Origin of the sequence: Streptomyces sp. NPDC056734, assembly GCF_042790455.1 — a bacterium.
GTDB lineage: Bacteria > Actinomycetota > Actinomycetes > Streptomycetales > Streptomycetaceae > Streptomyces.
On record NZ_JBHTZD010000018.1, the window covers coordinates 2233 to 58746 of the forward strand.

The 56514-nt window shown below is 71.4% G+C and carries 49 protein-coding genes, 1 pseudogene and 1 riboswitch; of the genes and pseudogenes, 31 read left to right on the plus strand and 19 right to left on the minus strand.

The window, feature by feature from the left end; all coding sequences use genetic code 11:
- Positions 1-294: pseudogene (locus tag ACFRFC_RS26245) on the minus strand (hypothetical protein); the annotation flags it as partial.
- Between the two features lie 191 nt (positions 295-485).
- The gene (locus tag ACFRFC_RS26250; protein ID WP_382692044.1) at positions 486-695 is read right to left on the minus strand and encodes a hypothetical protein; all 210 of its coding nucleotides are present in this window, start codon (positions 693-695) and stop codon (positions 486-488) included.
- Positions 696-826: 131 nt separating this feature from the next.
- Here ACFRFC_RS26250 and ACFRFC_RS26255 point away from each other — a divergent pair, with 131 nt between their 5' ends.
- Positions 827-1801, plus strand: coding sequence for a carbohydrate kinase family protein (locus ACFRFC_RS26255; protein WP_382692045.1), 975 nt, complete (start codon positions 827-829; stop codon positions 1799-1801).
- 32 nt (positions 1802-1833) lie between these two features.
- Here the strand turns inward: ACFRFC_RS26255 and ACFRFC_RS26260 are convergent, their stop codons facing one another.
- Positions 1834-3210, minus strand: a complete 1377-nt coding sequence (locus ACFRFC_RS26260; RefSeq protein ID WP_382692046.1) for a cysteine desulfurase/sulfurtransferase TusA family protein — start codon at positions 3208-3210, stop codon at positions 1834-1836.
- 260 nt (positions 3211-3470) lie between these two features.
- On the opposite strand from ACFRFC_RS26260, the gene coxB reads away from it, so the two are divergent.
- The 4 genes from coxB to ACFRFC_RS26280 all read left to right on the plus strand — a co-directional run bounded on the left by coxB (position 3471) and on the right by ACFRFC_RS26280 (position 8136).
- Complete coding sequence (gene coxB, locus ACFRFC_RS26265) at positions 3471-4463, plus strand: cytochrome c oxidase subunit II (RefSeq protein WP_382692047.1); 993 nt, start codon at positions 3471-3473, stop codon at positions 4461-4463.
- Positions 4460-6202, plus strand: a complete 1743-nt coding sequence (ctaD, locus tag ACFRFC_RS26270; RefSeq protein WP_382692048.1) for a cytochrome c oxidase subunit I — start codon at positions 4460-4462, stop codon at positions 6200-6202. The genes coxB and ctaD overlap by 4 nt, the downstream gene beginning before the upstream one ends.
- Positions 6199-6597, plus strand: coding sequence for a cytochrome c oxidase subunit 4 (locus ACFRFC_RS26275; protein ID WP_382692049.1), 399 nt, complete (start codon positions 6199-6201; stop codon positions 6595-6597). Before ctaD ends, ACFRFC_RS26275 begins: the two co-directional genes overlap by 4 nt.
- A 129-nt stretch (positions 6598-6726) precedes the next feature.
- Entirely contained in the window at positions 6727-8136 is a 1410-nt protein-coding gene (locus tag ACFRFC_RS26280) for an Ig-like domain-containing protein (protein WP_382692050.1), read from the plus strand.
- A gap of 115 nt (positions 8137-8251) precedes the next feature.
- Here ACFRFC_RS26280 and ACFRFC_RS26285 read toward each other — a convergent pair whose 3' ends face one another.
- Entirely contained in the window at positions 8252-8653 is a 402-nt protein-coding gene (locus ACFRFC_RS26285; RefSeq protein WP_382692051.1) for a hypothetical protein, read from the minus strand.
- Between the two features lie 208 nt (positions 8654-8861).
- Here ACFRFC_RS26285 and ACFRFC_RS26290 point away from each other — a divergent pair, with 208 nt between their 5' ends.
- From ACFRFC_RS26290 to ACFRFC_RS26315, 6 genes are all read left to right on the plus strand, one after another.
- Complete coding sequence (locus ACFRFC_RS26290) at positions 8862-9482, plus strand: heme-copper oxidase subunit III (protein ID WP_382692052.1); 621 nt, start codon at positions 8862-8864, stop codon at positions 9480-9482.
- A gap of 77 nt (positions 9483-9559) precedes the next feature.
- Entirely contained in the window at positions 9560-10372 is an 813-nt protein-coding gene (locus ACFRFC_RS26295; RefSeq protein WP_382692053.1) for a c-type cytochrome, read from the plus strand.
- A complete protein-coding gene (locus ACFRFC_RS26300; RefSeq protein ID WP_382692054.1) occupies positions 10369-11424 on the plus strand; it encodes a Rieske 2Fe-2S domain-containing protein in 1056 nt (351 codons plus the stop codon). The genes ACFRFC_RS26295 and ACFRFC_RS26300 overlap by 4 nt, the downstream gene beginning before the upstream one ends.
- Positions 11421-13055 carry a cytochrome bc complex cytochrome b subunit gene (locus tag ACFRFC_RS26305; protein WP_382692055.1) on the plus strand — a complete coding sequence of 545 codons (1635 nt, stop codon included), beginning with the start codon at positions 11421-11423 and terminating at the stop codon, positions 13053-13055. The genes ACFRFC_RS26300 and ACFRFC_RS26305 overlap by 4 nt, the downstream gene beginning before the upstream one ends.
- Positions 13056-13226: 171 nt before the next feature.
- Entirely contained in the window at positions 13227-14291 is a 1065-nt protein-coding gene (gene trpD, locus ACFRFC_RS26310) for an anthranilate phosphoribosyltransferase (RefSeq protein ID WP_382692056.1), read from the plus strand.
- A gap of 88 nt (positions 14292-14379) precedes the next feature.
- Positions 14380-14496: riboswitch (SAM riboswitch) on the plus strand.
- A 171-nt stretch (positions 14497-14667) separates the two neighbouring features.
- The gene (locus tag ACFRFC_RS26315) at positions 14668-16041 is read left to right on the plus strand and encodes an aminotransferase class V-fold PLP-dependent enzyme (protein WP_382692057.1); all 1374 of its coding nucleotides are present in this window, start codon (positions 14668-14670) and stop codon (positions 16039-16041) included.
- Positions 16042-16471: 430 nt separating this feature from the next.
- Here the strand turns inward: ACFRFC_RS26315 and ACFRFC_RS26320 are convergent, their stop codons facing one another.
- From ACFRFC_RS26320 to ACFRFC_RS26350, 7 genes are all read right to left on the minus strand, one after another.
- Positions 16472-17671 carry a glycerate kinase gene (locus tag ACFRFC_RS26320; RefSeq protein ID WP_382692058.1) on the minus strand — a complete coding sequence of 400 codons (1200 nt, stop codon included), beginning with the start codon at positions 17669-17671 and terminating at the stop codon, positions 16472-16474.
- A 67-nt stretch (positions 17672-17738) separates the two neighbouring features.
- Positions 17739-19151 (minus strand): SLC13 family permease, encoded by a 1413-nt coding sequence (locus ACFRFC_RS26325; protein ID WP_382692059.1) that lies wholly within the window; start codon positions 19149-19151, stop codon positions 17739-17741.
- A gap of 172 nt (positions 19152-19323) precedes the next feature.
- On the minus strand, positions 19324-19986 hold the full coding sequence (locus ACFRFC_RS26330) for a response regulator transcription factor (protein ID WP_382692060.1): 663 nt from the start codon (positions 19984-19986) through the stop codon (positions 19324-19326).
- Positions 19987-20002: 16 nt separating this feature from the next.
- Complete coding sequence (locus tag ACFRFC_RS26335) at positions 20003-21514, minus strand: ATP-binding protein (RefSeq protein WP_382692061.1); 1512 nt, start codon at positions 21512-21514, stop codon at positions 20003-20005.
- Complete coding sequence (locus ACFRFC_RS26340; RefSeq protein WP_382692062.1) at positions 21426-21821, minus strand: small secreted hydrophilic protein; 396 nt, start codon at positions 21819-21821, stop codon at positions 21426-21428. Before ACFRFC_RS26340 ends, ACFRFC_RS26335 begins: the two co-directional genes overlap by 89 nt.
- 474 nt (positions 21822-22295) lie before the next feature.
- On the minus strand, positions 22296-22577 hold the full coding sequence (locus tag ACFRFC_RS26345) for an Lrp/AsnC family transcriptional regulator (protein WP_382692063.1): 282 nt from the start codon (positions 22575-22577) through the stop codon (positions 22296-22298).
- Positions 22574-23317, minus strand: a complete 744-nt coding sequence (locus ACFRFC_RS26350; RefSeq protein ID WP_382692064.1) for a rhomboid family intramembrane serine protease — start codon at positions 23315-23317, stop codon at positions 22574-22576. Before ACFRFC_RS26350 ends, ACFRFC_RS26345 begins: the two co-directional genes overlap by 4 nt.
- A 313-nt stretch (positions 23318-23630) precedes the next feature.
- Between ACFRFC_RS26350 and ACFRFC_RS26355 the strand changes: the two genes are divergently transcribed.
- The 5 genes from ACFRFC_RS26355 (at position 23631) to ACFRFC_RS26375 (ending at position 29101) form a co-directional block, all read left to right on the plus strand.
- Positions 23631-23870: a hypothetical protein gene (locus ACFRFC_RS26355; RefSeq protein ID WP_382692065.1), complete on the plus strand. Its 240-nt coding sequence runs from the start codon at positions 23631-23633 to the stop codon at positions 23868-23870.
- 64 nt (positions 23871-23934) lie between these two features.
- On the plus strand, positions 23935-25284 hold the full coding sequence (locus tag ACFRFC_RS26360) for an NYN domain-containing protein (RefSeq protein ID WP_382692066.1): 1350 nt from the start codon (positions 23935-23937) through the stop codon (positions 25282-25284).
- A 306-nt stretch (positions 25285-25590) separates the two neighbouring features.
- Entirely contained in the window at positions 25591-26634 is a 1044-nt protein-coding gene (locus ACFRFC_RS26365) for an NlpC/P60 family protein (protein ID WP_382692067.1), read from the plus strand.
- 231 nt (positions 26635-26865) lie between these two features.
- Entirely contained in the window at positions 26866-27882 is a 1017-nt protein-coding gene (locus tag ACFRFC_RS26370) for an NlpC/P60 family protein (RefSeq protein WP_382692068.1), read from the plus strand.
- Between the two features lie 28 nt (positions 27883-27910).
- Complete coding sequence (locus ACFRFC_RS26375) at positions 27911-29101, plus strand: hypothetical protein (RefSeq protein WP_382692069.1); 1191 nt, start codon at positions 27911-27913, stop codon at positions 29099-29101.
- 221 nt (positions 29102-29322) lie between these two features.
- On the opposite strand, the gene ACFRFC_RS26380 is transcribed toward ACFRFC_RS26375, so the two are convergent.
- Positions 29323-30546 carry a glycosyltransferase 87 family protein gene (locus tag ACFRFC_RS26380; RefSeq protein WP_382692070.1) on the minus strand — a complete coding sequence of 408 codons (1224 nt, stop codon included), beginning with the start codon at positions 30544-30546 and terminating at the stop codon, positions 29323-29325.
- Positions 30547-30627: 81 nt separating this feature from the next.
- On the opposite strand from ACFRFC_RS26380, the gene ACFRFC_RS26385 reads away from it, so the two are divergent.
- On the plus strand, positions 30628-31770 hold the full coding sequence (locus tag ACFRFC_RS26385) for a glycosyltransferase family 4 protein (protein WP_382692071.1): 1143 nt from the start codon (positions 30628-30630) through the stop codon (positions 31768-31770).
- An 89-nt stretch (positions 31771-31859) separates the two neighbouring features.
- On the opposite strand, the gene ACFRFC_RS26390 is transcribed toward ACFRFC_RS26385, so the two are convergent.
- On the minus strand, positions 31860-33689 hold the full coding sequence (locus ACFRFC_RS26390) for an AMP-dependent synthetase/ligase (RefSeq protein ID WP_382692072.1): 1830 nt from the start codon (positions 33687-33689) through the stop codon (positions 31860-31862).
- Between the two features lie 508 nt (positions 33690-34197).
- On the opposite strand from ACFRFC_RS26390, the gene ACFRFC_RS26395 reads away from it, so the two are divergent.
- The 6 genes from ACFRFC_RS26395 (at position 34198) to ACFRFC_RS26420 (ending at position 40479) form a co-directional block, all read left to right on the plus strand.
- A complete protein-coding gene (locus tag ACFRFC_RS26395; protein ID WP_382692073.1) occupies positions 34198-35013 on the plus strand; it encodes a metallophosphoesterase in 816 nt (271 codons plus the stop codon).
- Between the two features lie 183 nt (positions 35014-35196).
- Positions 35197-35637 carry an SRPBCC family protein gene (locus ACFRFC_RS26400; protein WP_382692074.1) on the plus strand — a complete coding sequence of 147 codons (441 nt, stop codon included), beginning with the start codon at positions 35197-35199 and terminating at the stop codon, positions 35635-35637.
- Positions 35638-35747: 110 nt separating this feature from the next.
- Entirely contained in the window at positions 35748-36926 is a 1179-nt protein-coding gene (locus ACFRFC_RS26405; RefSeq protein ID WP_382692075.1) for an ArsA family ATPase, read from the plus strand.
- A 986-nt stretch (positions 36927-37912) separates the two neighbouring features.
- Entirely contained in the window at positions 37913-38413 is a 501-nt protein-coding gene (locus ACFRFC_RS26410; protein ID WP_382692076.1) for a DUF5304 domain-containing protein, read from the plus strand.
- A gap of 68 nt (positions 38414-38481) precedes the next feature.
- Complete coding sequence (locus tag ACFRFC_RS26415; protein ID WP_382692077.1) at positions 38482-39435, plus strand: ROK family glucokinase; 954 nt, start codon at positions 38482-38484, stop codon at positions 39433-39435.
- A gap of 306 nt (positions 39436-39741) precedes the next feature.
- Positions 39742-40479 carry an endonuclease/exonuclease/phosphatase family protein gene (locus tag ACFRFC_RS26420; protein ID WP_382692078.1) on the plus strand — a complete coding sequence of 246 codons (738 nt, stop codon included), beginning with the start codon at positions 39742-39744 and terminating at the stop codon, positions 40477-40479.
- An 8-nt stretch (positions 40480-40487) separates the two neighbouring features.
- Here ACFRFC_RS26420 and ACFRFC_RS26425 read toward each other — a convergent pair whose 3' ends face one another.
- Both ACFRFC_RS26425 and ACFRFC_RS26430 read right to left on the minus strand, forming a co-directional pair.
- Positions 40488-41132 (minus strand): hypothetical protein, encoded by a 645-nt coding sequence (locus tag ACFRFC_RS26425; protein WP_382692079.1) that lies wholly within the window; start codon positions 41130-41132, stop codon positions 40488-40490.
- Positions 41125-41952, minus strand: coding sequence for an alpha/beta hydrolase (locus ACFRFC_RS26430; RefSeq protein ID WP_382692080.1), 828 nt, complete (start codon positions 41950-41952; stop codon positions 41125-41127). Before ACFRFC_RS26430 ends, ACFRFC_RS26425 begins: the two co-directional genes overlap by 8 nt.
- A 201-nt stretch (positions 41953-42153) precedes the next feature.
- Between ACFRFC_RS26430 and ACFRFC_RS26435 the strand changes: the two genes are divergently transcribed.
- The 5 genes from ACFRFC_RS26435 to ACFRFC_RS26455 all read left to right on the plus strand — a co-directional run bounded on the left by ACFRFC_RS26435 (position 42154) and on the right by ACFRFC_RS26455 (position 47624).
- Complete coding sequence (locus tag ACFRFC_RS26435; protein ID WP_382692081.1) at positions 42154-43071, plus strand: lysophospholipid acyltransferase family protein; 918 nt, start codon at positions 42154-42156, stop codon at positions 43069-43071.
- A gap of 95 nt (positions 43072-43166) precedes the next feature.
- A complete protein-coding gene (gene macS / locus ACFRFC_RS26440) occupies positions 43167-44555 on the plus strand; it encodes a MacS family sensor histidine kinase (protein ID WP_382692082.1) in 1389 nt (462 codons plus the stop codon).
- Between the two features lie 78 nt (positions 44556-44633).
- On the plus strand, positions 44634-45326 hold the full coding sequence (locus tag ACFRFC_RS26445; RefSeq protein ID WP_382692083.1) for a response regulator: 693 nt from the start codon (positions 44634-44636) through the stop codon (positions 45324-45326).
- Positions 45327-45512: 186 nt separating this feature from the next.
- Entirely contained in the window at positions 45513-46541 is a 1029-nt protein-coding gene (locus ACFRFC_RS26450) for a 6-phosphofructokinase (protein ID WP_382692124.1), read from the plus strand.
- 87 nt (positions 46542-46628) lie between these two features.
- Complete coding sequence (locus tag ACFRFC_RS26455; RefSeq protein ID WP_382692084.1) at positions 46629-47624, plus strand: 2-hydroxyacid dehydrogenase; 996 nt, start codon at positions 46629-46631, stop codon at positions 47622-47624.
- On the opposite strand, the gene ACFRFC_RS26460 is transcribed toward ACFRFC_RS26455, so the two are convergent.
- Complete coding sequence (locus ACFRFC_RS26460) at positions 47576-49456, minus strand: anthranilate synthase family protein (RefSeq protein WP_382692085.1); 1881 nt, start codon at positions 49454-49456, stop codon at positions 47576-47578. The genes ACFRFC_RS26455 and ACFRFC_RS26460 overlap by 49 nt on opposite strands.
- 351 nt (positions 49457-49807) lie before the next feature.
- Here ACFRFC_RS26460 and ACFRFC_RS26465 point away from each other — a divergent pair, with 351 nt between their 5' ends.
- Both ACFRFC_RS26465 and ACFRFC_RS26470 read left to right on the plus strand, forming a co-directional pair.
- A complete protein-coding gene (locus tag ACFRFC_RS26465) occupies positions 49808-51163 on the plus strand; it encodes a class II 3-deoxy-7-phosphoheptulonate synthase (protein WP_382692086.1) in 1356 nt (451 codons plus the stop codon).
- 272 nt (positions 51164-51435) lie between these two features.
- The gene (locus ACFRFC_RS26470) at positions 51436-51684 is read left to right on the plus strand and encodes a bacterioferritin-associated ferredoxin (RefSeq protein WP_382692087.1); all 249 of its coding nucleotides are present in this window, start codon (positions 51436-51438) and stop codon (positions 51682-51684) included.
- 41 nt (positions 51685-51725) lie between these two features.
- Here the strand turns inward: ACFRFC_RS26470 and bfr are convergent, their stop codons facing one another.
- Positions 51726-52208 carry a bacterioferritin gene (gene bfr, locus ACFRFC_RS26475; protein ID WP_382692088.1) on the minus strand — a complete coding sequence of 161 codons (483 nt, stop codon included), beginning with the start codon at positions 52206-52208 and terminating at the stop codon, positions 51726-51728.
- Positions 52209-52384: 176 nt separating this feature from the next.
- On the opposite strand from bfr, the gene ACFRFC_RS26480 reads away from it, so the two are divergent.
- Positions 52385-53017, plus strand: coding sequence for a sulfite oxidase-like oxidoreductase (locus ACFRFC_RS26480; protein WP_382692089.1), 633 nt, complete (start codon positions 52385-52387; stop codon positions 53015-53017).
- A gap of 23 nt (positions 53018-53040) precedes the next feature.
- Here the strand turns inward: ACFRFC_RS26480 and ACFRFC_RS26485 are convergent, their stop codons facing one another.
- Entirely contained in the window at positions 53041-53985 is a 945-nt protein-coding gene (locus ACFRFC_RS26485) for a deoxyribonuclease IV (RefSeq protein ID WP_382692090.1), read from the minus strand.
- A 603-nt stretch (positions 53986-54588) separates the two neighbouring features.
- Positions 54589-56511: a Stk1 family PASTA domain-containing Ser/Thr kinase gene (gene pknB, locus ACFRFC_RS26490; protein ID WP_382692091.1), complete on the minus strand. Its 1923-nt coding sequence runs from the start codon at positions 56509-56511 to the stop codon at positions 54589-54591.
- Positions 56512-56514: the final 3 nt, after the last annotated feature.

Genomic DNA, 56514 nt, shown 5'->3' on the forward strand with positions numbered 1-56514 from the left:
CTGGACCGGCTCGCCCTGCCCGATCGGCTCGGCCGTACTGTCCCTCTCGGTCCGCTCGACCACCTCACCCTGCCCGACCGGCCCGCCCTCCCCGACCGGCTCGGCCGTTGCGCCCACCGTGCCTGCCCTGCCCGCCTCGCCCCTCTCCGTCCCCTCCTCTGCCGTGCCCGCCTCGCCCGCCACGGAGCCCCCGACTCCACCGGACACTCCGCCGGACTCCACCACACCCTCCACATCAGGCCCGGCCCCAGGCTCCCGCTCCGGCTCGGGTATGTCGGGTCGCTCGGTGTTCACCGCATCGCTCCTTCGGCCGCGCAGGCTGTCCCGGATGCCCCGGCCCTGCCGATCTAGGGCCACTGGGGTGGGCGTGTGCCCGATCCCCCGGACAGGGGACGCCGATGGGACGCGGCGGGGAAGCGCACGGTTCCCGGCGCGCGCGCCGGGGCCGCCGGAAGGTCCGGTTCCGCCAGGAGGTGCGGGGTGTCTCAGTCGCCGTAGTCCGACATGGCGTCCAGCAGCCGCGCCGACCCCGGCGGCACGGTCACGCCATGGATCAGCGCGGGCGGGACCGGGCTGGTGGCGCCGCGCCGCGGTACCGGGTAGTGCGGGGCCATCCGGGCGCAGTCCCCGCGCAGCGACGCGAGGTCGCCTTCGAGGTCGGCCGGAGCGGGGGAGTGGACCCTGAGGTTCGTCATAACGGCACCGTAGGCACGCCGGAGGGCGCGAAGAAAGATCTACTATCGGGTAGTTTTGGCTGCTTCAGCGGCGCCCGGCGGAACCGGTAGCGTTGACTGTCACTTGCCGTCCACCGAGGAGCGTCCTCGCCGTGCGCATCGCAGTCACCGGCTCCATCGCCAATGACCACCTCATGACCTTCCCCGGCCGCTTCGCCGACCAGTTCGTCGCGGACCAGTTGCACACGGTCTCGTTGTCCTTCCTCGTCGACAAGCTCGACGTCCGCCGTGGCGGGGTCGGCGCCAACATCGCCTTCGGCATGGGCCAGCTGGGCACCCGGCCGATCCTGGTCGGCGCGGTCGGCGCCGACTTCGACGAGTACCGCGCCTGGCTGGACCGGCACGGCGTCGACACCGACTCGGTCCGGATCTCCGAGACCCTGCACACCGCCCGCTTCGTCTGCACCACCGACGCCGACCACAACCAGATCGGCTCCTTCTACACGGGCGCGATGAGCGAGGCCCGGCTGATCGAGCTGAAGACCGTCGCCGACCGGGTGGGCGGCCTCGACCTGGCGCTGATCGGCGCCGACGACCCGGAGGCGATGCTCCGGCACACCGAGGAGTGCAAGACCCGCGGCATCCCGTTCGCCGCCGACTTCTCCCAGCAGATCGCCCGGATGAACGGGGAGGAGATCCGGATACTGCTGGACGGAGCCGCGTACCTCTTCTCCAACGAGTACGAGAAGGGACTCATCGAGTCCAAGACCGGCTGGAACGACGAGGAGATCCTCGGCAGGGTCGGCCACCGGGTCACCACGCTGGGCGCGCGCGGCGTGCGGATCGAGCGGAAGGGCGAGGACCCGATCGAGGTCGGCTGCGCGGAGGAGGAGCGCAAGGCCGACCCCACCGGCGTCGGCGACGCCTTCCGCGCCGGGTTCCTGTCCGGGCTGGCCTGGGGTGTCTCCCTGGAGCGGGCGGCCCAGGTCGGCTGCATGCTCGCCACGCTGGTGATCGAGACCGTGGGCACGCAGGAGTACCAGTTGCGCCGGGTGCACTTCATGGACCGCTTCACCAAGGCGTACGGACACGAGGCCGGGGACGAGGTCAGGGGGTACCTGGGCTGAGTCCCGAGGGCTTCCCTGAAGAAAAGGGGACGTCAGCTGGTCCGGCGGACCACATAGACCGTCCCCTTCTCCGCCGTCTCCTCCCCCACGTACTCCTGCCCCCGCATCTCGCACCACGCCGGAATGTCCAGGCGGGCCGCCTCGTCGTCCGCCAGCACCCGGACCGTGCCGCCGACCGGGACCCGCCCGATCACCTTGGCCAGTTCGATGACGGGGAGCGGGCACAGCTTGCCCAGGGCGTCCACCACCAGCGTGTCCTCGTGCACGGCGGTGGTGGGCGCCGCGGTGGCCAACTGTTCGCGGACACCCGCCACCGCCCCCGGCAGCACCTCCAGGAACCGCTCCACCTCCCCCTCCTGGGCCCCGAGCGGCAGCGACACCCGTACGTTCCCCTCGCTCAGCACCCCCATCGCCCGCAGCACATGGCTGGGCGTCAGGGTGCCGCTGGTGCAGGAGGAGCCGGAGGACACCGAGAAGCCCGCCCGGTCCAGCGCGTGCAGCAGGGCCTCGCCGTCGACATAGAGACAGGAGAAGGTGACGATCCCGGGCAGCCGCCGCCGCGGATCGCCGACCACCTCCACGTCCGGCACCAGCAGAGGCACCCGCGCCCGGATCCGTTCCGTCAGCTCCCGCAGCCGTACCGCCTCCCCGGCCGCCTCGGCCCGCACCGCCCGCAGCGAGGCCACCGCCGCGACGATCGCCGGGAGGTTCCCGAAACCGGGCGCCCGCCCCGACTCCCGTTCGTCCGCGGGCCCTTGGGGCGCGAACCGCACCCCCTTGCGCACCACCAGCAGCCCGACCCCGGCCGGACCGCCCCATTTGTGCGCACTGGCCGTCAGCAGCGACCAGTCCCCGTCCACCCGCCCCCACCCCAGCGACTGCGCCGCGTCCACCAGCAACGGCACCCCCGCCGCCCGGCACACCCCCGCCACCTCGGCCACCGGCTGCGCGGTCCCCACCTCGTGGTTGGCGGACTGGAGACAGGCCAGCGCGGTGTCCGGCCGCAGGGCGTCGGCGTACGACCGGACACCCACCGCGCCCGTCCGGTCCACGGCGACGGAGGTGACGGTCCCACCCCCGGCCTCATGCGCTTCGGCCGAATGGAGCACGGACGAATGCTCGACCGCTGACACGATCAGGTGACGGCCAATGCGCCTACGCCCGGCCAGCGCACCCGCGATCCCCGTATGCACCGCCCGCGTCCCGGACGAGGTGAACACCACCTCGTCCACCCGGCACCCCACCGCCTCCGCGGCGGCCTCCCGAGCCGCGTCGAGCAGCATCCGCGCCCGCCGCCCCTCCCGGTACAACCGCGAAGGATCGGCCCACCCGTCATCCACCGAGGCGAGCAACGCCTCCCGCGCAACAGAATGCAGCGGAACCCCAGAGGCAGCGTCGAAGTAACCCATACGGCAACGGTAGATCGCCGGGCGAAACCGACGCCGCAAAGGGGCGCGGGGAACTGCGCGACCAGCCCCCACACACCCGCACCGGCCAATCAAGCGAACCGCCGGAGGTACAGGGCACCCCTCCCCGCGAACCGTCGGAGACCGTCGGCTAGGGTTTGGTCCGCATAAACATCCAAACCCCTGCCCGACGCAGGGCGGCGACCGACCAGCGAGGCAGGCCGCAGCCAACCGCGCGGGCGAGACTCTCGGGAAGGCGCTACGTGAGTCCCAACGGCTCCGACCTCCCCCACAGCCTGAAGGGCGTGGGAGGTACCCCCAAGCCGCGGCGCCCGATGCGGCGGAAGCTGCTTCAGGCTCTGACCGCGGGCCTGGTCCTCGCGACCGCCACCGGTTGCACATGGGAGGACTTCCCCCGCCTGGGCATGCCCACCCCGGTCACAGAAGAGGCTCCGCGGATCCTCTCCCTGTGGCAGGGATCATGGGCTGCCGCGCTCGCCGTCGGCGTGCTGGTGTGGGGCCTCATCGTGTGGAGTGCGATTTTCCACCGGCGCAGCCGCACGAAGATCGAGGTCCCTCCGCAGACCCGGTACAACGTGCCGATCGAGGCCCTCTACACGGTCGTACCGATCATCATCGTGTCGGTCCTCTTCTACTTCACCGCCCGCGACGAGACCAAGTTGCTGAGCCTGAAGGACGAGCCCGACATCACGGTCAACGTGGTCGGCTTCCAGTGGAGCTGGTGCTTCAACTACATCGAGAACGTCGAGGGTTCCACCGGCGACGCCAAGACCGCCGAGGAACTCGACGCGATCCCGACGCGCTACAAGGAGGACTTCCCGGACAACGCCGGCGGCGTCTACTCCTGTGGCACGCCCGGTGAGACCAACCCGCAGACCGGCAACCCGGGCCCGACGCTGTGGCTCCCGGAGGGCAAGACGGTCCGCTTCGTGCTGACCTCCCGGGACGTCATCCACTCCTTCTGGGTGGTGCCCTTCCTGATGAAGCAGGACGTCATCCCGGGCCACACCAACGCCTTCGAGGTGACCCCCAACCAGGAGGGCACCTTCCTCGGCAAGTGCGCCGAGCTGTGCGGTGTCGACCACTCCCGGATGCTGTTCAACGTGAAGGTCGTCCCCGAGGCGCAGTACGAGCAGCACCTGAAGGAACTGGCCGAGCAGGGCCAGACCGGTTACGTGCCCGCCGGCATCGAGCAGACGCAGGCCGAGAAGGACCGGGAGTCGAACCAGCTGTGAGCATCATCAACGAACCCCAGGGCGGAGCGGCGCCGGCGCCGGTCTCGCACTACGCGGACGAGTTGCCGGTGAGGCGCAGGCAGCCCGGCAACGTGGTGGTGAAGTGGCTGACGACCACCGACCACAAGACGATCGGCACGCTGTACCTGGTCACGTCCTTCGCGTTCTTCTGCATCGGTGGCGTCATGGCGCTCCTCATGCGCGCCGAGCTGGCCCGTCCGGGCCTGCAGATCGTCTCGAACGAGCAGTTCAACCAGGCGTTCACGATGCACGGCACGATCATGCTGCTGATGTTCGCGACGCCGCTGTTCGCCGGATTCGCCAACTGGATCATGCCGCTCCAGATCGGCGCCCCCGACGTGGCGTTCCCGCGCCTGAACATGTTCGCCTACTGGCTCTACCTGTTCGGCTCGCTCATCGCGGTGGGCGGTTTCCTCACCCCGAACGGCGCGGCGAGCTTCGGCTGGTTCGCGTACTCGCCGCTGTCGGACGCGGTCCGCTCGCCGGGTCTCGGCTCCGACATGTGGATCATGGGTCTGGCCTTCTCCGGCTTCGGCACCATCCTCGGCTCGGTCAACTTCATCACCACGATCATCTGCATGCGCGCCCCCGGCATGACGATGTTCCGGATGCCGATCTTCACCTGGAACGTGCTGCTGACCGGTGTGCTGGTCCTGCTCGCCTTCCCGGTGCTGGCCGCCGCTCTGTTCGCCCTGGAGGCCGACCGGAAATTCGGTGCCCATATCTTCGACGCCGCCAATGGCGGGGCCTTGCTATGGCAACACCTCTTCTGGTTCTTCGGCCATCCAGAGGTCTATATCATCGCGCTGCCATTCTTCGGCATCATCAGTGAGGTCATCCCGGTCTTCGCCCGCAAGCCGATGTTCGGCTACCAGGGCCTGATCGCCGCGACCATCGCGATCGCCGGTCTGTCCGTGACGGTGTGGGCCCACCACATGTATGTCACCGGCGGTGTGCTGCTGCCGTTCTTCTCCTTCATGACGTTCCTCATCGCCGTCCCGACCGGTGTGAAGTTCTTCAACTGGATCGGCACGATGTGGAAGGGCTCACTGTCCTTCGAGACACCGATGCTCTGGGCCACCGGCTTCCTGATCACCTTCGCCTTCGGTGGTCTGACCGGTGTCATCCTGGCCTCGCCGCCGATGGACTTCCATGTCTCGGACTCGTACTTCGTGGTGGCCCACTTCCATTACGTCGTCTTCGGCACCGTCGTCTTCGCGATGTTCTCCGGCTTCCACTTCTGGTGGCCGAAGTGGACCGGCAAGATGCTGGACGAGCGGCTCGGCAAGATCACCTTCTGGACGCTGTTCGTCGGCTTCCACGGCACCTTCCTGGTCCAGCACTGGCTGGGCGCCGAGGGCATGCCCCGCCGGTACGCCGACTATCTGGCGGCCGACGGCTTCACCGCCCTGAACATGGTCTCCACGATCAGCTCCTTCGTCCTCGGCGCGTCGATACTGCCGTTCCTCTACAACGTCTGGAAGACCGCCAAGTACGGCAAGCCGGTCGAGGTGGACGACCCCTGGGGCTACGGCCGCTCCCTGGAGTGGGCGACCTCCTGCCCGCCGCCCCGGCACAACTTCCTCACCCTGCCGCGGATCCGCAGTGAATCCCCGGCGTTCGACCTGCACCACCCCGAGATCGCCGCGCTCGACCAGCTCGGCCACGGCGGTTCCGGGGCCAGCGCCATCGCGGGCGGCAAGGAGGCCGGGAAGTGAAGATTCAGGGCAAGATGTTCATGTGGCTGAGCGTCTTCGTCCTCGCCGTGGCGGTCGTCTATGGCGTGTGGTCGAAGGAGCCGGCCGGTACCACGGCCCTCTTCCTGGCCTTCGGCCTGTGCATCATGATCGGCTTCTACCTGGGCTTCACCGCCCGGCGGGTCGACGTGGGTGCCCAGGACAACGAGGAGGCCGATGTCGCGGACGAAGCCGGTGACGTGGGCTTCTTCAGCCCGCACAGCTGGCAGCCGCTCGCCCTCGGCGTCGGCGGCGCGACCGCGTTCCTCGGCATCGCGGTCGGCTGGTGGCTGGTGTACTTCGCCGCCCCGATCATCCTGATCGGGATCTGGGGCTGGGTCTTCGAGTACTACCGCGGCGAGAACCAGACGCAGTAGCGCTCACCGGACGGCCAGGAGCCCGGACCCTCCGTCAGGAGGGGCCGGGCTCCTGCATTTGCGCGGGGTCCGTCCCCCGCACGGCTCACTGAACGCGCCGGACTCGCCGGGGCTTCTTATTTTGAAGCCATGAGCACCTCCCCGCACACCCGTTCCGTCGTCAGCTGCGCGCTGCTGGTGATGGCCCTCGGCGTGACCGTCACCGCCTGCGGCAGCGACGGCAACCCGCTCGCGGCCACGCCGTACGACGCTGCGGATCAGATCTCCTTCAGGGGCGCCACGAGCGCCGGGGGCGCCAAGAGCGCCAAGGACAGCACGAGTGCCGACCCCAGCGAGGGCGCCGAGGCAAGCGCCGGCGCCAAGGCCGAGAAGGCCGGACAGAAGAAGCCGAACACACCGGAGAAGCCGACAAAGGGGAGCAAGAGCAAACCCCTGCCGGCCGACCCGTCCAAGCCGCTCGACATCACCGTCGACGGCGAGGGCAACCGCATCACCGACGTCACCGCCGTCGACGGCGCCGGTCGCTATCTCGCGGGCGAACTCTCCGCCGACGGGCGCCGCTGGCACAGCACCTCCCCGCTGGCCGCGGACGCCCGCTACACGGTCCGGGTGAGCACCGAGAACGCGGACGGCAAGCCCGGCCGCAAGACCCACACCTTCGACACCGGCCAGCCCCGCACCAAGACACGCATGGACGTCTGGTTCGGCCCGGACCCGGACCCGGACCCCTACGGCGTCGCCCAGCCGGTCATCGCCGAGCTGAGCGAGCCGGTCGCGGACAAGGCGCAGCGCGTCATCGTGGAACGCGGTCTGAAGGTGACCTCGAAGCCCGCGGTGGAGGGCGCCTGGCACTGGGTGAACGACCAGGAGCTGCACTACCGCCCCAAGGAGTTCTGGCCCACCAACGCCACCGTCAGGGCGAACAGCAACCTCAAGGGCATCAAGATCAGCGACCGGCTGTGGGGCGGCAAGGCCGAAACGCTGAAGTTCACCACCGGTGACAAGCTGATCGCCGTCGCCGACGCCGCCTCGCACTGGATGACGATCTACCGCAACGACGAGGAGATCAACTCCATCCCGATCACCACCGGCAAGCCGGGCTACGAGACCCGTAACGGCATCAAGGTGATCCTGGGCCAGGAGTACTTCGTCCGGATGCGCGGCTCCAGCGTCGGCATCTCGGCGAGTTCCTCGGAGGGATACAACCTGCCGGTCTACTGGGCCACCCGGGTCACCTGGAGCGGCGAGTACGTGCACGCCGCCCCCTGGTCCATCAGCGACCACGGCTACCGCAACGTCAGCCACGGCTGCGTCGGCATGAGCACCGGGAACGCCGCCTGGTTCTTCGAGACGTTCACCACGGGCGACGTCGTCGAGGTCATCAACTCCTACGGCGACTACATGGAGCCCTTCGGCAACGGCTACGGCGACTGGAACCTCGACTGGAAGGACTGGCGCTCCGGCAGCGCCCTCCTGGGCGGCACCCCAGAGGGCCCGAAGCCGGAGGACGCACTGCGACTCCGTCCAGAACAGGTCTGACCGAACGACCGTGGCTTGCAGACGCCGGGGACGGCAACGCCCGAAGGGGCGCGGGGAACTGCGCGAGCAACCCCCCACCACCCGCACCCGCGCACCGGGCGACGCACCCCGCTCCCTAGGCGCTCTGCAATTTACGGTTACGCAGCAGCGAGGCCAACGCCGAGGCAAACTCCACCGGATCCACCGGCAGGGTCACCGCGGCGTCGGCCCGCGACCAGGTCGCCAGCCACGCGTCCTGGGGCCGCCCCATCAGCAGCAGCACCGGCGGGCACTCGAAGACCTCGTCCTTCAGCTGCCGGCACAGCCCCATGCCGCCCATCGGCGTGGCCTCGCCGTCCAGCACGATCACATCGATCCCGCCCCTGTCCAGCTCCGTCACCACCGCCGCGGCCGTCGCGCACTCCAGGTACTCGACGGGCGGCACATCGGGCGCGGGCCGGCGCCCGGCGGCGAGCCGCACCTGCGCGCGGGTGGTGGAGTCGTCGCTGTAGACCAGCACCGTGGCGGTCGGCTGCATGCTTCCTCCGTGACATCGGCGACATCGGCGTCGTACGGCCGTAACGGGCGCTGCCCGATGCCGCGGATGCTACTCCCTCCCACCCGCCGTCAACACCTGTGGGAACCCGCCCGTGATCGTCATGCGATCGGCCATCCGGGCAGTACACACGCTGCGAACACTCCGAACGGCACCCCCGGGAGTGAGGGCGGGATAAGCGACCGACATAATGTCGGTCGTGGCGACAGCAACGACAGTAGAAACCGGGCACGCGCACCCGTCGGTCAATCGGCCGAACCTCACCAGCGTCGGAACGATCATCTGGCTGAGTTCCGAGCTGATGTTCTTCGCGGCCCTCTTCGCGATGTACTTCACCCTGCGATCGGTGACCGGTCCCGAATTCTGGAGCGAGCGGGCGGACGCCCTCAACTTCCCGTTCTCGGCGGCCAACACCACGATCCTGGTGCTCTCCTCCCTCACGTGCCAGCTCGGCGTGTTCGCCGCCGAGCGCGGCGATGTGAAGAAGCTCCGGATGTGGTTCATCGTCACCTTCATCATGGGTGCCGTCTTCATCGGCGGTCAGGTCACCGAGTACACCGAGCTGGTCAAGCACGAGGGCATCTCGCTCTCGTCCGACGCCTACGGCTCGGCGTTCTACCTGACCACCGGCTTCCACGGACTGCATGTGACGGGCGGACTCATCGCCTTCCTGCTGGTCCTCGGCCGCACCTACGCGGCCCGGAAGTTCACCCATGAGCAGGCGACCGCGGCCATCGTCGTGTCCTACTACTGGCACTTCGTCGATGTCGTCTGGATCGGCCTCTTCGCCACGATCTACATGATCAAGTAGCCGGACCCGTGCCCCGCGCACGCTCCCGCATTCCAGAAGCAGCATCGACGCAGAAGATCCTGACACCGGGGTAATCCGTGAAAAAGCTCTCCGTACGACGACGCCATCCGCTGGCGGCGGTCGTCGTTCTCCTCCTCGCGCTGGCGGCCACTGGGGGGCTGTACGCCACGTTCGCGCCCGCGGACACGGCGCAGGCCGATGAGACCGCCCAGTCCCTCGCCATCGAAGAGGGCAAGAAGCTCTACGCCGTCGGCTGCGCCAGCTGCCACGGCACCGGCGGTCAGGGCACCTCCGACGGTCCGAGCCTGGTCGGCGTGGGCGCGGCGGCCGTCGACTTCCAGGTCGCCACCGGCCGGATGCCGGCCGCGACGTCGCAGGGCGTCCAGGTGCCGGAGAAGAAGAACATCTACTCGCAGGCCGAGATCGACCAGCTCGCCGCGTACATCGCGTCCTTCGGCGCCGGTCCCACGGTCCCGACCGAGGAGCAGTACGGCCCCGAGGGCGCGGACATCGCCGCGGGCGGGGAGCTGTTCCGCAACAACTGCGCGCAGTGCCACAACTTCACCGGCAAGGGCGGCGCCCTGACCCAGGGCAAGTACGCGCCGTCGCTGGAGGGGGTCGACCCGAAGCACATCTACGAGGCCATGCAGACCGGCCCGCAGAACATGCCGTCGTTCCCCGACACCACGCTGACGGAGCAGAACAAGAAGGACATCATCGCCTACCTCGACGCGGTCAACAGCTCCGACACCGACAACCCGGGCGGCATGTCGCTGGGCGGGATCGGACCGGTCGCCGAGGGCCTCTTCGCGTGGATCTTCGGCCTCGGCGCGCTGATCGCGGTCGCCGTCTGGGTCGCCGCTCGGACCGCAAAGGCCAAGAAGTCATGAGTAGCCAAGACATTCCAGAAGAGAACCTGCCGGCTGAGCAGGTCGCGCACGGCGCGGTCTCCGTCGCGGACGAGAAGGACCCGTTCGCCGACCCCGGGCTGCCGCCCCACGAGCCCCGCATCCAGGACATCGACGAGCAGGCCGCCAAGCGGTCCGAGCGCGCGGTCGCCTTCATGTTCACGCTGTCGATGCTGGCCACCGCCGGTTTCATCGCGTCGTACGTGGCGATCCCGCACGACAAGTCGATCTTCGTCTTCCCGATCGGGCACATCAACGCGCTGAACTTCGCGCTGGGCCTGACCCTGGGCGCCGCCCTGTTCCTGATCGGCGCGGGCGCGGTCCACTGGGCCCGCACCCTGATGTCGGACCACGAGATCGCCGACGAGCGGCACCCCATCGCCGCCGCCCCGGAGGTCAAGGCGAAGGTCATGGAGGACTTCCGGCAGGGTGCCAAGGAGTCCGCGCTCGGCCGCCGCAAGCTGATCCGCAACACCATGTTCGGCGCGCTGGCCCTCTTCCCGCTCTCCGGTGTCATCCTGCTGCGTGACCTCGGTCCGCTGCCCGGGACCTCGCTGCGCCACACCCTGTGGAAGGCCGGCAAGCTCCTGGTCAACATGAACACGAACGAGCCGCTGCGCCCCTCGGACGTGGCCGTCGGCTCGCTCACCTTCGCCATGCCCGAGGGCCTGGACGAGCACGACCACGACTTCCAGACCCAGATCGCCAAGGCCGCCCTGATGATCGTCCGGCTCCAGCCGGAGGACATCAAGGACGCCCGCGAGCTGGAGTGGTCGCACGAAGGCATCGTGGCGTACTCCAAGATCTGCACCCATGTCGGCTGCCCGATCTCGCTGTACGAGCAGCAGACGCACCACGTGCTGTGCCCCTGCCACCAGTCCACCTTCGACCTCTCCGACGGCGCCCGGGTGATCTTCGGCCCCGCCGGTCACCCCTTGCCGCAGCTGCGGATCGGTGTGAACGACGAGGGCTATCTCGAAGCGCTCGGCGACTTCGAAGAGCCCGTCGGTCCTGCTTTCTGGGAGCGCGGATGAGCACTACGACCACCAACGAGACCAGGCGCGGGAAGGCGCCCGCTGGCGAGCGGGTCGCCGACTGGGCGGACGGCCGGCTGGGGATCTACTCCCTGGCCAAGGCCAACATGCGCAAGATCTTCCCGGACCACTGGTCCTTCATGCTGGGCGAGATCTGCCTCTACAGCTTCATCATCATCATCCTGACGGGTGTCTATCTCACGCTGTTCTTCCACCCGTCGATGACCGAGGTGGAGTACCACGGCTCCTATGTCCCGCTCCAGGGACAGCTGATGTCCGAGGCGTTCAACTCGACCATGCACATCTCCTTCGATGTGCGCGGTGGTCTGCTCATCCGGCAGATCCACCACTGGGCGGCGCTGATCTTCCTCGCCGGCATGTTCGTGCACATGATGCGCGTGTTCTTCACGGGCGCGTTCCGCAAGCCGCGTGAGATCAACTGGCTGTTCGGGTTCCTGCTGTTCGTGCTGGGCATGTTCACCGGTTTCACCGGCTACTCCCTCCCGGACGACCTGCTCTCCGGCACCGGTGTCCGCTTCACCCAGGGCGCGATCCTCGCGACGCCGATCGTCGGCACGTACATCTCGTTCTTCCTGTTCGGCGGGGAGTTCCCGGGCACCGACTTCGTGGCCCGCTTCTACTCGATCCACATCCTGCTGCTGCCGGGCATCATGCTCGGGCTGGTGGTCGCCCATCTGATCCTGGTCGTCTACCACAAGCACACGCAGTACGCGGGCCCCGGCAAGACCAACAAGAACGTCGTGGGCATGCCCCTGATGCCGGTCTACATGGCCAAGGCCGGCGGCTTCTTCTTCCTCGTCTTCGGTGTGATCGCGGTCGTCGCGGCGGTCGCGCAGATCAATCCGATCTGGGCGATCGGCCCCTACCGGACCGACATGGTCTCCACGGGCGCCCAACCGGACTGGTACATGGGCTTCGCCGAAGGTCTGATCCGGTTCTTCCCCGGCTGGGAAGTGAACTTCTGGGGCCACACCCTGGTCCTGGGCGTGTTCATCCCCCTGGTGCTGTTCGGCGCGGTCCTGATGGCCCTCGCGTTCTATCCGTTCATCGAGTCCTGGATCACCGGGGACAAGCGCGAGCACCACATCCTGGACCGGCCGCGCAACGCCCCGACGCGCACCGCGTTCGGCGTCGCCTGGATCACGATGTACATGATCACGCTGGTCGGTGGTGGTAACGACCTGTGGGCCACCCACTTCCAGCTGTCGATCAACGCGGTCACCTGGTTCGTCCGGATCGGCTTCTTCGCCGGACCGATCTTCGCGTTCATCATCACCAAGCGGATCTGCCTGGGCCTTCAGCGCCGGGACCGCGAGAAGGTGCTGCACGGGCGGGAGACCGGCACCATCAAGCGGCTGCCGCACGGTGAGTTCATCGAGGTCCACCAGCCGCTCAGCCAGGAGCAGCTGCACACCCTCACCGCGCACGACCAGTACGAGCCGGCCGAGGTCGGCCCGGCGACCGACGAGAACGGGGTCGCCCGCAAGGTGAAGGCGCCCGACAAGCTCCGCGCCAAGCTCAGCAAGGCGTACTACGGCGAGGGCTCCCAGATCCCGAAGCCGACCGTCGAGGAGTACAAGGAGATCACGAGCGGCCACGGCCACCACTGATCACCTGATATCACCGCGTTCGCCACGCACCGAGGCCCCGTTCCGCACGCCGGAGCGGGGCCTCGTCCGTTGCGTGGACGGGCGACCTCGCGAGAGCCTCGGCTGGATAGGGTGGACCCGCATCGACACGACCCGTCCCGACGCGTGCGGGACCTCACCCAGGAGCGGCTGATGAGCGCTGTGACCCCCGCTGGAGGCGACACCGCGGCGGGCCGTTCCTGGCCCGACGTACTGAATTCGCTGCTGTACGGCCGTGACCAGAGCGCCGAGGCCACCGCCTGGGCGATGGACCGGATCATGCGCGGCGAGGCCACCGACGCCCAGATCGCCGCCTTCGTGGTGGCACTGCGGGCCAAGGGCGAGACCGTCGAGGAGATCAACGGTCTGGTACGGACCATGTATGAGCACGCCAAGGTGATCGAGGTGCCCGGCCGCACGGTCGACATCGTCGGCACCGGCGGCGACGGCGCCAAGACGGTGAACATCTCCACCATGGCCTCAATCGTGGTGGCCGGCGCGGGCGCCACCGTCGTCAAGCACGGCAACCGGGCCGCGTCCTCCGCGTCCGGCGCCTCCGACGTGCTGGAGAAGCTCGGCGTCAATCTGGAGCTGACCCCGTCCCGGGTGGCCGAGGTGGCCCAGGAGGCCGGGATCACCTTCTGCTTCGCGGTCAGGTTCCACCCGGCGCTGCGGCACGCGGGCGCGGCCCGCGGCCAGCTCGGCATCCGTACGGTGTTCAACATCCTCGGTCCGCTGACCAACCCGGCCCGGGTGCGCGCCCAGGCCGTCGGGGTCGCCGACCCCCGGATGGCGCCGGTCGTCGCGGGCGTCTTCGCCGAGCGCGGCAACTCCTCGCTGGTCTTCCGGGGCGACGACGGCCTCGACGAGCTGACCGTCACCGCCACCTCCCGGGTCTGGGTGGTGCGCGACGGCAAGGTCACCGAGGAGACCTTCGACCCCCGGGACGTCGGCCTCGACCTGGTCCCGGTCGACGCCCTGCGCGGCGGCGACCCGTCCTTCAACGCGGAGGTCGCCCGCCGGCTGCTGGACGGCGAACGCGGTCCGGTCCGCGACGCCGTGGTGCTCAACGCCGCCGCCGCGCTGGCCGCCCTGGACCCCACCGGGGAGCCGCTCACCGAGCAACTGCGGGCCGGGATGGCGCGGGCCGAGCGGTCCATCGACTCGGGGGCGGCGAAGCGGACGCTGGAGCGGTGGGTGGCGGCGAGCAACGCCTGAGGGGCCGGCACGGTGTGACGCAGGGCGCAGTCCAGATGACGGACTGCGCCCTTGCGTGCACATGATCGTATGGCAGGATGTTGGACCAGGTCATGAGCGACAGCCATCAGGCCCCGGCCGGCTGTCCGGCAACCCTCCGTCCGTGGCGGGGTGCCCCGGGTGAAGACCAGGCCGTAGGCAGCGAGGTCTGCGGCAAGCGCGGACCCCTCGTGTCACCAGGGGTCCTGGTCGTCGAGGAGCCTTCCGTGAGCAAGCGAATGCGATAGGGCCGCAGAGCCCCGCCTCCGCGATCCCTTTCTGTCTTCATCGCCGCGCTTGAGCGTGTTCGTTGTTCGCTCGCGTGGGGAATTCCGCCTGCCTGTACGGGAGTTGACCCATGTCCGTCTCCACCGCCATCACCGCTGCCGCCCCCACCCTCGGTGAGCCGCTGCCCGTCCTCGGCCGGGACGTCACCGTGCCGCTCGTCACCGGCGGCGAGGTCGGTTACGCCGCGCTCGACTACGCCGCCAGCGCGCCCGCCCTCCAGCGGGTCTGGGACGACGTGGCCGCCTACGCGCCCTACTACGGCAGCGTGCACCGGGGCGCCGGATACCTCTCTCAGTTGTCCACCGACCTGTTCGAGAACGCCCGCAGGACGGTCGCCGAGTTCCTCGGCTGCCGCGAGGACGACCAGGTGGTGTTCACCCGGTCCACCACCGACTCCCTCAACCTGCTCGCCGCCGCGCTGCCCGCCGGCTGCCAGGTCTTCGTCTTCGAGACCGAGCACCACGCCTCGCTGCTGCCCTGGAAGGACGCGAAGGTCAGCTACCTCGACGCCCCGCGCACCCCGCGCCAGGCCGTCGAGACCCTGGAGCGCGCCCTCGCCGCCCGCGACCCGCACGGCCCCGCCCTGGTCTGTGTCACCGGCGCCTCCAACGTCACCGGCGAGCTGTGGCCGGTCGGGGAACTGGCCGCCGCCGCCCACGCGCACGGCGCCCGGATCGTCCTGGACGCCGCCCAGCTCGCCCCCCACCATCCCGTCTCCGTCACCGATCTCGACGTGGACTGGGTCGCCTTCTCCGGGCACAAGCTGTACGCCCCCTTCGGCTCCGGCGTGCTGGCCGGCCGCGCCGACTGGCTGCGGGCCGCCGAGCCCTACCTCGCGGGCGGCGGCGCCAGCCGCAAGGTCACCCGGCGTGAGGACGGCGGCGTGGACGTCGAGTGGCACGACAGCGCCGCCCGCCACGAGGCCGGCTCGCCCAACGTCATCGGCGCCTACTCCATCGCCTCCGCCTGCAAGGCCCTCACCGACGCCGGTTTCAACACCCTGGTGGCCCGCGAGCGGCAGCTGATCAGCGCCGTGCGGGCCGGGCTCGCCGACGTCCCCGAGGTGCGGATCCTGTCCCTCTTCGGCGACGACGCCCCCCGCGTCGGCGTGATCTCCTTCGTGGTCGACGGCTGGAACAGCTCCCACTTCGCCGCCGCGCTCTCCGCCGAGTACGGCATCGGCGTCCGCGACGGCCTGTTCTGCGCCCACCCGCTGGTCCGCACCCTGCTCGGCACCGACCCCGAGACCCAGGGCGAGTGCGGGGCCCCGGAGGCGGCACCGGGTGAGAAGTCCCTCAACGCCATCCGCGTCAGCTTCGGCGCGGGCACCCCCGACGAACACGTGGCCCGCTTCGTCCGGGCCGTACGCGAACTGGTGTCCGGCGGCGCCCGCTGGAGCTACCGCACGGTCGACGGCCGCTGCGTCCCCGACACGTCGGCGTGAGGGGGCGGGCGGCGCCGGGCATTACGGTCGATGGGCGGTGCACCCCGGACACCTCCGCCCGAGCAGCCACCCGGGCGCCCGCTACCCGCCGGCCGGAGCTACCCGTACGGTCGACGGCCGGTGCGCTCCCGGACGCCTCGGTCTGAGCGGGCGGTCGGGCGCCGGGTGCCGCCCGGTGGAGCCACCCGTAGGGTCGACGGCCGGTGTGCCCCCGGGCACCTCGGCGTGGGCAGGGAGTTGGGTACTCGGTATGGCTCGCTGGAGCTACTCGTACGGTGAATGGCCGGTGCGCCCCGGGCATCTCGGCGTGAGCGGGCGGTCGCGCGCCTGGCATCGCCCGCAGGAGCTACCCGTACGGCCGGAGGTCCCTGCGCCCCCGGGCACCCCGCCCGACCAGCCACCCGACCGCCCGCTACCCCCCCCGCCGGAGCTACCGCACCCTCGACGGCCGGTGTGCCCCCCGTAGCTCCCCCTGAGCCGGCAGGCGGGCGCCCAGGACGATCATGCGCAGGGCGCGTTCCGTGGCGTCGGTGAGGAGTTCCGCTGCTCGGAGCAGGGCCTCTGCCAGGGCCATCGGGGCGGGCAGGATGCCGTGGCAGGCGTCCACTCCGGGTACGTCGTGGGCGCCCTTGCCGAGGGTTCCGGCCAGGGCGAGTACGGGACGGTCGTAGAGCTTGGCGCGGCGGGCTACCTCGCCGGGTACCTTGCCGCGCTGGGTCTGTTCGTCGAGCGCGCCCTCGGCCGTCAGCACCAGATCGGCGCGGGCCAGCCGGGCGTCCAGGTCGAGATGGTCCAGGAGCACCTCGAAGCGCGGCCTCAGCCGGGCGCCCAGCGCCGCGAGCCCGGCACCGAGCCCGCCCGAGGCGCCGGTCCCGGACGCGGAGCGCAGATCGGTGCCCCGCACCCGCAGGTCCCGCGTCAGGACGTACGCCCACCGCTCCAGCCCCTCCGACAGCCGCTCCACCTGCGCCGGGGTGGCCCCCTTCTGCGGCCCGAACACCCGGGCCACGCCCCGCTCGCCGCAGAGGACGTTGTACGGGTTGCAGGCGACGAGGATCTCCGTCCCGGCGAGCCGGGGGTCGAGCCCGGCCGGGTCGATACGGTCGAGGCGTACCAACTCCCCGCCGCCGTGCGGGAGTTCGAAGCCGTCCGGGTCCAGCAGCCGTGCCCCCAGCGCCTGGAGCGCCCCCGCGCCCCCGTCGGACGTCCCGGAGTCCCCGCAGCCGACGACGATCCGCCGTACGCCCGTGTCGAGCGCGGCCCGGATCAGCTCACCCACGCCGTAGGTGGTGGTGGCCCCGGGATCGCGCAGGCTGGCCGGGACGAGGGACAGCCCGGCGACGGCCGCCATCTCCACCACGGCGGTGCGCCCGGAGTCCAGCAGCGCGAAGTGCGTGCCGATGACCTCGCCGAGCGGCCCGGTGGCCGACAGTGCCACCAGCCGCCCGCCCCCGGCGGTGGCGAGGGCACGGGCGGTGCCCTCGCCCCCGTCCACGAGCGGGATGAGATCGACCTCGGCGTCGGGCAGCACCCGCCGCACCCCGGCCGCGATGGCCTCGGCGGCGGCCTGGGCGGACAGTGACTCCTTGAACCCGCTGGGGGCGATGGCGATACGGGAGAGCGCGAGCATCGAACAGCTCCTTCGAAACGGTCGGAAGGGGAACGCCCGTCTTCCTTCAGGGGCGCGACGAACTGCGCTACCGCAGGGGCACCCCCATCACCGGCCACACCACCAGCGCGAACCCGAACACCAGCAGCGCCGTCAGGGGCGCCAGGAACGCCGAGAGCCGCAGGAGATCGCGGGGCGCGTAGGTCGCCACACCCGGCACGTCCGCGAACAGCGCGACCGGCTTCGCGGACGCCGGGAGCGTGTGGCAGAACCCCGCCGCCGCCGTGGACGCCAGCGCCGCCGCGACCGGATTGACCCCGGCCGCCAGGGCCGCCGCGACCACCAGCGGCACCAGCACGGAGGACCGCGCCGAGCGGGACTGCAACACCAGGTGCGCGGCCGTGCTGATGAGCACCACCACCGCCAGGAACACCTCCGGCCCCACCCCGCTGGGCAGCCCGGAGACCAGCCACTTCGCCGCCCCGGAGTCCGACAGCGCGACCCCCATCGCCATGGTCGCCGCCATGAACAGCAGCAAGGACCACGGCACGGTCTTCAGGGCGTCCTTCAGATGCACCGTGCCCAGCGCGGGCGAGGAGGCGACCACGGCCCCGATCAGCGCGACCAGCGCCGGCGGCACCTGGTGCAACGGCTCGCTGCACCACAGCATCACGACGGTCGCCAGCAGCAGCGCGCAGCGCGACTCGGCCGCCGACCAGGGCCCGGTGACGGGCTGATCGGTGTGTTCCTGGATGTCGTCGGCGCTGATCTCGACCGGCAGCTTGCGGTCCGCCCGGCGGGTGGTGGTGAGCAGGACGACCTCGGCGGCCAGATGCGAGGACGCGATGGCCAGCGGCAGCCCGATCAGCAGCCACTGGGTGAACCCGACCCGTTCCCCGGTCGACTCCCACAGCACCGAGACGGTGATCAGATGGGCGCCCGCGCCGATCAGCGTGGCCACCGCCGACAGCAGGATCACCGTCGGGAACAGCAGCGCCAGCATCACCACCAGCCGCCGGTGCCCGGACAGCACCTTGGCCAGCGCCAGGAACACCGGCAGGGCGAGCGCGGCCCGCCCCGAGGTGGCCGGGACGGCGAACGCGGTGACCACCAGCGCGGCGGTCGTCAGATGCGTCAGCTGCCGTACGGTACGGGCCCCGCCGACCAGGAACGCCGCCGCCCGTCCCGCGAGCCCCGTCCGGGAGACCGCCGCCGCCAGGACGAACGCGCAGATCAGCAGCCACACCGTGGAGTCGCCGAGAGTGCCGAAGAACGTGTCGCTGCTGATCACCCCGGTCACGGTCAGCGCGAGTCCGGCGCCGAGCGCGATGTAGGTGTCATCGATCGGGGTGGCGATCCACAGGCAGGTCGCCAGCGCGAAGACGGCGAGGGTCAGCCGGGCGGTACCGGACAGGCCGGGGAAGTTGCCGGGGACCGCCAGCGCGGCGCACAGCGAGAACGCCAGGCACAGGCCCACGGTCAGCCGGAGATTCAGTCTCACGCCATCGAGCGTTCACGCGGGCGGTGAGCCCATGATGAGCCGTCGATGAAAGGGACTTCATGCTGCCTGGTGAGAGGCTTTCATCGGGCGTTCGAGCGCCGGGAACACCCGCCCGGACGCGCCCCCTCAGCTCATCCCCATGCCCCCCGGCTCACCCGGACGCGCCCCTGCCTCACCCGGGCAGCCGGTACCCCATCCCCCGTACCGTCTCCACCCGTTCCGCCCCCAGCTTCTTGCGCAGGGCCCGGACGTAGACGTCCACGATGTTCGAGCCGGGGTCGAAGTCGTAGCCCCAGACATGGGACAGGATCTGCTCGCGGGACAGTACCTGTCCCGGGTGGCGCAGGAACAGCTCCAGCAGCACGAATTCACGGGCCGTCAGATCGACGGTCCGCTCGCCGGAGCGGGCCCGGCGGGTGCGCAGGTCCAGGGTGAGCGAGCCGGACTTCAGGACGGTGACCTCGGGCGCCCTGGCCGCCGTACGCAGCCGCAGCCGGACCCGGGCGAGGAGTTCCTCGAAGCGGAACGGCTTGGTCATCCAGTCGTCGGCGCCGCCCTCCAGGCCGGCCACCGTGTCGCGGACCGAGTCCCGCGCGGTCAGCACGATCACCGGGGTGCTCACCCGGGCCTCGCGCAGCTCGCGCAGGACGGTGAACCCGTCGCGGGCCGGCAGCCCGATGTCCAGCACGATCAGATCGAAGCCGCCGGTGAGCGCGTACTCGTAGCCCGCCTCGCCGTCGGCGACCACGGTGGTGGTGAAGCCGTTGGCGCGCAGGCCCTTCTCCACGAAGGAGGCGATGCGTTCCTCGTCCTCCACGATGAGGATGCGGTTCATGGGCGTGCCTCTCCCGTCATGGACGTGCTTCTTCCAGGGTGAGTACGAAGGTGGCGCCGCCCCCGTCGGTGTCGTGCAGGCTGGCCCGGCCGCCGTGTGCCTCCGCTATCGCGCGGACGATGGACAGTCCGAGTCCGGCGCCGGAACCGCGGGTGCCGCGCCGGGCGGTGCCGCGCCGGAAGCGTTCGAAGATCACATCGGCGTCCTGCGGCCGGACGCCCGAGCCGGAGTCGGCGACGTACAGCTCGATGTGCGGGCCCTCGGCGCGGGAGCCGATGCTGATGCGCTGGCCGGGGCCGGTGTGCTGGACGGCGTTCTGGGCGAGCTGGACCATGGCCTGGGTGATGCGCTGCGGGTCGAGCCGGACCTCGGCGTCGGCGACCTCGGCGAGATGCCATTCGCGTTCGCCCAGGGCGCGGGCCTTGACGTAGACGTCGGCGGTGAGTTCGGCGAGCTGGACCGGTTCGGGGGTGACGAAGTCGGGGCGTTCGGCCTTGGCGAGCAGCAGCAGATCCTCGACGATCCGGCTCATCCGGTCGAGTTCGTCGGTGACCAGCCGGACGGTCTCCTCCCGCTCGGCCGGATCGTCGCCCATCACCTCCAGGTGCCCGCGCACGATGGTGATGGGGGTGCGCAGTTCGTGCCCGGCGTCGTCGACGAACTCGCGCTGCGCGGCGAAGGCCCGCTCCAGCCGGTCCAGCATGGCGTTGAAGGTCTCCGCGAGGGCCGCTATGTCGTCGCGCCCGTGGACCGGTATGCGCCGCGTGAGGTCCTGCTCGGTGAGCTGGGCGGCGGCGGCCCGCACCAGCCGTACGGGTTGCAGTATCCGCCCGGCGACGACCCACCCTATGCCGGTGGTCATCAGCAGGGCGACGCCGGAGATGGCGAGCAGGATGCGGAACACCTCGTCGGCGCGGTCCTGCTCGCGCTGCGGGTGGAACGCGACGACGAACGCGGCCTGCGGATCACCGCCGTAGGGGGCGATGTCCACCTTGGCCCAGCGGATGTCGCCGACGGGGCGCTCGACGGTGCCGGTGGCCTCGGGGGAGCCGAAGATCTCCCGGCGGGCGACGGTGTCCTCGTGCAGGGGGAGCAGAGCCGGGATCTCCCGTTGCTGGATGATCTTCGCGGGGTCCGGGCCGGGGCCCGCCACCAGCCCGATCAGCTCCTCGTCGGCGTCGGCGTGCTGGCGCTCCAGGAAGACCCGCAGCAGCCGGGCCGGGTCGGTGAACGGCCGGCCGGTGGCGGGGTCTATGCCCCGCCCCTCGAACTGGGTGAACTCCACGGCCTCCTGGGCGAGCAGATCGGCGATCCGCTGATCGGTGTCGCGCAGCAGGATCGTCCGTACGGTCGTGGCGACGGAGCCGAAGGCCACGGTCATCACCAGCAGCAGCCACAGCAGGATGCGGACCCGGGCGGATATCCGCGCCCGGCCGTGCTCAGCCGTCGTCCCCGCCGGGCCCGTCGTCGTCCGCGCCGTCGTCGTCCCCGGCACCGGGGCCGGCTGGTTCGCTTCCGTCGTCGTCATTGCTTCCGCTGGTCTGGCCGGTGCCGCCGGGCGGCGCGGGGGGAGGGTCGGTCGGTGTGGAGGTGGGGTCGGCGGGGTCGATGGGCGCCCCGGGGGCGTCGGTCGCGGGCGGCGGGGAGACCACCTCGTCGCTGGGCGTGGGGCCGGGCCGGTCGGGGCTCGCGGTCGGGGAGCCGCTGTCCAGCTCCACCTTGGCCGGCACCTCCGGCGACTCCGGCCGGTCGGTGAGGACGAAGCTGGTCGCGGCGATCCCGAGCGGGATCACGACGACGGCGGCGAGGGCCGCCAGGCGGTGGGAGAAGACCATGGCATCGATGCTGCGGGGGCCGTCCGGTAATGAGGATGAAGTGAAGATGAGGAAGTCTTCATGGAGCCGGCACATGGGGCCGGTGGGGTCGCCCTCCGCCGGGTCGCTCCGCCGGGTCGCTCCGCGGGGTGCCTCGTGGGGTCGGTGGGGGGTTCGCCCGGTGGCGGGCGTCGCGCGGTCGGCGGGGTCGCGCGGGGTGGGGTGGTCCGTGGGGCCGGCGGGGTTGCGCGGGGTGGGGTGGTCCGTGGGGTCGAGGCGGTCTCGCCGTCGCGTGGGGTGGTCCCTGGGGTGTACGGCGTCCAGGGGCCGTCCGTCGTGGGTATCGCGTCCCCTTCGCGCGGCGGTCCGGTTCCGGTGTTCCCGGTGTTCCCGGCGTCTCCGGCGTCGCCCCGGGTCGTCGGGCCAGGGTCCGGGTCCGGGCCGTCGGGCCAGGGTCCGGGCCGGGCGGGGGTCGGGTCCGGCCCGGTCGCGGTGCTAGGAATCCAGGCCGATCGCGAAGGCCGCCTCCAGGTCGTGCTGGGAGTAGGTGCGGAAGGCGACATGCGTGTCCGTGCCCTCCACGCCGGGGATCTTGCTGATCCGGCCCGGGATCACCTCGGCCAGCTCCTCGTGCTCCTTGACCCGGACCATGGCGATCAGGTCATAGGTACCGGTGACGGAGAACACCTCGCTGACACTCTCCAGCGCGGCGATCCGCTCGGCGATCTCCGGAATCCGGTCCACGCTTGTCTTGATCAGGACGATCGCGGTGATCACGGCTGGTTCTCTCCCTCGGGGGCCGGAGCTGGGGCGGACCTCACTCTAGCCGTCCCCCCGAAACGGGCCCACGCGTAGCAGAAGCCCAGGCCGAAGCCGATCAGATGCGCGAGATAGGCCACCCCGGGCCCCTGTGCGGCCCGGCCCGCCGCCACCCATTGCAGGGCCACCCAGAACGGCAGGACGACCCAGGCCGGGAAACGCAGCGGCAGGAAGAACAGGAACGGCAGCAGACTGGTCACCCGCGCCCGCGGGAAGGCACACAGAAAGGCGCCGAGGACCGCGGAGATCGCCCCGGAGGCGCCGACCAGCGACTGATCGGAGTCCGCGTGGGCGGCGGCGTACCCCAGCAGGGCGAGATAGCCGCACCCCAGATAGAAGAGGGTGAACTCGACCCGGCCCATCCGGTCCTCCGTCATCACCCCGAAGACGTAGAGGAAGAGCATGTTGCCGAGCAGATGGACCCAGCTGCCGTGCACGAACAGCGCGGTCGCGGGGGTCAGCACCGCCCGGGGGTCGCCCTCGAACAATTGTGCGGGTACGACGCCCCAGTGCCGGAAATAGACCCGCTGGGCGGCCAGCAGCTCGTCTCCGGTGCCGTACGCCGGATTGAATCCGGACGCCGGGCCGATCAGGAAGACCAGACAGCACGCCGCGATCAGTGCGCACGTCACCGGACCCGCCGGCCTGCGCAGCAGGGCCGCCGTCCGGCCCGCTGTCCCGCTCCAGTTGCCGATCATGGCTACAGAGCATGACGTACCGGGACGCAACCGCCCAGACCGCCTCGCCGCCGCCGTGAGATGGGCGGCGCCCGGCCACCAGGCCGTAGGGTTACCACCCACACGTTCCGGGGAACCCGGCGCGTCGCGGACACTGGAAGGGGTTCCGGGGCCCTCGGGACCCCCCGGGACCTCCGGGAATTCCAGGGACCCACGGACTCGCGGGACCCGGGAAACGCACGGATCCATAGCACCCGGACCACGGCACCCGGACTTACAGCACCACCCGGACTCACAGCACCCGGACTTACAGAGAAGGAAGCGGACGGTCACGATGACGGTTCCCCTGCCCACCGCCACCACGCGGTGGCGCTGCGCCCTGTGCGGCAATCTCACCCGCTTCGATGTGACGCGCTCGTCGAAGGTGGTCGAGTACGTCCACCTCGATCTGGCCGGAGCGCCGAACGTCGAGGAGCGCGAGGTGCTCAGTGAGACCATCGAGACGGTGCGCTGCCGCTGGTGCAACGCGGTGGACCAGGTGGAGCTCGTGGACAGGCCGGGCACCGACTCCTGAGGGAGGACGGGGCCCCCGGACCGCCGATCCCGCGCCGGGATCGGCACAGGCATTGGGGTGACGGATGGTGGAGACCACAGGCGGGGGGCCGGACGACGGCGCCGCTGAGGTGCTCGACCGTCCACTGCCCGACGGGGTGCGCCGCCGGGTCGTGCAGATCGTCTCCGACGGCTTCGGCGGGCTGACCGTCGGCGAGCTGCCCGCGCAGCTGCGGCAGTACGCCCGCTTCACCGCGAACCGGCGGGCCAAGTTCGCCGGCAACGCGATGGCCGCCGCCCTGGAGACCGATGCGCTGTTCCGCCAGCGCATCGGCGAGAAGCTGCGCGAGGCCCAGCCGGAGATCGCCGGGGCGCTGGACTCCGGCGCCCCGCCCCCGGCCGCCGATCCGCTCGACGTGGCGGCGGCGGCGTACGTGCTGCGGCCCACCGGCTGGGTGAAGCTGGTCACCGCGGCCGGCGAGGAGGCCCAGCGCGCCGACGCCGAGCGCGCCGGCGAGGAGAACCGCGCCGAGCTGGAGCGGCTGCGCACCGCGCTGGCCGCCGCCCAGGAGCAGATCCGCGCCGACACCGAGCGGCTGCGCGCCGACCTGGACGGGGCCAGGAAGGAAGCGGAATCGCTGCACCGCAAGCTGCGTTCCGCGCTCAGCGATGTCCGGCGCGGCGAGGCCGCGCTGCGCAAGGTGCAGAGCGAGATGGAGGCCGTGCGCACCGAGGCCCAGACCCAGGTGTCCGCCGCCGAGAGCGAGTCCCGCCGGCTCAAGTCCCGGCTCGGCGAGGCCGAGGCCGCCCTGGAGGCCACCCGGCGTGCGGCGCGCGAGGGCCGCAGCGTCGAGGACATGCGGGTACGGCTGCTGCTGGACACCGTCCTGGAGGCCGCGCAGGGACTGCGCCGCGAACTCGCCCTGCCGCCGGTGTCGGTGCGGCCCGCGGAGACCGTGGACGCCGTCGAGCCGGGCCGGATGACCCCGAAGGACATCGCCGCGCGTGCCCTGTCCGAGCACGACCCGGCCATTCTCGACCAGTTGCTCGCCCTGCCCCAGGCGCATCTCGTGGTCGACGGCTACAACGTCACCAAGACCGGCTATCCGCAGATGCCGCTGGAGAAACAGCGGCTGCGGCTGCTCGGCCAGCTCGCGCAGCTCGCCGCGCAGTCCGGCGCCGAGGTCACCTGTGTGTTCGACGGGGCGGAGCTGGCGGCGCCGGTGCTGCTGGCGCCCCCGCGCGGTGTGCGGGTGATGTTCTCCAAGCCGGGGGTCACCGCCGACGAGCTGATCCGCCAGCTGGTGCGCGCCGAGCCGCCGGGCCGGCCCGTCATCGTCGTCTCCACCGACCGTGAGGTGGCCGACGGGGTGGCGCGCGCCGGCGCCCGGCCGGTCGCCTCGGTGGTCCTTCTGAAACGGTTCGCCCGAGGCTGACCGCTTGCCGCCTGTGCGCCCCATGGTGACGGGGGCGTCCCAACCGCAACCTTCCGGCCGATTGCCCGAATTGATGTGATCTTTGGGCGACGTACGGTCAATCAAAGATCACTGCTTGTGAGTTGTGTGTAAATAATGACCGGTGGGGTGAGATTTTTCAGCTGAGGATTTGAACTGATCACAACCAGGTCACTAGGGTCGGGCCTCGAACCTCCGCTCGGGTGATCACTCATTGGGAGTGACGGCGGAGGGGCACCGCCCGCCGGCGTGTCGGTAGGCGGCTGGAGGAAGAAGGAGCTCGCCCCCGTGGCGTCCCACCGTCGACCCAAGCAGCCGAGCCGTGCGCGTGTGACCGTGCTGACCACCGCCGCAGCGGCCGCTGTCGCCATCACTTCACAGCCGGCGCAGGCCGCCCCGAGCGAGAGCCCGACCGCCGACGACGTGAAGGCGCAGGTCGACAAGCTCTACGAGGAAGCGGAGCAGGCCACCGAGAAGTACAACGGGGCCAAGGAGAAGCAGGAGGAGCTCCAGAAGGAGATCTCCACCATCCAGGACAACGTCGCCAAGGGCCAGGAAGAGGTCAACGAGCTGCGTGAGGACCTCGGTTCGCTGGCCAGCGCCCAGTACCGGTCCGGCGGTCTCGACCCCGCCGTCCAGCTCTTCCTCTCCGCCGACCCGGACGACTACCTCGAACAGGCCGCCACGCTCGACAAGCTGAGCACCCAGCAGGTCGACGCCCTGGAGGAGATCCAGGACAAGCAGCGGGTCCTGGCTCAGGACCGGGCCGAGGCCACCGAGAAGCTCGACGACCTCGAGGCCACCCGCACCGAGCTGGAGAAGAAGAAGGACGAGGTCCAGACCAAGCTCGCCGAGGCCCAGAAGCTCCTCAACACCCTCACCGCCGAGGAGAAGGCCGCCCTGGCGGCCGAGGAGGAGCTGGCCAGCGCCGACTCCGCCGAGCAGGTCGAAGCCGCCGCGACCACCGCCACCGCCAGCGGCTCCAGCTTCACCATGTCCGCCTACGAGGCCGCCCAGAGCGTGATCGGCAGCCCGTACGTGTACGGCGCCTCCGGCCCGTCCTCCTTCGACTGCTCGGGCCTGACCTCCTGGGCCTACGCCCAGGCCGGCATGCAGATCCCGCGCACCTCCCAGGAACAGGCCAACGCCGGTACGCGCATCTACAGCCAGTCCGACCTCCAGGTCGGCGACCTGGTCATCTTCTACGACGACCTGCACCACGTCGGTTTCTACGCGGGCAACGGCCAGGTGCTGCACTCCCCGCGCACCGGCACCGTCGTGCGCTACGAGTCGATCGACAACATGCCCTTCCAGTTCGGCGTCCGGATCTGACCGCACCGCCGCACGACACGGAGTATCGCCCGAACGGGCGAATCCCCGTGCCCCGAAGTGACCCCACGCCCCGCCGGTGACCTGCGTCAGCGGCGGGGCGTCACTGTGTGTGCCCACGGAGGTCTTTGGCCGACGGCCCGTCACGGGGCTACTGTTCGCGGCGCTCGAGTCGTCCAGCACGTCTCGGGTACGTCGTCCAGTGTGCGTCCAGTGGAAGGAGCGCGGCTTCCTGTGGGGTCCCATCGCCGTAAGGCACCGTCCGGGTTCGACCGGGGGGCCGGTGCCGTCGCCGTCTCCCTGCTCTCCGCCGCCGCTGCCGTCCTCGGCGCCGTACCGGCCTCGGCCGCTCCCGCCGATGACACCCGGGCGGAGGTCGACCGCCTCCACACCGAGGCGGAGCAGGCCACCGAGGCGTACAACAAGGCCGATGAGCGCACCGGCGCACTGCGTGGCCAGGTCCGCCGCACGCAGGACCGGATCGCCCGGCAGCAGGAGCGGGTCAACGAACTGCGCGAGGCGCTGGGCTCCCTGGCCGGCGCCCAGTACCGCTCCGGTGGCATCGACCCTTCCGTTGCTCTGCTGTTCTCCGACGACCCCGAGGACTACCTCGACAAGGCGGCCGTCCTGGACCGGATCAGCGAGCAGCAGGCCGGGCAGCTCGACGAACTTCAGGACGCCCTGCGGGAACTGGGCCAGGAACGCTCCGAGGGTGCCGGGAAGCTGGTCGAGCTGGAGAAGAGCCGCAAGGCCGTCGCCGCCCACAAGAAGACCGTCGAGACGAAGCTCGCCGAGGCCCGCCGCCTCCTGAACTCCCTCACCGAGGCCGACCGCGCCGCCTACGACCGCGCCTCCCGCGCGGGCCGCACCGACCTGCCCGACCTCTCCGGCGCCGTTCCCGCCTCCGGCCGCGCGGGCGCCGCGGTGGCCGCCGCGCAGTCCGCGGTCGGCAAGCCCTATGTGTGGGGCGCCAACGGTCCCAGCGGCTTCGACTGCTCCGGCCTGACCCAGTGGTCGTACGCGCAGGCCGGTGTCGCCATCCCGCGCACCTCCCAGGGCCAGCGGTACGCGGGCCGCCAGGTGCCGCTCTCCCAGGCCCAGCCCGGCGATCTCGTCACCTACCGCTCCGACGCCAGCCATGTCGGCATGTACGCGGGCAACGGGCAGGTCATCCACGCCCCCTACCCCGGTGCCCCGGTGCGCTACGACCCGGTCGGCATGATGCCGATCGCCTCGGTCACCCGCGTCTGACCTCCCCGCGCGCCTTACGATCGTGCGGATGGCTGGTCGAAGGCGGACACGGATATCCCCGGTCACCGGGGTCCTCGCGCTGTGCGCGCTGCTGATCTCCCTGGTGTCCTGCGGCGGGCCGCCCGCCCCGGACACCGGCCGCGCGGACGTCCAGCTGCTCCTGGACCGCCGCGCGCAGGCGTTGCTGGCCGGGGACACCGCGGGCGGCTACGAGAACGTCCGCGCGGTGCCGCTGGCGGCCTGGTCCTACCGGGTGACCGAGGTCGGCGCCCCGAGTGCCTCCGGGGACACCCTCACCGCGGACGCCGAGCTGAGCTACCAGATCGAGGGCTACGACGCGGCCCCCGTCACCACCGCACGCACCCTCACCCTCACCCGCGCCGCCGAGGGCGCCTGGCAGGTCGCGTCCGACCGGCCCGCCTCCGGGTCCGGACAGCAGCTGTGGGACCAGGGCGCGGTCTCGGTGGTCCGCGGCGCGCACAGCCTGGTGATGGGCGTCGGCAGCTCCGAGCAGTCCCTGCGGGACTTCGCCGACCTCGCCGACCGCGCGGTCCCGGCCGTCTCCGACGCCTGGGGCACCGAGTGGGGGCAGCACGTCCTGGTCCTCGTACCGGAGTCGCTGGAGGGCATGGCCGGGCTGCTGGGCTCGTCCGCCTCCTCCTACCAGGGGATCGCCGCGGTCACCACCGGTGAGGTCGGCGGCGGCTCCGCTCCCGCCGACCGGATCATCGTCAACCCCGAGGCGTACGCCGTGCTCGGCACGTCCGGCAAGCAGATCGTGCTCACCCACGAGACCACCCATGTGGCCACCCGCGCCCACACCGACGCCGCCACCCCGCTGTGGCTCTCCGAGGGCTACGCCGACTGGGCCAGCTACCGGGACACCGGCCGCGCCCCCACCGAGGTCGCCCCCGAACTGACCCGCGCGGTCGCCTCCGGCGACCTACCGCAGAGCCTCCCCGCCGACGACGACTTCGGCTTCACCGACGACGCCACCACCCTGGCCCGCGCCTACGAGTCCGGCTGGCTGGCCTGCCGCATGATCGCCGACCACTGGGGCGAACCCCTCCTGAACGCCTTCTACCAAGAGGTCGCCACCCACGACACCCGCGAGGGCGCGGTGTCCGCGGCCCTGATCAAGATCCTGGACATGACGGAGGAAGAGTTCACGCGAGAGTGGCGGGACTATGCGGTGGGGGTGCTGGCCGCTGGTGAGTGAGGCGGGGGTGGCTGGGGGCTGAGGGCGGGGGTGGCCGGTCGGTGGAGGGTGAGGGCTGACGGCCGGTGGGGTGACCGGGTACCGGCCGTGCTCCGCCTGCGGCGTGCCGTGCGGTGCCCTGCCGGGGGCTTGACGCTCCCGTCGCGTTGGCGGGGCGCCGGGTGGCTGGGCCTCGGCGGGGAGGTCATCCGGCCGTCGGGATTCGTGGGCCGGGGCGGGGCTCAGGGGGAGACCCGGGTGTTCTCCGGGCGGGCCCAGCGGGGCTGCGAGGGGGTGCCGGGGGGCCTTGTCGTCACCGTCGCTCGCCACAGGGTTCGGGATGCCAGGACCGTCGCCGCTACCAGGAGGCCGTTGCGCAGGATCAGCAGGGTGATGCCCAGGGTGTCGCTGGCGACCACGTGGGAGAACCACAGGGGGAACTCCAGGACGGTGAAGAAGCAGGCCGCGAGGATCAGCAGGACCGGCAGGCGCATGCGGCTCGCCCGGTGGCCCAGGCACACCGCCGCTATGCCGACCAGCCACACCATGTACTGCGGACTGATCACCCGGCTGGTGGTGGTGAACATCAGGACGCCGACGAACGCCGCGTCGGCCAGGGTCTGCGCCTCGAACCGCACCGCCAGCAGCCGCCACAGCAGCAGCCAGCCGAAGGCCACCGCGCTGAGCACCAGCGCGCCGACGCTGACCCACTCGACGTACGGGCCGATGAACTCCACCGAGCCGTAGTTCAGCAGCACCTGCCCCTCCCAGCCGTGGTGCCGGGCGATGTGGAACACCAGCGAGCCGAGGGACTCCACCTCGGTGCCCCGGTCCCGCTGGAAGGTCAGGAAGGCGAACGCCCCCGGCATCGCCAGCCAGAACACCGCCGCCAGAGCACCCGCCGTCACCAGGGCCGCCCCCCACGCACTGCGCTTCACCGCACCCAGCAGCACCAGCGCCGGCCACACCTTCAGCAGCGCCCCGAACCCCGCCAGCGCCCCCATCACCCGGGGATACCGGGCCCCGGCGAGCAGCGCGCCCACGGCGACGCCGGTCACCATCACGTCGTAGCGGGCGTACACCGTGGGACCCAGCAGCGGGACGCCCACCACCCACACCCACGCCCCGCGCGGACTGCGGCCGGGGCGGGCGCCCGCGTACAGCAGGAGCAGCAGCACCACCAGGTCGGCCGCGAAGGCCAGCACGAAGAACGCCTGCGCGTAGTCCAGGAACGGCAGCAGGGCGGGGGAGAGGATCGGCAGCGCGGCGGCGGGCGGGTACTGCCAGGTGACATCGTCCAGCGGGAACGTTCCGGTGCGCAGCACCTCGTACCAGCCCTGGTAGATCACCGAGACATCGCTGGTGACGTCGGGGCCGGGGAAGACCCACACCTTCAGGACGAGCAGCAGCAGGATCAGGCGGGTCAGCGCCCACAGGGTGAGCAGCCAGGGCAAAGTGCGCCGCATCTCCGACTTTTTCACTGAAACCCCTGTTCCCGCGCCCGGCCGTGCCGAGCGGTGAGTCTACGTTGGGTAGGCTCGGCGGCGATGCGCAAGACCCTTGTCGTCACCAACGACTTCCCGCCCCGCCCCGGCGGGATCCAGGCCTTCCTGCACAACATGGCCCTGCGGCTCGACCCCGAGCGGCTGGTCGTCTACGCCTCCACCTGGAAACGGGGCCACGAGGGCGCCGAGGCCACCGCCGCCTTCGACGCCGAACAGCCCTTCACCGTCGTACGGGACCCCACGACGATGCTGCTGCCCACTCCGGGCGCCACCCGGCGGGCCGTGGGGCTGCTGCGTGAACACGGGTGTACGGCGGTGTGGTTCGGGGCGGCGGCCCCGCTCGGCCTGATGGCACCCGCGCTGCGCCGGGCCGGGGCCGAGCGGCTGGTCGCCACCACGCACGGCCACGAGGCGGGCTGGGCCCAACTGCCCGCCGCCCGGCGACTGCTGCGCCGGATCGGCGAGGAGACCGACACCCTCACCTATCTCGGCGAGTACACCCGCTCCCGGATCGCCGCCGCGCTCACCCCCGAGGCGGCCTCCCGCATGGTTCAGCTGCCGCCGGGTGTCGATGAGAAGACCTTCCACCCGGGCTCCGGCGGCGCCGAGATCCGCGCCCGCCTCGGCCTCACCGACCGGCCCGTCGTGGTCTGCGTCTCCCGGCTGGTCCCGCGCAAGGGCCAGGACACCCTGATCCTCGCCCTGCCCCGGATCCTCGCCCACCAGCCCGACACGGCCCTGCTGATCGTCGGCGGCGGCCCCTACGCCAAGGACCTGCGCCGGCTCGCCCATGAGACCCGGGTCACCGACTCCGTGTTCTTCACGGGCCCCGTCCCCTGGTCCGCCCTGCCCGCGCACTACGGCGCCGGTGATGTCTTCGCCATGCCCTGCCGCACCCGCCGCGGCGGCCTCGACGTGGAGGGCCTGGGCATCGTCTATCTGGAAGCCTCCGCGACCGGACTCCCGGTCGTGGCCGGCGACTCCGGCGGCGCCCCCGACGCCGTCCTCGACGGCGAGACCGGCTGGGTCGTCCGCGGCGACTCCCCCGAGGACACCGCCGACCACATCCTCCCCCTCCTCGCCGACCCGGAGCTACGCAGAAGAATGGGCGAGCGGGGCAGACAGTGGGTGGAGGAGCGGTGGCGCTGGGACCTGCTGGCACACCATTTGAGAGACCTGCTGTAGAAGGCTTTCAGGGGCGCGGGGAACTGCGCGAGCAACCATGAACTACCGGTACTCGCCGACGAACCCCAGGTGGCACGTCAATAGGCGCCCTATTTGGCATAGATCGCTTCGATCTCGTCGGCGAAATCCTTGGCCACAACATTCCGCTTCAGCTTCAGCGACGGAGTCAAATGCCCCGACTCCTCACTGAACTGAGACGCCAGCACCCGAAACTTCCGCACCGACTCCGCCTTGGACACCGCCGCGTTCCCGTCATCCACCGCACTCTGGATCGCCGCGAGCAGATCCGCGTCCCCGGCCAGGGACACCGCGGAGGAGCCGGCCGGCTTCCCGTGGTCGGCCGCCCAGCGGCCCAGGAACTCCTCGTCGAGGGTGATCAGCGCGCCCACGAAGGGCCGCCCGTCGCCGACCACCATGCACTCGGCGATCAGCGCGTGCGCCCGGATGCGGTCCTCGATCACGGCCGGGGCGACATTCTTGCCGCCCGCGGTGACGATGATCTCCTTCTTGCGGCCGGTGATCCGGAGGTACCCGTCCTCGTCCAGGGTCCCGACGTCACCGCTGTGGAACCAGCCGTCGGCCAGCGCCTCGGCGGTCGCGGCCGGGTTGTTCCAGTACTCCGTGAACAGATGCTCGCCGTGCAGCAGCACCTCGCCGTCGTCCGCGATCCGCACCACCGAGCCCGGCAGCGGCTGCCCGACCGTGCCGATCTTCTGCCGGTCCCACGGGTTGAACGTCGTCGCCGCACAGGTCTCGGTCAGGCCGTAGCCCTCCAGGACCGTGAAGCCGATGCCGCGGAAGAAGTGCCCGAGCCGCTCGCCCAGCGGGGCGCCGCCCGAGATGGCGTACTCGCCCCGGCCGCCGAGCACCGCGCGCAGCTTGCCGTAGACCAGCTTGTCGAACACCTTGTGCTTGATCCGCAGGCCGAACCTCGGGCCCGACGGGGTGTCCAGCGCCTTGCTGTACGCGATGGCGGTGTCCGCCGCCTTGTCGAAGATCTTGCCCTTGCCGTCCGCCTGCGCCTTGGCGCGCGCCGAGTTGTACACCTTCTCGAAAACGCGCGGGACGCCCAGGATCAGGGTCGGCCGGAAGCTCGCCAGCTCGTCGGTGAGGTGCTTGATGTCCGGGACCAGGCCCAGCTTGATCGGCGCCATCATCGGCGCGACCTGCACCAGCCGCCCGAAGACATGGGCCAGCGGCAGGAAGAGCAGCACACTGCACTCGCCGGTGCGGAACAGCGGGCGCAGCCGCTCCACGGCGTTGCCGCACTCCGCGAAGAAGGCACGGTGGGTGAGGACACAGCCCTTGGGGCGGCCGGTGGTCCCGGAGGTGTAGACGATGGTCGCCGGGTCGTCCGCCTTGGCGAGCGAGCCGCGCTCCTCCACCGTCTCGTCGGAGACGTCCCGCCCGAGCCGCCCCAGCTCCTCGACGGCACCGGCTCCGGTCCCGTCACCGGTCCCGGCGGCGGGGCCCTCGATCTGCCAGACGTGCTTCAGCTCCGGCAGCCGGTCACGGATCGACTCCAGGTCGGCGCTGTGGGCCGCGGTCTCCACGATGCACGCGGTGACGCCCGAGTCCCCGAGGATCCACTGCACCTGCTCCGGCGAACTGGTCTCGTACACCGGTACGGTGACCCCGCCCGCGCTCCAGATCGCGAAGTCCAGCAGGGTCCACTCGTAGCGGGTGCGGGACATCAGGCCGACCCGGTCGCCCGGCTGCACCCCGGCCGCGATCAGGCCCTTCGCCGCCGCGCTGACCTCGGCGAGGAAGGCGGTGGCGGTCACGTCCTGCCAGACGCCGCCGGCCTTGCGGGCGATCACGGCGACGTCGGGATGCTGCGCGGCGTTTCTGCGGACGATGTCGGTCAGATTGCCGTCCGCGGGGACCTCGTACAAGGCCGGAAGACTGAACTCGCGCAAGACTGCTGCTCCTCATAGGGCGCCGGCGCCACGACGTTGTCGGCTGCGACGGTGCGGTCCAAGGTCCGGGCAGGTGCTCAGGGCGTTCACCGCCGAAGACCTGGGTACGACTGGACGGCCCGGACGTTACCCGCCGGTATGACGTCTTCGACAGGGGGTCCCGGCGAGATGTTCGCTGCGTCACACGGATTGGTGTTCCTGGGCGCACAGTAGTCCACCCCTTTCGGGACCGGCCAGTAACCGGCGTCCGGCCGGGGCGTGACCGGGGCGTGATCGCGGCCTGGCCGGGGTGGGACCGGGGCGTGACCGGGGCCTGGCTGGGGACTGGCTGCGGCCTGATCGAGGTCCAGCCGGGGTCCAGCCGAGGTCCGGCCGAGGTCCGGCCGAGGTCCGGCCGAGGTCCGGCCGGGGGTCCGGCCGGGGGTCCGGCTCGGGTCCAGTCAGGGTCTCACCAGGGGGCTGTCCGGCACTGTTCACTTCCGCCGCCGCCCGCCTACCCTTGATCACCATGGCACCCGCATCCGCACCCTCCTCCGCACTCGCCGCCGGCCGCCGCCATCGTGTGCACGTGGTCAGCGATGTGCACGGAAACGCCCGGGACCTGGCCGCCGCCGGGGCGGGTGCGGACGCCCTGATCTGCCTCGGTGACCTGGTCCTCTTCCTCGACTACGCCGACCACTCGCGCGGTATCTTCCCCGACCTGTTCGGCGCCGGGAACGCCCGCCGGCTCGTCGAGCTGCGCACCGCCCGCCGTTTCGAGGAGGCACGGGAACTCGGCGCCCGGCTGTGGTCGGGGATCGCCGAGGACCGGGCGACGGTCATCGAGACGGCGGTGCGCCGGCAGTACGCCGAGCTGTTCGCGGCGTTCCCGAGCCCGACGTACGCCACCTACGGCAATGTCGACATCCCGCATCTGTGGAAGGAGTACGCCGGGCCCGGCACCACCGTGCTCGACGGGGAGCGCGCCGAGATCGGCGGCTGGACCTTCGGCTTCGTCGGCGGCGGTCTGCGCACACCCATGCGCACCCCGTACGAGGTCGGCGACGAGGAGTACGCGGCGAAGATCGAGGCGGTCGGTGAGGTCGACGTGCTGTGCACCCACATCCCGCCCGAGGTGCCTGAACTGGTGTACGACACGGTCGCGCGGCGCTTCGAGCGGGGGAGCCGGGCGCTGCTCGACGCCATCCGGCGGACCCGGCCGCGCTACGCGCTGTTCGGGCATGTCCATCAGCCGCTGGTACGGCGGATGCGGATCGGGGCGACCGAGTGCGTGAACGTGGGGCACTTCGCGGGGGCGGGGCGGCCGTGGGCGCTGGAGTGGTGAGGCGGGCGGGGCGGTGCGGTGCGGGGCAGGGCGGTGCGCGTACCGCTGACGCGTGCGGGTGGAACGCCGTGGTGGGGGTTGACCGGCGGCCGTTGACCGCGCGGTAGCCTTCACGCTGCATCCGCACGCGCTCGTCCGCGTGCTGACCACCTGCTTACCGGCCGCATCGAAGGAGCCACGGCGATGGCGGAACACACCAGTTCGAGCATCACGATCGAGGCGGGAGCGGCCGAGGTCATGAAGGTGATCGCGGACTTCGCCCGCTACCCGGACTGGACCGGCGAGGTGAAGCAGGCCGAGGTGCTGGCGACCGACGCGCAGGGGCGGGCCGAGCAGGTCCGGCTGGTCATGGACGCCGGGGCGATCAAGGACGACCAGACGCTGGCGTACACCTGGACCGGCGTCCACGAGGTCTCCTGGACGCTGGTGAAGTCCCAGATGCTGCGCTCCCTGGACGGCTCGTACCTGCTGAGGCCCTCCGGGACGGCGACGGAGGTCACCTACCGGCTGACCGTGGACGTCAAGATCCCGATGCTCGGCATGATCAAGCGCAAGGCCGAGAAGGTCATCATCGACCGCGCCCTGGCGGGCCTGAAGAAGCGGGTGGAGTCGGGCACGGCGTAGCGAGAAGGGCTACGCGGGTCGACCGCAACGCCCGCAAGGGGCGCGGGGACCGCGCGACCAGCCACCCCCCACCCACCCTCACCCTCTGTCCCCCCAACCGAGTGGAACGCATGCGCACGATCCTGTTCACCGGCCCCGGCGGCAGCGGACGCACCACTGTGGCCGCCGCCACCGCACTCGCCGCCGCCCGTGGCGGAGCCCGCACGCTGCTCCTCGGCACCGACCGCTCGGACACCCTCGGCGCGGTTCTCGGCACCCCCACCGGGCCCGAACCGGTCCGGCTCGCACCCGGACTCACCGCCTGGCGGCCCGACGCCACGGCCCGCTTCCGGGACGATCTCGCCGCCTTCCAGGAACGTGCCACCACCGTCCTCGACCTGCTGGGCGCGGGCCGCCTGGACCCCGAGGAACTGACCCCGCTGCCCGGCGCCGAGGAACTCGCCGTGCTGCGCGCCCTGCGCGACGCGGCGCTCGCCGAGGACGCGCATGACCTGGTCGTCGTCGATCTGCCGCCCACCGAATCCGCCCTCGCCCTGCTCGCCCTCCCCGCGGAGCTGCGCCGCTATCTGCGCCGGCTGCTGCCGCCCGAACGGCAGGCGGCACGCGCCCTGCGCCCCGTCCTGGGCCGGCTGGCCGGCGTCCCGCTGCCCGCCGAGTGGCTCTATGACACCGCCGCCCGCTGGGACCGGGAGCTGGCCGCCGCCGAAGCCGTCGTCACCGACCCCGGCACCACCGTACGGATCGTCGCCGAACCCTCCCCGGCCGGCGCCGACGCCGTCCGCACCGCCGCCCTCGGCCTCGCCCTGCGCGCCCTCGCTCCCGAGGCCCTGATCGCCAACCGGATCCTGCCGCAGGACAGCGAGGATCCCTGGCTCGCGGGCCCGGTCGCCCAGCAGCGCAAGATCCTGGAGGAGTGGCGGGAGACGTACGGGAGCGTCCTGCACGCCGTGCCGCACCTCGGCGGCGATCCGCGCGGCGCCGACGATCTCGCCGCCCTTCCGGTGCCCGGCCGCACCCCCCGCCCCGCCCCCGTCGAGTGGCCCGTGACCGATCACCTCGCCGACGACGGGGTGCTCGTCTGGCACATTCCGCTGCCCGGCACCACCCGCCACGACCTCGACCTGATACGGCGCGGCGACGAACTCGTCCTCGGCGCCGGACGGTTCCGGCGGATCGTTTCCCTACCTTCCGCGCTACGCCGCTGCACGGTCGCCGGCGCGAGCCTGCGCGAGGGCGAGCTGCGTATCCGGTTCGCCCCGGACCCGGGTCTGTGGCCGGGGGCGGGGTAAGGATTGCGGGCTGCCGGCTCGGCGAGGAGTGTGGGCCGGGGGGAGTCTTCGGCCCGGCTGCCCGGCTGCCCGGCTGCCTGGTTTGCCCGGTGGGTCTCGGGCTTGCGGTGTGGCTCTGCCGGAGATGGTGGGCGTGGGGACGCCGTAGGGGTGTCTGTTCGTCGCCGGGTGCGGGTGGGTGGGGGCTGGTCGCGCAGTTCCCCGCGCCCCTTTACCGGCACGGCAGCCACTCCGCGTCATCAGCCACCGCCACCGCGACCCCCGGCTCGGCGAGGTCTTCGACCTGCGGCCTGGTGAGGTGTCCGGTCTGGGGCTTGGCGATGGTTCGGCCTGTGGCCTGGTGGAGTCGTCGGCCCTGAGCCCGGTAAGGGTTCGGGCCTGTGGCCTGGTGGAGTCCTCGGCCCTGAGCCTGGTCAGGGTTCCGGCCCGTGGCCTGGTGATGTCCCCGGTCGGCGGCCTGGTGGTGTTTTCGGCCCACACGCTGGTGAGGATTCCGGTCCACGGCCGGGTGAGGTGCCTGGCCCGGTGTCTGGTGAGGGTTCGGACCTTCGGCCCGGTGGAGTCTTCGGCCCGCAGCCCGGTGAGGGTTCCGGTCCATGGCCGGGTGAGGTGCCCGGCCCGGTGTCTGGTGAGGGTTCGGACCTTCGGCCCGGTGGTGTCTTCGGCCCGCAGCCCGGTGAGGGTTCCGGCCACGGCCGGGCGGAGTTTCCGGCCCCAGCCCGGCGGAGCCTCCGGCCCCAGCCCGGCGGAGTCTCCGGCCCCAGCCCGGCGGAGTCTCCGGCCCCAGCCCGGCGGAGTCTCCGGCCCCAGCCCGGTGGGTGCCCCGGCCCCAGCCCGGTGTGCGCCCCGGCTCCAGCCCGGTGGGGGCCCGGCCCGCAGCCCGGCGAAGTCTCTCCGGTCCGCCGGAGACTCCGGCCCGCGGCCCCGTGAAGCACTCACGCCCGTTCGGGTAACGTCGTAAGGACGAAACGTAGTCAGGAGTCGCCATGAGCGAAGAGCGCCCACCGTCCGACGCCGCCTTCGAGCCGGCCGACGACAAGGTCGCGCCGGTCTCCGACGCCGACGCCTGGGCGACCGCGTGCGCCGAGGACCTCGCGGCGGAGAAGGCCCGCCGCCGCGCCCAGCACGGCAGCCCTCCCGGTTCGGCCGCCGAGGAGCTGCTCCGGCTCGTCGACACGGTCGCCGACAAGCTGTCCGGACTCGGGTCCCCGCTGCTCGGCCCGGTCGCCGGGACCGCCGCCCAGCAGGTGGTGCGCCAGGTCGTCCAGCAGGCCAAGTCCGTCGTGGAACCCGTCATCGAGCGCAACCCGGACGTATTCGACCATCTCGCCGGTGCCGGGCAGGAACTGCTGGCCGCCTACCGCTCCGCGGTCCAGGCGCAGGAACAGCGCTGGACCGCCCGCGCCGCCGATCTCGACGTACCGCGCGATCCGCGTGACGACGACGACCCGCCGAGCGGTCCCAACGAGCGCATCGACCTGGACTGAGGCCCGTTGGGGCCCAGCCGCCTCGGGTACGGTTGGCCGTAGCGGGGCTCGACCGAACTGAGGGATTCATGGGACTCACCATCGGCGTCGACATCGGCGGCACCAAGATCGCGGCCGGAGTGGTGGACGAGGAAGGCAACATCCTCTCGACCCACAAGGTGCCGACTCCGGGCACGCCCGACGGCATCGTGGACGCCATCGCCGCCGCCGTGGACGGCGCACGCGCGGGACATGACATCGTCGGCGTGGGCATCGGTGCCGCCGGCTATGTCAACCGCGAGCGCTCGACGGTGTACTTCGCCCCGAACATCGACTGGCGTGAGGAACCGCTGAAGCAGAAGGTCGAGACCCGCGTCGGCCTCCCGGTCGTGGTGGAGAACGACGCCAACGCCGCCGCCTGGGGCGAGTACCGGTTCGGCGCGGGCAAGGGCCACCGCAACGTCATCTGCATCACCCTGGGCACCGGCCTCGGCGGCGGCATCATCATCGGCAACAAGCTGCGCCGGGGGCACTTCGGCGTGGCCGCCGAGTTCGGCCACATCCGGATGGTCCCGGACGGCCTGCTGTGCGGCTGCGGCTCGCAGGGCTGCTGGGAGCAGTACGCCTCCGGCCGCGCCCTCGTGCGGTACGCGAAGCAGCGCGCGGGCGCCACCCCCGAGAGCGCCGAGCTCCTGCTCGGCCTCGGTGACGGCACCCCGGAGGGCATCGAGGGCAAGCACATCTCCATGGCCGCCCGCCAGGGCGACCCGGTGGCCGTCGACTCCTACCGTGAACTGGCCCGCTGGGCCGGCGCCGGCCTCGCCGACCTCGCCTCTCTCTTCGACCCGTCCGCCTTCATCGTCGGCGGCGGCCTCTCGGACGAGGGCGAACTGGTCCTCGACCCCATCCGTAAGTCGTACAAGCGCTGGCTGGTAGGCGCCCACTGGCGCCCCATGGCCGAGGTCATCGCCGCCCAACTGGGCAACGACGCGGGCCTGGTGGGCGCAGCGGACCTGGCAAGAGAGCCCGACCCGACGATGTAACGCCGCCGGGAAGAAGCGCCCCTCCCGGACGGCCAGAGACATCGCAGGCTGCCTGCAACGCCCTGAAGGGGCGCGGGGAACTGCGCGACCAGCCACGAACAAGGCCCGGTCGCCCACGAACCTCGCGCCCCACCCCCTCAAGGCGCCCAAGCAGAACCTGAGGTCGTGAACGCAGGTCACCCGCATCGCCCCAGGGGCGCGGGGAACTGCGCGCCCAGCCACCCACCACAGCAAGCCGCCCACGAACCCCGCCCCCCACCCCCTGCCGCGCCCCCACCGGCACCGTCCCCGCGTAGATTGACCCGCATGCCCACCCCCCTCCCCCCCACCACGACGGAGTCGATCCGCGTCCTGAGCTACAACATCCGCTCACTCCGCGACGACCGGACCGCCCTCGCCCGCGTCATCACCGCCTGCGCCCCCGACCTGGTCCTCATCCAGGAAGCCCCCCGCTTCTTCCGCTGGCACAAGAAACTGTCCCGCCTGGCCGACGCCACCGGCCTGGTCATCCTCTCCGGCGGCGCCCCCGCCGCGGGCCCGGCACTGCTGTGCTCCCTGCGCGCCACCGTCGACCGCACCGAGGACGTCCTCCTCCCCCTCACCCCCGGCCTGCACCGCCGCGGCCTCTCGACGGCAGTCGTCCGGTTCGGGACCTCCGCCCCCCTCGGCGTCCTGAGCTGTCACCTCAGCCTGGACAAGGAGGAGCGCTACGCGCAGAGCGGCATGGTCCTCGACCGCCTCGCCGCCCTGGGCGTGGAACACGCCATCGCGGGCGGCGACCTCAACGACCGCCCCACCGGCCCCGCCTTCCGCCGCCTCGCCGAAACCCTCCAGGACTGCCGGACGGTCGCCCCCTGGGGCGGCGAGAACACCTGGGTCCGCACGGAACCGCACAGCCGTATCGACGCGATCTTCGCCACCCAGGGCATCGAGGTGCTCGCCTGCGGCGTCCCGCTCGGACTCCCCGGGGTCATGGACACAGACCTGAGGGCGGCCACGGACCACCTTCCGGTCCTGGCCGCCCTCAAAATCCCGCAGACGTAGGGCCCGGGTCAGACCACCGCACCCCGCCCCGGATCGTCCCCGTCCTCGTCGTCCGTCCGCATCCGCGCCACCAGCGTCGCGAAGCCGCCGAGGAAGCCGCCGATACCCAGCGTCCCCAGCCACCACGTCATGTCCCAGCTCAGCAGCACCGCCAGCAGAAGCAGCAGCGGCCCGCCCACCACCGCGAGCCAGGCGAACTTCGCGGTGACATCGGCGGTGGGCAGCGGCGGCGGCTCCGGCGGTACGAAGTGCCCCTCCCCGTCATCGGAGTCATCGTCGTCGCCGTCGTCGAAGCCGTCCTCGGACGGCTCGGCCACGCTGTAGTCGCGCGGCCCGCCGCCGACGCCCGGCGCGAAGGACACGGAGCTGCCCAGCGGCCGGGGGCCCTCCTCACGGGGCTCCGCGTCGCTCCGCGCGGCCTTGTCACCGCCGTCGCCGTTCTTCTCGCTCTCCAGGAGCGCCAGATCCTCCACCGACTTGAAGGGCTTGGCGCCCGGCGGGTCCGGCGGCTCGCTCCCGTACCCGGCGACGATCGCCGCCCACGCGGCCTCCTCGTCGAAGGGCACATTCTGCTCATCCGGCTCGGGCCGCTCCCGGTCGCCCCGCTCGTCGCGGTCCTCACGGTCCTCGCGGTCGGAGTCGTGCTCAGCCACCTGCGCCCGTCCCTTCCTTCCCGAGGCCCTTCGCGGAGCCGCGCCCGGCGCCCCCGCCCAGTGCCTCACCGACACTCGGCGCGTACCGGCCGACAAAGGCGAGGCTCTCCTCGAAGATCCGGTCCGCGTCATGGTCCAACGTCGCGACGTGGTAGCTCTGTTCCAGCAGCACCTCGCGCACCTCCGTCGAGGAGACCCGGCCCAGGATGCGGGCCGAGTCCTGCGGCGGCACCACATGGTCGCGCGGGCTGTGCAGCAGCAGCAACGGCTGGGTGACCTGCGGCAGCTCACCGTCGACCAGCTGGAAGAACCGGCGCAGCGAGTGCGCCGCGTGCAGCGGCACCCGCGCGTACCCGATCTCCACGGTGTCCGGCCTGGCGATGTCGCTGGCGATCCCCTTCGTCGTCCGCACCAGATGCCGGGCCACGGGAAGGGCGTACGCGCTCAGCCCGTGCACCTTGTTCGCCGGGTTGACCACGACCACGCCGGTCACCGCGTCGCCGTGCTTGGCGGCCAGCCGCAGGGCGAGGGCGCCGCCCATGGACAGACCGAACACGAACACCTGCGCGCACCGATCGGTCAGGACCCGCAGCGCGCGGTCCACCTCCGCGTACCAGTCCTGCCAGGCGGTGAGCTGGAGGTCCTCCCAGCGGGTGCCGTGGCCGGGGAGCAGGGGCAGTGAGACCGTCAGGTCACGGGCGGCCAGATACTCCGCCCAGGGGCGCAGTGACTGGGGGGAACCGGTGAATCCGTGGCAGAGCAGGACGCCGACCTCACCGCCGTCATGGCGGTACGGCTCGGCTCCGGGGAGGACCGGCACCTCGGTCTCCTGTTCGTCAGAAGGGGGGCGTCTCGAAGCGGTAAGCGGCGAGAAGCGGCGAGAAGCAGCGGGAACGACTCGGGTGTGATTCACCGTACGCGACCGCACTGACACCGACCAGGGTCGTCGGGCCCTTTGGCGGGCCTCCGGGTTAAGGTCTGACTGACATACACAGGAGGCACTCGGTTGTTGTACGGCGCGATGAAGGTTTCCGTCGGGGGTCCGCTGAAGCTCGTCTTCCGGCCCTGGGTGGAGGGCCTGGAGAACGTCCCCGCCGAGGGCCCCGCGATCCTCGCGAGCAATCACCTGTCCTTCTCCGACTCGTTCTTCCTGCCCGCGGTGCTGGACCGCAAGGTCACCTTCATCGCGAAGGCCGAGTACTTCACCACCCCGGGCGTCAAGGGCCGGCTGACCGCCGCGTTCTTCAAGGGCGTGGGCCAGCTCCCCGTCGACCGCTCCGGGGCGCGCGGCGCGGGCGAGGCCGCGATCAAGAGCGGCATAGAGGTGCTGGAGCGCGGTGAGCTGTTCGGCATCTACCCGGAGGGCACCCGCTCGCCCGACGGCCGCCTCTACCGCGGCAAGCCCGGCGGCCTCGCGCGCGTGGCGCTCGCCACCGGCGCCCCCGTGCTCCCGGTCGCGATGATCGACACGGAGAAGATCCAGCCGCCCGGCAAGGTCGTCCCGAAGCTGATGCGGCCCGGCATCCGCATCGGCAAGCCGCTGGACTTCAGCCGCTACCAAGGCATGGAGCACGACCGCTTCGTACTCCGCGCGGTGACCGACGAGGTCATGTACGAGATCATGAAACTCTCCGGCCAGGAGTACGTCGACATCTACGCGACCGCCGCCAAACGGCAGATCGCGGACGCCGCCAAGGCCGAGAAGGAAGCGGCGAAGGAAGCCGCCAGGGAGGCGGCCAAGGCCGAGAAGGCCGAGAAGGCCGAGAAGGCCGAGAAAGCGGAGAAGGCCGAGCAAGCCGACAGCGCCGGGAAGAAACCCGAGCCGCCCGAGAAGTCCGAGTCGGCCGAGAAGCCCGAGCCGCCCGAGCAGGCCCCGCCGATACAGCCGCAGGCAGCCAAGGACGCGGCACCCGAGCCCGGCGGCGAACCCGCCCCCTAGGCACACCACCGGTCCCGCACACGGCGCTTGGGGACCGGACACGGACCGGACACGACACACAGCGCCCGTACGGAACACGGCCCGGGGTGGGGGAGATGGCCAAGCGCGAGCGAGTCATGCGGATGTCGGTCGAACAGCCGCTGTGGCGTGCCCTGGCGGCCTACCGCGTGCTCACCCTGTTCTACGCCATCGGCCTGTTCGCCAGCTCCTACGGCGAGTTCGCCCGCCCCTGGGTCGCCGTCGGCTACTTCGCGGTGCTCGCCGTGTGGACCTTCGCCACCCTGCCCCGGGTCGCGGGCGCGGCCAGCTGCACCAAACGTTTCCTCGCCGCCGATCTGACGGTCGCGATCACCGGCATCCTGCTCACCCGGGTCGCGGACTCCGCGGCGCGGGTCGACAGCGGCGGGCCCACCCTGCCCTCGATATGGACCGCCGGGGTCGCGCTGGCCTTCGCCATCAAGGGCGGCTGGCGCTGGGCCGCCGCCGCCTCCACGCCCATCGCCGTCGCCAACCTGATCCACCGAGGCGCCCCCGCCCGCGACACCGTCCACAACGTGATGCTGGTCTGGGTCGCCTCCATCGCCATCGGGTACGTCGTCGAGGTCGCCCGCGCCTCCGAGCGCACCCTCGCCCGCGCCCTGGAGATCGAGGCCGCCACCCGGGAGCGGGAGCGGCTCGCCCGGGACATCCACGACGGCGTGCTCCAGGTGCTGGCCATGGTGCAGCGGCGCGGCACGGTCCTGGGCGGCGAGGCGGCCGAGCTGGGCCGGCTCGCGGGCGAGCAGGAGGTGGCGCTGCGCACCCTGGTCTCCGGCGGCCTGGTGCCCGTCTCCCGGGTCTCCGAGGACACCGCCGAGGGCGCGCTCGTACGGGCCGTGGAGGAGCCGGACGACGACGGCGGCCCCGTTGATCTGCGGGCGCTGCTCGCCCCGTACGTGAGCGCCCGGGTGAGTCTGGCGGAGCCAGGCGCCCCGGTGCCGCTGGTGCCCGCCGCCGCGCGGGAGCTGGCGGCGGCCGTCGGGGCGGCCCTGGACAATGTGCGCAGGCACGCCGGGTCCGGGGCCCGCGCCTGGATCCTGGTCGAGGACGAACCCGACGCGGTCATCGTGACCGTACGGGACGACGGGCCCGGCATTCCCGAGGGACGGCTCGCGCAGGCCGAGGGCGAGGGGCGGCTCGGGGTGGCCCAGTCGATCCGCGGCCGGCTGCGCGACCTGGGCGGCTCGGCGGAGCTGATCTCCACGCCGGGACAGGGCACGGAGGTCGAGCTGAAGGTACCCAAGGACCCCAAGGACCCCACGGACCCCAAGGCCCCGAAGGACACCAAGGACCCGAAGGCCGCGAAGGACACCAAAGCAGCGAAGGACCCGAAGGCCGCGAAGGACACCAAAGCAGCGAAGGACCCGAAGGCCGCGAAGGACACCAAAGCAGCGAAGGCCGCGAAGGCCGCGAAGGACACGCAGCGGGCACGGGGAACGCGATGACGGCACAGGAGACGCGATGACGGCACGGGGGGAAACCATGACGGCACGGGGGCAGCGATGACGGCACGGGGGGCAGCGATGAGCGGCGACGGCGAGCGGCCGGGGCCGATCCGGGTGATGGTGGTCGACGATCACCCCATGTGGCGCGACGCCGTCGCGCGCGACCTCACCGAGGCCGGGTTCGAGGTGGTCGCCACCGCGGGCGACGGCGAGCAGGCCGTGCGCCGCGCCAGGGCCGCCGCCCCGGACGTCCTGGTCCTGGACCTCAATCTGCCGGCCAAGCCGGGTGTCCAAGTGTGCAAAGAACTGGTCGGACACCAGCCCGCCCTGCGGGTGCTGGTGCTCTCCGCGAGCGGTGAGCACGCCGATGTCCTGGAGGCCGTGAAGTCCGGCGCCACCGGCTATCTGCTGAAGTCGGCGTCCACCGAGGAACTGCTGGACGCGGTGCGCCGTACGGCTGTCGGCGACCCGGTGTTCACCCCCGGCCTCGCCGGACTGGTGCTCGGCGAGTACCGCCGCCTCGCCTCCGAACCGGCCCCCGGTCCCGGCACCGGCCCCGGTGAGCCGGGCGCCCCCCGGCTCACCGACCGCGAGACCGAGGTACTGCGGCTGGTAGCCAAGGGCCTGAGCTACAAGCAGATCGCCGAACGCCTGGTCATCTCCCACCGCACGGTCCAGAACCACGTACAGAACACCCTCGGCAAACTCCAGCTGCACAACCGCGTGGAGCTGGTCCGGTACGCCATAGAGCGCGGACTCGACGAGGAGTAGGCCGCCCGCCGCGACCCCAACCGCCCCCGCCCGCCCCGGAAGTCTCCCTCCGAGCCCTGCCGAAGTGACCTGCATCACCCTTACCGTGCTTGCAGGACACGTAGCACCGCACAGAGCACCGCACATATCGGCAGATCGGTACGGCACACGGCAACCGCGGCGAAGGGACATTCCATGCCCGATTCCATGCGCGTCGGCGTACTGACCGGGGGCGGCGACTGCCCGGGGCTCAACGCCGTCATCCGGGGCATCGTCCGCAAGGGCGTGCAGGAGTACGGCTATGACTTCACCGGCTTCCGGGACGGCTGGCGAGGCCCCCTGGAGGGCGACGCCGTCCGGCTCGACATCCCGGCGGTACGGGGCATCCTGCCCCGCGGCGGCACCATCCTGGGCTCCTCGCGCACCAACCCCCTCAAGCAGCGGGACGGCGTCCGCCGGATCAAGGAGAACCTCGACCGGATGGAGGTGGACGCCCTCATCGTGATCGGCGGCGAGGACACCCTCGGCGTCGCGGCGGAACTGACCGGCACGCACGGCGTGCCCTGCGTCGGCGTCCCCAAGACCATCGACAACGACCTGTCCGCCACCGACTACACCTTCGGCTTCGACACGGCCGTGAACATCGCCACCGAGGCGATCGACCGGCTGCACACCACCGCCGAGTCCCATATGCGGGTCCTGGTGGTGGAGGTGATGGGCCGTCACGCCGGCTGGATCGCCCTGCACTCCGGACTCGCGGGCGGCGCCAATGTCATCCTCATCCCCGAACAGCGCTTCGATCTCGACGAGGTGTGCGCCTGGGTGACGTCCCGGTTCCGGGCGTCGTACGCCCCCATAGTGGTCGTCGCCGAGGGCGCGAGCCCCAAGGACGGTGACATGGTCCTCAAGGACGGGTCGCTGGACTCCTTCGGGCATGTCCGGCTGTCCGGGGTCGGCGAATGGCTCGCCAAGCAGATCGAGAAGCGCACCGGCAAGGAGGCCCGTACCACCGTCCTCGGGCATGTCCAGCGCGGCGGCACGCCCAGTGCCTTCGACCGCTGGCTCGCCACCCGCTTCGGACTGCACGCCATCGACTGCGTCCGCGACGGCGCCTTCGGCTCGATGGTCGCGCTGCGCGGCACGGACATCGTGCGCGTGCCGATCGCCGACGCCACCGCCCGGCTGAAGACCGTCGACCCGGCGCTGTACCGGGAGGTCGGCGTGTTCTTCGGCTGACCGCCGGGGGCGGGACGGGCACCCAAGGACGCCTGGAAGGGCCGTGCGGCCCCTGCGCCGCTCGGCCCTGCGTCCTATATTCGGTCCATGGAGCTTCTCGCCTTCGGGGTCCAGGCCGACGAGCGGCCGCTGATCGAGCGGGCGTTCCGCGGCCACCACGACGTCCGCTGCCTGGACGTCTTCCTCAACGAGGACACCGCGCCCATCGCCCACGGCTACGAGATCATCTCCACCTCCGTCAACGCCGACCTCGGCCCGCCCGTCCTTCGGACCCTCGCGGCCGGCGGCACCCGGCTGATCGCCCAGCGCTCGACCGGCTTCAACAACATCGACCTCGACGTGGCCGAGCGGCTCGGCCTGACCATCGCCCGGGTGTCGTCGTACTCGCCGCACTCCGTGGCCGAGTTCGCCTGGACCCTCGCCATGGCCGTGAACCGGCGGATCGTGCGCGCCGCGACCCGTACCCGCGACTTCGACTTCCGGCTCGACGGCCTGATGGGCCGTGACCTGCACGGCCGCACCGCCGGCGTGCTCGGCACCGGCAAGATCGGCGAGTGCTTCGCGCGGATCGCCCACGGCTTCGGCATGCGTCTGCTCGGCTGGGACATCGCCGAGAACCCGGCCTGTGCGGACCTCGGCATGAAGTACGTCCCCAAGGAGCGGCTCCTCGCCGAGTCCGACCTGGTCACCCTGCATGTGCCGCTGATGGAGGGGACCCGCCATCTGATCGACGCCGACGCCCTCGCCACCATGAAGGACGACGCGATCCTGGTGAACTCCAGCCGCGGCGGCCTGATCGACAGCGCCGCCCTGGTCACCCAGCTCCGCGCGGGCCGCTTCACCGGCGTCGGCCTCGACGTCTACGAGGCCGAGGCGGGCCTGTTCTTCCTCGACAAGTCCCTGGAACCGGTCGAGGACGACACCCTGGCCCGCCTGGTCACCTTCCCGAACGTCCTGGTCACCTCCCACCAGGCGTATTACACGACGGACGCCGTCGGCCAGATCGTCGACACCACGCTCACCAACGTCCTGGACTACCGGGCCGGCCGACGCTCGGAGAACGTCCTGGTGCCCCGCAGCTGACCGATCAGCCCGGCGACCACGGCCGCCCCCTCCAGACTCAGCACCGACTCCGGATGGAACTGCACCCCCGCGAAGCCCGGCCCGCGCACGGCGTGCACCTCCCCGTTCGCCGCCCGGCTCACCTCGATGCCGTGCGCCGCCAGCTCCTCGGCCACCTCGTCGTCGCACCGCGCCACGAAGCTGTTGTAGAAGCCCACGGTCCGCGTCCGCCCGAACAGCTCGATCGCCGCCTGCGCCCCCTGGTACGGAACCTCCTTCCGTACGATGTCCAGCCCCAGCTCGGCCGCGATCAGCTCGTGCCCGAGACAGACGCCCAGCACCCCGCCCCGATGGGTGCGCACGGCCTCGGCGGTCAGGTCGCGCAGGAAGGCCATCTTGGGGTCGGTGAGATCGCGCGGGTCGCCGGGGCCGGGACCGAGCACCAGCGGGCCGTCATGCGTGAGCGCCGCCGCCCTGAGCCCCGGCTCGTCGTACCGGCGGACGGTGACCGTCAGCCCCGAGGAGCGCAGGACGTGCGCGAGCATCGCGGTGAAGGTGTCCTCGCCGTCGATCACCAGGGCGTGTCCGCTCAGCGTGTCGCCGCGCTCCTGCATCCGCAGCCAGAAGGGTGCCAGCGAGGCCCGGCGTCCGTCGAGCGCCGCCCGCACCCGGGGGTCGTCGGCCAGCGCCGGGCGCGTGGCGTCCGTACCCGGCCGGGACGGTCGTACCCCCAGTGCCGCCAGGACGCCCGCCGCCTTCGCGTGGGTCTCGGCGACCTCGCCCGCCGGGTCCGAGCCGCGCACCAGGGTGGCGCCCACCGGGACCCGCAGCCGGCCGTCCGCGCCGATGTCGGCGGTACGGATCAGGATGGGGGAGTCCAGGGTCTGCGCGCCCCCGGAGTCCTTGCCGAGCAGGGCCAGTGCCCCCGCGTAGTAGCCGCGCCCGCCGCTCTCGTGCCGCTCGATGACCCGGCAGGCGTTCTGCACGGGTGAGCCGGTGACGGTCGCCGCGAACATCGTCTCCCGCAGCACCTCGCGCACATCCAGCGAGGACTTTCCACGCAACTCGTACTCGGTGTGCGCGAGATGGGCCATCTCCTTGAGCCGGGGCCCGACCACCACCCCGCCCATGTCGCCGACCGTGCACATCATCTTCAGTTCCTCGTCCACCACCATCGACAGCTCCTCGATCTCCTTGCCGTCGGCGAGGAAGGCGAGCAGGTGCTCGGGGGTGGGCCCCTCGGCGGGGTAGCGGTACGTCCCGCTGATCGGGTTCATGACGACCGTGCCGCCCGACATCCGCACATGCACCTCGGGACTGGCCCCGACCAGCGTCCGCTCCCCGGTGTGCACGACAAAGGTCCAGTACGCGCCCCGCTCGCCCTCCAGCAGCCGCCGGAACAGGGCGAGCGCGTCGGCCCGCCCGAACCCCGGGATCCGCCCCTCGTACGTCCGCCGGATCACGAAGTTCGCGCCCTCGCCGCCGCCGATCTCCTCGTCCAGCACCCGCCCGACGATCCCCGCGTACTCCTCGTCACCGACGTCGAAGCCACCGCCCTCGACCCGCACGTCATGCGCGGGGAGCTGGGCGAGGGCCCGCGCGAGGGGCAGGGTGCGCGTCTCCTCGGGGGTGAGGGCCAGCAGGGGGGTGCCGTCGTCGCGGACGTCGAAGCCGCGCTCCCGGATCTGCCGGAAGGGGACGAGGGCCAGGCCCTGCTCGGGGAGGTCGGCGAGCCGCTCGTACGCCGTCACCGGGCCGAGCAGCAGCTCCACGGTGTCGTGGTCGTGCCCCGGGGTGCGGCGGCGCAGCAGGGCGAAGGGTCGGGGGTCGGTGAGCAGGGCGGTGAGGTCCACGGTGGGCTCCATCTCTGCGGAATCCGGGAGATCTCTTCGGGATCTGAGATCGGTTCGGGATCTGAGATCGGGGAGATCGGGGAGATCGGGGAGGGAGGAGCGGCCGGGCCTCGGAAACACCGAAGGCCGCCCCTCGGGGCGGCCTTCGCGAGTCTGGGTACGCGCAGTCAGCGGGCCGCCGGATGAGCGGTCCACCACCAGGTCTGGTGCGAGGTCTGATGCGAGTGCGCGAACATGCCGGGCACCCTACCCCATGGCCGTCCGTATGGCCGTCCGTCCACCGTCCGTGTCCGGTGTCTCACTTCCTGGGCATGGACCGGACACAGGGAATGGACACCGTAGGGTTGTGTCGTGACCGTGAACGCTGATTCCCAAGCCGTCGCCGCTCAGGCGAGCTGGCGTGACCTGCCTGCGGCGCAGCAGCCCGAATACCCCGACGCCGAGGCTCTGCGCGCTGTCGTTGCGGACCTTGAGTCGTATCCGCCGCTCGTCTTCGCGGGCGAGTGCGACCAGCTGCGCGCCCGACTGGCGGCCGTCGCCAAGGGGGAGGCGTTCCTCCTTCAGGGCGGCGACTGCGCGGAGGCCTTCGACGCCGTCGGCGCCGAGCAGATCCGGGCCAAGCTGAAGACGCTGCTCCAGATGGGGGCGGTGCTGACGTACGCCGCCTCCGTGCCGGTGGTGAAGGTCGGCCGGATCGCGGGCCAGTACTCCAAGCCGCGCTCCAAGCCGGTCGAGACCCGCGACGGCGTGACGCTCCCGACGTACCGGGGCGACTCCGTCAACGGCTTCGCCTTCACCGAGGCGGCCCGGATCCCGGACCCGGAGCGCCTCAAGCGCATGTACCACGCGTCGGCGTCCACGCTGAACCTGGTGCGCGCGTTCACCACCGGCGGCTACGCCGATCTGCGCCAGGTGCACGCCTGGAACCAGGACTTCGTCCGCTCCTCGCCGTCCGGCCAGCGCTACGAGCAGCTCGCCCGCGAGATCGACAACGCGCTGAACTTCATGCACGCCTGCGGGGCCGACCCGGAGGAGTTCAAGACCGTCGAGTTCTACGCCTCGCACGAGGCGCTGCTGCTGGACTACGAGTCCGCGCTGACCCGCGTCGACTCGCGCACCGGGCACCTGTACGACGTCTCCGGGCACATGGTGTGGATCGGTGAGCGCACCCGGCAGCTGGACCACGCGCACATCGAGTTCGCGTCGAAGATCCGCAACCCGATCGGCATCAAGCTGGGCCCGACCACCACGGCCGAGGACGCGCTCCAGTACATCGAGCGGCTCGACCCCGACCGTGAGCCGGGCCGGCTGACCTTCATCGTCCGGATGGGCGCCGACAAGATCCGCGACAAGTTCCCCGAGCTGCTGGAGAAGGTCACGGCGTCCGGCGCCACGGTGGTGTGGGTGACCGACCCGATGCACGGCAACACCTTCGAGGCGGCCTCCGGCCACAAGACCCGCCGCTTCGACGACGTGCTCGACGAGGTCAAGGGCTTCTTCGAGGTCCACAAGGCACTGGGCACCCACCCGGGCGGCATCCATGTCGAGCTGACCGGCGACGATGTCACCGAGTGCGTGGGCGGCGGCGACGAGATCTTCGTCGACGATCTCCACCAGCGCTACGAGACGGCCTGCGACCCCCGGCTCAACCGCAGCCAGTCGCTGGACCTGGCGTTCCTGGTGGCGGAGATGTACCGGGACCAGTAGGGGTCCCGCCGGGCGACGGGACCGGTAGGGGTTCCGCCGGGCGACCGGACCGGTAGGGGTTCCGCCGGGCGACCGGACCGGTAGGGGTTCCGCCGGGCGACCGGCGATGACATGCGCTGCCATGCACTGACATGGGACGACGTGAGATGCCATGGGGCGCGGATCGATGTGATCCGCGCCCCATGGCACTTTTCGGGCGGCTGAACGACGGGTAAGGTTAGGTTTGCCTCACCGATCTTCGGGATGGCGTTTCTTGTCGATCCCGGCGGGAGGTGGACCGCGTGTACGTCTGCAGTTGCTTCGGCATCACCGAGCAGCAGGTGAAGCAGCATGCGGCGGACGGCGCCTGCACCCCTCGCCAGATCGCCTCGGCCAGCAAGGCGGGCACCGACTGCGGTTCGTGCGTACGGCGGATCCAGGCGCTGCTCGGCCGGGGCGCGTGCCCGCGCCGGGAGCTGGCCGACCAGGGGATGCCGATGCTGTCGAAGCCGGGCGTCCCCGGCCTCGAAGAGGCCGCGTAACGGTCGCGCCGGACCGACTCCGCCCGACGTGTCTTCGACTGCTAGCTCGTCTCGGGCTGCTCGATGATCTGCGAGATGTAAAGCGCCTCCCCGAGCTTCTCCACCAGTTCCAGCTGGGTGTCGAGATAGTCGATGTGGTGCTCCTCGTCCTTGAGGATGTCCTCGAAGATGTTCGCGGACGTGATGTCGCCCTTGGCGCGCATCACCTCGATCCCGCGCTTGAGCCGGTCGATCGCCTCGACCTCGACCTGCCGGTCCGCCTGGAACATCTCCGTCACGGTCTGGCCCACCCGCACATGGAACAGCCGCTGATAGTTGGGCAGCCCCTCCAGGAACAGAATCCGGTCGGTGAGCGTCTCGGCGTGCTTCATCTCGTCGAACGACTCGTGCCGGGTGTACTTCGCGAGCTTGTACCAGCCGAAGTTCTCCTGCATCTTCGCGTGCAGGAAGTACTGGTTGATCGCGGTCAGCTCACCGGTCAGCTGCTCGTTGAGGAATTCGATGACCTCGGGGTCGCCCTGCATCGCAGAGGCTCCTTCCGCGTAAGGGACTGGGGAGGTTGCGGCGGAATGATGTCACCGGTATCGAAGATCGTCCAGTAAGTGCGTACTTAGTAAGTAAGGGCATGCTTAGTGCGAGTTGCCCGATTCTGGACGGGCCTGGTCAGGTGCAGTGCTCCGGGTCTGTCAGGATGGAAGGCATGGGTCAGCCGGTGGAACGCGAATCAGCGGAAGCGAGGGACTGCGCGCTTCCACCGGGTCAGCGGATCCAGCGTGGCTGGCCGGTCACCCACTACGGGCCGGTGCCCAAGTTCCGTCCCGAGCGCTGGGAGTTCCGGGTCTTCGGCGCCACCGCCGACGGGGAGAAGCGCTGCTGGAACCACGCGGAGTTCACAGCCCTGCCGTACACCACCGTGGTGGCCGATCTGCACTGTGTGACGAAGTTCAGCATGCTCGGCGCGGAGTGGGGCGGCATCCTGACCCGGACCATCCTGGAGATCGCGCCGCCCGCGGCCGATGTCACCCATGTGATGGTATGGGCGGAGTACGGCTACAGCTCCAATCTGCGGCTGAGCGACTTCCACGCCGAGCGCACGATGTTCGCCACCCACAAGGACGGCGAGCTGCTCACCGCCGAGCACGGCTTCCCCCTGCGGCTCGTGGTGCCGCATCTGTACGCCTGGAAGGGGCCCAAGTGGGTCCGGGGCATCGAGTACATGACCGCCGACCGCCGCGGCTTCTGGGAGGAGCGCGGCTACCACAACATCGGCGATCCCTGGAAAGAGCAGCGGTACTCCTACCAGGAACAGCTCGGGGAAGGTCCCGAGCTGTAGGACCTTCTGGCGGGTGGCCCGGGCTACGCGCCGCGGAGCCGCTTCAGCCGGGCCACGTCCCCCGCGTGGCCCTCGGTGCCGCCGGGGGTCTCGATGATCAGCGGTACGCCCTCGGTGGCGGGGTGGGTCATCAGCGCGCGGAAGGGTTCCTCGCCGATATGGCCGGCGCCCACGTTCTCGTGGCGGTCCTTGTGTGCGCCCACCAGGTCCTTGGAGTCATTGGCGTGGATCAGTTTCAGCCGCCCCTCGCCGACCGTCCCCACCAGCAGATCCAGCGTCCGGTGCATCCCGCTCGGGCCGGTCAGATCATGCCCGGCGGCGAAGACATGACAGGTGTCGAGACAGACGCCGAGCTTGGGATGGGCGTCCAGGGCCTCGAAGTACGGGCCGAAGTCCCAGGTCAGCGAGCAGAGTGAGGAGCCCTGGCCGGCCGTGGACTCCAGCAGCAGAAACGGGTCGTCGTCCTGGGTCAGCTCTTCCAGCAGGGGCAGCAGATACTGCCGTACCTGCTTCAGCGCCACCGAACGTTCCCGGCCACCGGTCGCGCTGCCGGTGTGCACCACAACCCCGAGCGCGCCGATCTCCCGGCCCCGGCGCAGCGAGTGCCGCAGCGACTCGACGGACCGCTCGACGGTCGTGGGGGTGTGGGAGCCGAAGTTGATCAGATACGGCGCGTGGACGTACGCCGGGATCGACTCCGCCGCGCACGCCGCCCGGAACGCCTCGTCCTGCCGGGGATCACCGACGGGCGTGGCCCAGCCGCGCGGGTTGGCGACGAAGACCTGAACCGTCTCGGCCTCCAGCTCGCGGGCATAGGCCAGCCCGATCCGGTCGAGGCCACCGGCGACGGGGACGTGACTGCCGATGGGGTTGCGGGCGCGGCCGGGGGTGAGGGCGGGGGTGGGCGCGGGTGCGGATGCGGGCTTGTGGGGGGTCGCGCCGGGCTTCGGGGACTGCGTGCTGTTCACCGGGTCAGGGTTTCACGCGGACGTGGGCACCCCGGCGGCCGGTGGGGCCGCCCTGCGGTCGGTGGGTCGGCCCAGGGGTGGTCGGGGCGGCGGGGGAGTGGGATCAGCGGGATCAGGGGCAGTGGGTCAGAGTGCGGGCAGCGGGTCAGTGGAGCCGGCTGGATCGGTGGGATCAGCGGGTCCGCGGGGTCGGCGGGTCTGCCGAGGTCGGCGAGGTCGATGGGGTGGCTGGGGTCGGCAGGTCGGCAGAGGCAGGGCCGGTGGGGTGCCAGGGGTCGGCGGGTCCGCAGAGGCTGGCGGATCGGCGGGTCTTCCACGGGCGGCAGTGTCGATGGGGTGGCTGGGGTCGGCTGGTTCGCAGGGGCTGGCAGCGTTGGTGGGTCTGCCGATGTCGGCGGGGTCGTTGGGATGCCTGGGGTCGGCAGAGGCAGGCAGGGTTGGTGGGGTGCCAGGGATCGGCTGATCTGCCGATGTCGGCGGGGTTGGTGGGATGCCTGGGATCGGCGGGTCTGCCGAGATCGGCAGGTCGGCAGAGGCAGGCAGGGGCGGTGGGGTGCCTGGGATCGGCGGGCCTGCCGAGGCTGGCGGGGTGGTAGGGGCAGGTCAGCGGATCGTGAGGGTGATCGTCGTACCCTCGGGGGCGGTGTCGCCGGCGTCCACCGACTGGTCGCTGACCGAGTCGCCGAACAGGCCCAGCAGACCCCGGTCCTCCTCGACCTGGAAACCGGCGGCCTCCAAGGTCTGCCGGGCGTCGTCCACGCTGTCGCCGACCACGTCCGGGACCTCGATCATCCGGGGGCCCTTGGACAGGGTCAGGGTCACCTTGTCGCCCTCGGCGAGGCGGGTGCCCTCGGCCGGTGACTGCCGGGCCACCTGGCCCGCGTCGATCTCGGAGTTGATCCGGTCCATGGCGATCTGCACCGTCAGCCCGGCCTCCTGGAGCCGCTCCCGGGCCGCGTCGAGGTCCTCGCCGGTGACGTCCGGGACGTCGATGGGACTGCCCTTGCTGACGAGCAGGGCGATCGCCGAGCCCGCGCGCCGCTCGGTGCCGCCGCGCGGATCGCTGTCGATGACCGAGCCCTTGGCGATGTCCTCGTGGAACTCCTGGGTGACCATGCCCGGCTCCAGCCCCTCGTCCTTCAGCAGGGCCTGCGCGTCCGCCAGCACCATGCCCTGCACATCGGGCACGCGCACGTTCTCCGGGCCGTCGGACACGGTCAGCGTGACCGAGTCGTTGTGCCGGATGCGGCTGCCCGGCCCGGGGTCGGTGCTGATCACCCTGCCCCGCTCGACGGTGTCGTTGTAGGCGTGCCGGACCTCGCCCACGTCCAGCCCGGCGTCCGCCAGCCGGTCCCGGGACTCCGCCTCGGTCTGCCCCAGCACCGCCGGGACCTGCGTGAACTGGCCCGAGTTGATGTACCAGACGCCCGCGCCGACCCCGAAGACCAGCAGAAGGGCCGTGACCAGGGTCAGCGTCAGCTGCCGTCGGCGGAGGGCACGGCGGCGCGGCGGGCCGGGCGGCGCGGCGGCCAGCCGGCTGGTGCGGTGGAACTCCTCCGGCTCGTCCCCGTCGACCGGCAGCGGACGCACGGTCAGCGCGCGCGGGATGACACTCGTGCGGTCCTGGGCGTTGTCGTGCCGCTCGGCCCGCGCCTGCGGCGGCACCGCGTCCAGCTGGGCGTCGGTCAGCGCGGCCCGCGCCTCGCGGGCGCGGGCGAGCAGCGCCACCGCGTCGTGCGGCCGGACACCCGGATTGCGCGCGGTGGCGGCGGCGGTCAGCTCGTCCAGCTCGTACGCCAGCCCCGGCACGCGGGCCGACGGCGGCGGGACACTCTCGTGGAGCGCCTTGTAGAGCACCTGCGCCGGGGTCTGCCCGGCGTGCGGCTTGCCGTCGGTGAGCATCTCGAAGAACATCACCCCGCACGCGTACACATCCACGCGCGCGTCGGCCGTGCCGTGCTCGATCTGCTCGGGCGCGAGATACGACACCGTGCCGAGCACCGCGCCCGTGGTGCCGGTCGCCGCGTCCACGGACCGCACCAGCCCGAAGTCCGCGACCTTCACCCGGCCGTCGTCCCCGATCAGGACGTTCTCCGGCTTCATGTCGCGGTGCACGAAACCCGCGCGGTGGGCGGCGCCCAGCGCGGCCAGTACCGGCTCCAGGATGTCCAGCGCGGCGCGCGGCTGGAGCGCCCCGCGCTCGCGCAGCACGTCGCGCAGGGTGCACCCGGCGACGTACTCCATGGCGAGATAGACGTACGACCTGTCCGCGCCCTGGTCGAAGACCTGCACCACATTGGGGTGCGCGAGCCGGGCGACCGACTTGGCCTCACGGATGAACCGGTCGACGAACGAGGCGTCGGCGGCCAGGGTCGGGTGCATCACCTTCAGCGCGAGCACCCGGTCGAGGCGGGTGTCCACGGCCCGGTAGACCGTGGCCATCCCGCCGACCGCGATCCGCGCCTCGACGCGGTACCTGCCGTCGAGCAACTGCCCGATCAGAGGGTCCTGAAGGGTCGTGTCCACGCA

Excerpts from the sequence above, each read along its gene's own strand:
- bfr (WP_382692088.1), bottom strand. The coding sequence starts at position 52,208 with ATGCAGGGCGACCCCGAGGTCATCGAATTCCTCAACGAGCAGCTGACC.
- ACFRFC_RS26355 (WP_382692065.1), top strand. The coding sequence starts at position 23,631 with ATGACGGTTCCCCTGCCCACCGCCACCACGCGGTGGCGCTGCGCCCTG.
- ACFRFC_RS26455 (WP_382692084.1), top strand. The coding sequence starts at position 46,629 with ATGGAGCTTCTCGCCTTCGGGGTCCAGGCCGACGAGCGGCCGCTGATC.
- ACFRFC_RS26290 (WP_382692052.1), top strand. The coding sequence starts at position 8,862 with ATGTCGGTCGTGGCGACAGCAACGACAGTAGAAACCGGGCACGCGCAC.
- ACFRFC_RS26445 (WP_382692083.1), top strand. The coding sequence starts at position 44,634 with ATGAGCGGCGACGGCGAGCGGCCGGGGCCGATCCGGGTGATGGTGGTC.
- ACFRFC_RS26330 (WP_382692060.1), bottom strand. The coding sequence starts at position 19,986 with ATGAACCGCATCCTCATCGTGGAGGACGAGGAACGCATCGCCTCCTTC.
- ACFRFC_RS26400 (WP_382692074.1), top strand. The coding sequence starts at position 35,197 with ATGGCGGAACACACCAGTTCGAGCATCACGATCGAGGCGGGAGCGGCC.
- ACFRFC_RS26280 (WP_382692050.1), top strand. The coding sequence starts at position 6,727 with ATGAGCACCTCCCCGCACACCCGTTCCGTCGTCAGCTGCGCGCTGCTG.
- ACFRFC_RS26405 (WP_382692075.1), top strand. The coding sequence starts at position 35,748 with ATGCGCACGATCCTGTTCACCGGCCCCGGCGGCAGCGGACGCACCACT.
- ACFRFC_RS26285 (WP_382692051.1), bottom strand. The coding sequence starts at position 8,653 with ATGCAGCCGACCGCCACGGTGCTGGTCTACAGCGACGACTCCACCACC.
- ACFRFC_RS26450 (WP_382692124.1), top strand. The coding sequence starts at position 45,513 with ATGCGCGTCGGCGTACTGACCGGGGGCGGCGACTGCCCGGGGCTCAAC.
- ACFRFC_RS26300 (WP_382692054.1), top strand. The coding sequence starts at position 10,369 with ATGAGTAGCCAAGACATTCCAGAAGAGAACCTGCCGGCTGAGCAGGTC.
- ACFRFC_RS26380 (WP_382692070.1), bottom strand. The coding sequence starts at position 30,546 with ATGCGGCGCACTTTGCCCTGGCTGCTCACCCTGTGGGCGCTGACCCGC.
- ACFRFC_RS26360 (WP_382692066.1), top strand. The coding sequence starts at position 23,935 with ATGGTGGAGACCACAGGCGGGGGGCCGGACGACGGCGCCGCTGAGGTG.
- ACFRFC_RS26250 (WP_382692044.1), bottom strand. The coding sequence starts at position 695 with ATGACGAACCTCAGGGTCCACTCCCCCGCTCCGGCCGACCTCGAAGGC.
- ACFRFC_RS26350 (WP_382692064.1), bottom strand. The coding sequence starts at position 23,317 with ATGATCGGCAACTGGAGCGGGACAGCGGGCCGGACGGCGGCCCTGCTG.
- ACFRFC_RS26480 (WP_382692089.1), top strand. The coding sequence starts at position 52,385 with ATGGGTCAGCCGGTGGAACGCGAATCAGCGGAAGCGAGGGACTGCGCG.
- ACFRFC_RS26340 (WP_382692062.1), bottom strand. The coding sequence starts at position 21,821 with ATGGTCTTCTCCCACCGCCTGGCGGCCCTCGCCGCCGTCGTCGTGATC.
- ACFRFC_RS26415 (WP_382692077.1), top strand. The coding sequence starts at position 38,482 with ATGGGACTCACCATCGGCGTCGACATCGGCGGCACCAAGATCGCGGCC.
- ACFRFC_RS26335 (WP_382692061.1), bottom strand. The coding sequence starts at position 21,514 with ATGACGACGACGGAAGCGAACCAGCCGGCCCCGGTGCCGGGGACGACG.
- ACFRFC_RS26385 (WP_382692071.1), top strand. The coding sequence starts at position 30,628 with ATGCGCAAGACCCTTGTCGTCACCAACGACTTCCCGCCCCGCCCCGGC.
- macS (WP_382692082.1), top strand. The coding sequence starts at position 43,167 with ATGGCCAAGCGCGAGCGAGTCATGCGGATGTCGGTCGAACAGCCGCTG.
- ACFRFC_RS26420 (WP_382692078.1), top strand. The coding sequence starts at position 39,742 with ATGCCCACCCCCCTCCCCCCCACCACGACGGAGTCGATCCGCGTCCTG.
- ACFRFC_RS26260 (WP_382692046.1), bottom strand. The coding sequence starts at position 3,210 with ATGGGTTACTTCGACGCTGCCTCTGGGGTTCCGCTGCATTCTGTTGCG.
- ACFRFC_RS26315 (WP_382692057.1), top strand. The coding sequence starts at position 14,668 with ATGTCCGTCTCCACCGCCATCACCGCTGCCGCCCCCACCCTCGGTGAG.
- ACFRFC_RS26320 (WP_382692058.1), bottom strand. The coding sequence starts at position 17,671 with ATGCTCGCGCTCTCCCGTATCGCCATCGCCCCCAGCGGGTTCAAGGAG.
- ACFRFC_RS26395 (WP_382692073.1), top strand. The coding sequence starts at position 34,198 with ATGGCACCCGCATCCGCACCCTCCTCCGCACTCGCCGCCGGCCGCCGC.
- trpD (WP_382692056.1), top strand. The coding sequence starts at position 13,227 with ATGAGCGCTGTGACCCCCGCTGGAGGCGACACCGCGGCGGGCCGTTCC.
- ACFRFC_RS26305 (WP_382692055.1), top strand. The coding sequence starts at position 11,421 with ATGAGCACTACGACCACCAACGAGACCAGGCGCGGGAAGGCGCCCGCT.
- ACFRFC_RS26410 (WP_382692076.1), top strand. The coding sequence starts at position 37,913 with ATGAGCGAAGAGCGCCCACCGTCCGACGCCGCCTTCGAGCCGGCCGAC.
- ACFRFC_RS26375 (WP_382692069.1), top strand. The coding sequence starts at position 27,911 with ATGGCTGGTCGAAGGCGGACACGGATATCCCCGGTCACCGGGGTCCTC.
- ACFRFC_RS26435 (WP_382692081.1), top strand. The coding sequence starts at position 42,154 with ATGAAGGTTTCCGTCGGGGGTCCGCTGAAGCTCGTCTTCCGGCCCTGG.